Genomic DNA, 57671 nt, shown 5'->3' on the forward strand with positions numbered 1-57671 from the left:
GTAAGGGCTGGGAGTTGGATTCTCGCACCCGTGACGAACTGGAGGAGATTAACGAAGGCCAGGGTGGGGCGTCGCTCTACGCAAAGCGCACGGTCATCCTGAATAATCTCTACGGGGTAGATATTGATGAAGGAGCAGTGGAAATCTGTAAACTTCGTCTCTGGTTGTCGATGGTCGCGGATATCGAAGACGAACCGAACGAAGTGGAGCCGCTACCGAACATCGACTTCAACATCCGCCAAGGAAACTCTCTCATCGGCTTCACTGACTTGGTGGAAATTGCACGTGAAGAGGAAGGCGATGGTTCCTTAAGGAACTGGGGTGGGGGTGCTGGTACTGGAGTAAAAGAACTCTACGAGGACGTGATTGATGCAATTGAGCTGCATCAGAGCGCGAGAAGCGCGTCCGAGGCGACTAATGCCCGAAAACTTGCTGAAAGTCGTATCTCGTCGCATAGCGAGATACTTGACGAGAAGGTTTTGGAACAATTCCATTCGGCTGGTCGTGAAGATATGACTCCAGATGATGTGGAGGCTATCCACCCATTTCACTGGGTGTTGGAGTTCGCATCTGTCTACGACGATGGTGGATTTAATGTGGTTCTCGGAAATCCACCGTGGGATGTTCTCCGTACAAACCGGGATGATTACTTTTCGAAATACGATGAACAATTCCGTTTCAGAATGCCAGAAGAGAAGAACGAGGTAGAGGAACGCCTCCTTGAGGATGATGAGATCGCTGGAGGGTGGGAAGAGTACCAGATGGAAATGCAGACTCGGGCAGATTACTTCAATGACTCCGGGGTCTACACGATGCAATCCCCGACGATTGACGGGAAGAAAAACACCGCCGAGAATGAGCTTTCTGCTCTATTTTTGGAGCGCGTGTTCAACTTGGCGAGTAATTCCAGTTGGGTGTCGCTTATCCTTCCGAACGTGGTCTTTTCTGGAAGTTCTGGGAAGGACTTGAGATTACACCTCCTAGACAATACTACCGTCAATTCGATTGTGCACTTTGAGAACCATGGTATTTTTGAGCAGATTGATACACGATACCGATTTGGGTTGCTTACGTTCAAAAACTCCGGGACAACGGACTATCTCAAGGGAACATTCGATGAGCGGGATCTCAAAACCCTTACCGATATTAAGTCCAATATGGTAGAGATCCCACGCACTGTTCTCACACGGTATTCACCTAAGGCAGCGATGTTTCCACAGATATCTGCATCGGGTGACGATGCTGACGCCGAAATGCGAGTGAATGCTCTTGAGAAGATTCTCTCGCATCCACCAATTGAACAGCCGGTGGATAATACTTGGCGAGCGGTCACACACCGGGAACTCGATCGAACATATGATTCAGATCGGTTTGTGGAGGATCCTGATGTTGGGTCGTACCCGGTGTATGGTGGAAAGAACATCTACCAATTCGTATATGACAACGAGTTCTACGATGTTGCCCCTCCAGAGTTCTGGAGTGTGGAACCGGAGATTGACTCTGATTTGAGTGCAAAGCAACGGATTCGTGAAAAAGAGGTGCGAAATCTCAAGACTATACTGTATGAAGCGCTTGGCGGAACCGGTTCACAGAAAAGCTATGTGAACAATCTACTCAAGGAAAAACGGGGGGAACCATTATCGGAAGATGACGTACTGCTGGACTGCACCGAATACCGGATTGTGTTTCGGGACATCGCCGCAGCAACGAATGAACGGACCTTCATCGCAGCAGTCCTCCCGCCTGGAGTCGTATGTCACAATACGGTTCGATCAATCAGACCGTACACGCTGGACGTAACGGAATCCAATTTGGATGAGTATCCGCTCCGGAGTATCTACAAGCGGATGTTTTCTGATCGGGAGCTGTTCGTGGCGCTGGGGCTGTTGAACTCACTAGTATTTGATAGTCTTATGCGAACGAAAACAGATACGCACATTCTTGACTATAAATTCCGAGAGTCACAGCTTCCTCGGCTTACTGACGGAGACGACTGGTTCCACTATATCTCCGATAGGGCTGCTCGTCTGAACTGCTATGGGGAGGACTTCGCAGAAATGCGCGATCGGCTAGGCGGTGTTGAACCTGTTACCGACGACCACGAACGACAAAAACTCCAAGCTGAGATTGATGCCGCCGCTCTTCACGCATATGGTCTAAACAACCAAGAGGCCGAGTTTATTATCAATGATTTCCATCGTGTCTCTAATCCTCGTGTTATGACTCAGGAATACTTTGAATTAGTCCTCGAAAATTACGACCTGCTTGAACAAAACGGACCACTGCCATAGCACTACTGAACTGAGCTTCCCCGTATTGTTATCTCAATGATTGTTAGTGAATATCGTTTAGTGCTCGACGAGTCATCGCCCCATCTACGTTGAGATATTGGCGAGCTGTATCGATGTCTTCCCAACCGAACATTGCTCGGAGTGCTGCTAAGTCTAATCCTCTGCTGGCGTGATAGGAGGCGGCTGTCGCTCGAAGGCCATGTAGAGACGTTGTATTTCTGGAAAGCCGGGGTGCGAGATCAAGAGCAGTATTCAGTCTTCGTTGTAAGGTTGAGAATGAGTATGGCCAGCCACTGTGTTCCGTAATTAGAAGATCAATCGCAACTCGAACCCGATACGAGAAATGGAATGGCACTGTTCGAGCAGCCGCTTCCGTTTTTGGAAGCCAATACAGATCCGCAAAATCGTTAAATTCACTCTCTGGGTTATGCCGTAAGCGCTGTTCGATTGCTTGACGACAATAGCCGCAGAGATCACCGTCACGTCCTTTTGTACATGCGTGGTGTTCAGGGATTCGAATCATCTGTCGCTCTTGGTCGATCCACGATGCGCTCAGATGTGTTGTCTCTCCAGGTCTCAGTCCGAGCCGACCTCCGATTAGAATAGCAGCCCGTGATTCGAGTCGTTGAGTAGGGTCGTCAATACGTCCTGCGCCTTCCAGCAGTAATTCAAACTCGCGTTCACTAAGCGACTTCTCTCGTGTTGGTGCCATCTAGATAGGAAAACGACTGTGAAATTGTTTAGAAGGCGAGCAAACGAAATCCTGATACGGACTATCTTGTATATACTTCACCTGTTCACAAACTCATCTAACAAAGATTTAACCGACATCGCTGACCTTCTCCGTGTGTGCCATTTCCTCGCGCCAAATCGCCACTCCAACTCTACGACGAAGTCGAATCGTACGACCGGGTGATCACCCCGGACGGACCGCTTGCGAGTGCCCTCAATCGCCAACTCGATCGTTCGCATCTTGGTCCGTTCGCGATCCCACCACGCCGACTTGCAGTCGGTCGACGTCAAGAGTCCGAGGACCGTCTCGCCTTCCTCGGCATGCTTGATCACAAGGACTTCTCCTGGAAGCGCTGTGCATACGCGGTTGGGAATATCCTCCAGTGTTGGGAACACCGAGGGTTACACGACGCCATCTTCGAGTACGACGGCTACGTCGACGACGCCACCGAACGAGCTGTGGAGCGAATCGCGGAACTCGAGACCGCCTCGATGAAACTCACGAACGAGACCATCGATCCGGATCTCGACGTGGTCGTCGTTGAGCCGGCGATGCTCACCCAACTCGAACGAGCGTATCTGCCCGTCGAGTACGACACGGTCGACCTTTTCACTGATACGGAGCTCGAGCTCCCGCCGTTCCGTATACACGATTCGCCGACGGAGATCGTAGAGACCGTCGTCGATTCCGTGGATGACGAGAACGCTGATAACGTCGGGATTGTTCTCGACCAGGAAAGCGAGTACTCACCGCTTATTGAGTCCGCCCTCGAAGCGGCCGATATCCCGTTTTTCGGCGGGCCGGGTTTCACAGATCGCAGCGAACATCGCTTGTTCCTCCACCTCCTCCGGACCGCCCACCGGGGGACTGATACCCGAATAAGCGAGATCCGGTCGCTATTGACGGTCTTCGATTGTGACGTCGATGACGCTGACACAGACAAGCGACTGCACGAGCTTGACGATGGAGATCTCAAGTGGCTGATCGAGTTCTGTCATGATGTCCAAGAGTACACGTTCTCGGACGCCCTTTCAGTGTTTGAACGCCACGCCGACGACACGCTTGACGTCTTCCGCGAGGAACTGGAGACACTCACTATTGCCGACGAATCCGTTACGGAAGCACGCCTCGATGATTTGTCGTTCTATCTCCAGACCTACGAGGTGCCGGTCGACCGAGAGAACGAGGGCGTCCTGCTCGCCGACGCAAAATCGGCGTCGTACGTGGGTCGTGAGGTTGTTTTCTACCTGGGGCTCGACGACCGCTGGACCCACTCGGCACCACGTCGTCCGTGGGTCGACCAGGACGCCCAGTTCACACGGAACCTCAAGAGCTTCCAGCTGCTGTTACAGAGCGGCAGCCAGCAACACTATCTCGTCCAAGACGCGACCGGCGGGTCATCCGTTACGCCGTGCCTGTACTTCGAAGAGCTCCTCGAACCGGAGTACGACCGTTTCTCCGATCTGCGTTCGACAAGTCATCAGATCCAAACCGCAGCACGAGCTGGTGACGGATTCGAGAACGAATCCGTCGGCGTGACTTCTAACCCGGTCGAGACGATCAGCAAGTCGAGTCTCAACACCTACGTGAACTCCCCACGGGACTATTACTTCAGCCGGATCGTCGACGGTCCGGAGAAGGCGTATCTCACTGAGGGCAACCTGCTCCACGACTTCGCGGAGTTCTACGTCAACCATCCGGATGCGGTTGACGAAGAGACACTATCGGAGGTCGTCGAGCTCATGCTCGAGGAAGTCCGTCCGCTGGTTCGCTCCGTCGACGAACGGACCCGGCGCACTGAATATCGTGCGAGCCTCGAAACGATCGTCTCATATCTTGACGCGAACCAGCCGACTGAGGGCGCGTTTCTGACGCCGTCCAGTGGGGGTGACAATGCCGTCGCCGCTCACTTCGGTCGGAATGTCGACTCCTCCGTGACTGAACGCCGGTTTACTGACGAGGAACTGGGTATCAACGGAATGACCGACCTCGTTCAGTCGCAGCGAGAACTGCTCGACTACAAGAGCGGCAGCGAGAGCAGCGCCACCTCAATTGTCAAACACGCCGCGATCGACGAGCCGACAGATGAGCCTGACTTTCAGGCGTTGCTTTATCTCACCTATTGGCGATCACAGACGCCGGGTGAGAAACTCTCGTTCACGTTCTTCTACGTCACTGAACTCGTCGACGACGTGATCGCTGGCGACACCGATGTCGACGACGCACTGACGACTGTAACATACTACCCTGAATCGCTCACCGAGCACGTGCAACGTGAGGAGTTCTTCGAGTATCTCCGTAAGGAGGGGGCACAGAAGTGCCAGAAGATCCTCTCGAAGATTGACTATCAGACATACGACGCGCTCTTCGACGCTGCGCCGCTCGTCGAGACGACCGACAGCGACGAACTCATCGAGTCCGAGTTCGGACAGACGATGATCAATCGGCTCGAAGCGGAGATTGGCAAGTACAAGTACGTGACAACAGGGAGTAAGCAGGTGATGCGAGCAATCGTTGACCGGCAGAAGGGTGCATTCTTCAAACGTGATCTCGATGCGTTCGAATCTTTTGTCGACGAGCGACTGGTGGAACTCAATCGGCGCCGCACTGGCGACGAGGCGTTCCCAATCGAGGGGCTCACCGGCGAGCCAAACTACCGATGGGTTGACAACCGAGATCTCCTCCTGGAGGGTGAACAATGAGCGGCGTCGACCTGAACCCGGAGCAACGCGAACTCATCGAGGCGATTGACGGGCTCTATCTCGTCGATGCGGGTGCTGGCACCGGGAAGACGTTCACAGTTACCCGGCGATACGCCAATATCGTGGCCCAAGATGGCGTTGATCCCGAAGACGTGCTGTTGATGACCTTTACGAACAACGCGGCCGAGGAGATGCGAGAACGAATTGTGCGTCACAGTGAGTACGGGATGCGGGAACTCGCGAACGCGCCGATCCAGACGTTCCACTCACTGTCACACGACCTGCTCGACGAATACGGACACGATGCACCGACATTCCTTGGGATTGATGAGACAATCACTGGCTCGACACGGATTATCGAGGACGAAATCATCGAACAGGCGCTGTTTCGTGAGTTCATCGGCCAGTTCATCGACAATCACCCGGAGTATGACGAGTTCTTCACGGCACTATCGGAGACATCTGAGCTGCTCGACCTGATCAAGGAGCTGTCCGCAAAGGGTGTGTTCCCCACTGCGGATGGCTGGTACCGGAACGGCGAGTCACATCTCGACGGGAACTTCGAGGCGTTCGAGACGCTGTTCACTGACCGGAATGAACCACGGAACGGCGGGAGCAAGCAATCGAAGCTTCGAAAGAAGCTCTATCAGTATGGTGAAGACAAGACGTACCTCCCGGAGGCGCCCACAAAGTGGGACATCCGCGGCGATGGCAAGCAAGTCCCGGCAAATCTCACTGAACGCGTCTTTGAGGAGGATAGAACGGCACTCAAGCGGTTCGTCCACGACGTATATCACGCCTATCTCGAGTTCGCGCTCCGGCGGAACTACCTGAACTTCGGGTTCCTCCAGCTGTTCGCGTTCGTCCTTCTGTGTGAAGATAACGACCTCCGAGAACAGCTGGGGTACGAGTACGTGATGGTCGACGAGTTCCAAGATTCCAGTGAGATCCAGTTCAAACTCACGCTGCTGCTCGCTGGCACGAACAACATCTGCGTGGTTGGCGACTGGAAACAGAGCATCTACAGTTTCCAGTACGCGGATGTCGACAACATCCGCGAGTTCGACGATCGGCTCGAACGATTTGCCACGGAGCTGAATCGGGACGCAGATCGAGTCACGTTTCCGACGACGCCGATCAACGACAAGCAACTGACGCGGAATTACCGATCGACGCAGTCCATCTTGGACTTCTCTACCCACGCGCTGACTGCCCGTGCGACAAAGAACGAATCGCTGGATACAGAGGCTATCTCCGAGCAGGTTACACCACTGACTGCCGATACAGACCGAGACGATAGCTACATCGAGGCGCTCACGAGTGAGGACGAACACGAGGCCATTCTCGCGAAGATCGACGCGATCGTCGACAACGACGCCTACGCCGTCGAAGGTGATGACGGTACGTATCGCGCTCCGGAGTACGGCGACATCGCCGTGTTGACGCGAACCCGCGATTTCGGCCGGGATCTGCTCGATACAGCGAGTAAGTTCCGTCTGCCGATGGCCTACGAGGGTGGGATCGAGGTCTTCCGGACCGACGCCGCGAAGCTGGTGTTAGCGTGGTTGCGTATCCTCGAACGCGACGCCAAACGCGGGTGGGCGCTGGTCCTCGAAGAGGCTGGCTACACGATCGACGAGGCGAAGGCGATCATCGAGCGTGAGGCGTACCCCGAAGCCATGGTCGCCTTCCGAGAGGATCTCCGAGAGATGGAGACGTTCGGCGGCGTCGCCCGGCGCGTGTTCGAACAGTACGGCCGTTCCGGGCCGACCGCAGACGTCGTTCTCGACACTATCCAGTCGGTTCACGGGACGACGACGTTCACCCGTGGAGAGCTGATCCGATTCATCGAGGAGGCGATTGCTGATGGGAGCACACACGACGTCGACGCCGGGGCTGGGACGAATGCGGTGACTGTCCAGACGATCCACGCAACGAAGGGCCTCGAATACCCGATCGTCATTCTGGCGAATATGAACGCCAACAAGTTCCCGTCTTCCGGTGGCAGCGGGAGCGATATCGCGTATACCGATCCGATTGGTCTCCGACAGCGGAAGGTGTACTCAGAGGAGGCACACGATGTCCCCCATGTCTACGACAGCTGGAAGACAGAGGTTCTCAATCGCTGCCTCCCTCAGAACTACGATGAGGAACGTCGTCTCCTCTATGTGGCTGTTACGCGTGCTGAGAGTCACCTCGTTTTGACCGGTGGCGCTGACCCGAATTCGTTCCTCAATGCACTCCCCGTTGCTGTCGAAGAAGTCGATCCCGATTTGTCTGCGTTCAATCCGGAAGACGGCGAGTATTCACCGTATTCGGTCGACATTCCCGAGCCTGATGGCCCGGCGAACTACTCACCGCACACCTTCATCGATGACGCCGTCTTCGAAGGGAATACCGGCGGCCGGGGAATGGAGTTCGGGTCAGACGTCCACGAGTTTGCGGAACGGTATGTTCTCGGTGAGGCAGTCGAAACCGGCAATAACCCTGACAAGGAGCACGTGAAGGCGTTACTCGACTCACTCGATGGTGAGGCGAGAGCCGAGATCGATGCGTTCCTTCCTCTTACCGTCGACGGCGAGAAGGTAACGATCGGCGGCATTATCGATTTGCTCCACGTGACAGCTGACCGTGTTGAGATCATTGACTACAAAACCGATCTCACAACGCACGCAGAAGATGAATACCGGAAACAGCTCAGTATCTACTACCATGTCGTCGCCGACCAATATCCCGATCGGTCGGTCACTGCGTCTATCTTCTACACCGATGATGGCACTCAGCACAATATTACTCCTCTCGATAAGGCAGCTCTTCGAGAGCTTGTGCTAACACATAGTGTTTAAATTACTTGCCTCGTGGGTACTGAGCACTAGACACTCAATGGTCGAAATTCCCAACTCCCTTCGCTCTCTGTTCAGTGCTCCAATTAAAGAGCAGGATGGGACGTACATAGTGGAAGTTCCCTCGAGGGAAGTAGATCGTGAAGCGTTGTCAGCTGACGAAACGTATCGCGTAGCGATTCTGGAATCTCCTGTTTCGACGGAGTCGTCAGCACAACAGGAGTCACAGAGAGCCCCTTCTCGTGAGACTGCGAGCCCTTCTCCCTCCGGACCCCCCGTTGAGGAAGGCGAAGTACGTGATGTGACCATCGAGACAGTCGGCGATCAGGGCGATGGTATCGCAAAAGTCGAACGTGGTTACGTCGTGATCGTCCCCGAAGCTCAACCCGGTGACGAGCCAACCATCGAAATCGAACAAGTTCAAGAGAATGTTGCGTTTGCGAGCATCGCCGATAGCGATCCGCAGACGGTCTAACTGTTCTCGCTGAGCCAGCTTTTCTTCTCGGTAAACCATCGGTGTGAGAAGGCTCCGTTCGAGTTAGTCTGTTGAGGCGGTTCTGAAAGATACGTCTTCTCCACCGTTCGTGATGGCACAACCTTCCAAGACCGAAATTCATTCTATGACAAAGGAACCAATTGAGGTACTCGACTGCCTGGCCGACCAGGTTGCCGATGAGTTCGAGGCGTATAGACAGCCGGACGATTTCAAGGATGTCTCACTCGTGATTGAGAACAGTGACGCGGAGCATCCGACGTTGATCGTCCACGTCGACAGAGAGGATGCAGAATGACGATGGAGGCGCACCCGTAGGCGTGTGCTTGAACAGCGGGACACTGAACGTGAATGGAGGCTATCCTCCTGCCGAAGATTCGGCCAGAACGGGAGTCCACGCTGAAAGCCCACGGCTTTAGCCGTAGGTTAGCTTACGTCTGTGCCCGTTCACTCTCTTGATACGTGACGCCGAGGTCAAGGTCTTCATACATCCGGTTGAGCATCGCTAGCGCCGACTGGAACTGGGCGTAGTTCTCACGCATATACTCGATCGTCTCAGCTCTCGGGATCACCGGGTACCCTTCGACATGATTGACGTCGAGTGACGGGCGTGGCTCAAGGACGATCTGTAGCGGTCCATCCAACTCGTCTCGGGGCTGTCGCTCGAATGCGGTCGGGAGATCGAACGACTCGAAAAATGCCTCCCAGGCGTCGACGTCTTGCTCACGAATAGCGAGGAACAGCGGATAGTCGTTGGGCTCGCGACCGACTTGGTAGCCGCCCTGGGTCCATACGTAGACGGCGTCGATCCGCGTGAAGGCGAACGGCCAGTCACTAAACTGTGGGAGGACGTACGCCTCCTCGATCGAAGGCGGATTGACGCCGGCGCTGGCAGCGACGAGCTCGCGTGCGGCGTCTCTCACACGTTCGTCGACGACGGAGAGGCCGTCATCATAGCTGACGTAGCCTGCGTCTTCAAGACGGTTCACGGCCTGCCTCACCGTCTCGTACGGCGTGTGAAGGTGTTGTGCGACACGGCGGATGGAGTCACCACTCTCGATGGCGAGGATGACCTGCGCCGCCGTTTCATCGAGTACCTCGTACATCTGTCAGTTACCAATATTCCGGGAACAGTAAAAAGCCTTACTAGGTGTCTGTTGGACACTGTCTAATTGAGCACCTCCTCGGCTGGTTTTCACCCATTCAGCGCCTGATTCAGTCAATTATGGCGCCTTCCCACGTGCTTCCGAACCACTATCGCCGGCCTTTGACCGGCAATATACCATCTCTACTGGGGCGGCCTTTCCGCCGCCTGTGACTTCTCTTTGACCTCGAGTCCCTACTCTATTTGAATCATCTACTACCGAAATTTCCAGATAACTCTCTCTACTATCTATAATAGGTACAATAGGTGAGGTATCTAACTCAGCTACCTATAATAGGTAAAATAGGTAGAATAGCTGCCCCACTCATTAGCAATAGGTGTAAAAGGTGGAGTAGCTGTCTTAACCAGCTCTAATAGGTGCAATAGGTAAAATAGCTATCTCAACTACTTTATCTGAGGTACCTATTATAGCTATAAGAGGTAGCATTAAGTGACTATGTCTAAATATACTATCTGTCCGCTGGTACGGCCGTTCATGGTACAATAGGTACCTATCAATACTTGCAGCGGGCGGAGTCACACAATATGGACGCGACAACCGACCCACGTGCAGTGAGCATCGTTATTCTCAAAGGCGGCGTCGGAAAGAGCACAACCTCGATGAATCTCGCTCGGCAGCTCGCCGAGCACGGACGCGTTCTGTTCGCAGATCTCGACCCGAACGGCCACGCGACAAACGGACTTGGCTTCGAAGACGCCTATCAGGGCGATGTAAATCTCGGCGACGTAATCCTCGAAGGGACGGCGACGCCACAGGATTTGATCGAGCCGACGGAGTACGGCTTCGATCTCCTTCCATCATCGAATACGCTTGAGGATGTTGAGAAAGACCTCGCCGGAGCGATGCAGGGATCGGCCCGAGTCAAATCGAAGATTGTCGACCCGCTACTCGGTGACGAATACGATTACGTCGTTTTTGACTGTCCAGCGTATCCCGGTATGCTGAACAACAACGCACTGGTCGCGACGGGTAACGTCATTATCCCGATCGAACCGGGATCGAGTGCGATCGGGGGCTACAAGCGAACGATGGAACGGCTCATCGAACCCGCACGGGAGTACATCGATGTGGACGTACTCGCGATCGTCCCAAACAAACTCGAGGATCGGATCGACCAACAGACCGAGGACCGAGAGCTACTCGAGAACCTAAACACGGCCAGCTACGAGGTCAATCCCGGCCAGCCACTGCGAGAGGCGGTGCCGAATTTCGCCCGAATCACAGCCGATGAATTCGAACAAATCGATGCCGGGGAGATCACGCCACCGAAGCCCGGCATTCGAGCACGGGCAGCACTTTCGCGCTCGTTAAGCGAGAATATGCCCCTACAGGATTACAGGCCAGAGAGTGACCAAATCGAACACTACGAAGAACTCGCCGGAATCGTTGCGAACGGAGGCATCGACCGATGAGTAACCCGTTCGATGACCTCCAAAACGACGACCAAGATGATACTGACGAGTCAGAAACCGAGGAGACGCCAAGCAACGGACAGGGAGACGCACAAACCTCGCCTACGAGCGAGGATGCGGTTGCGCCAGAGCCCGATCCAGAACCGACTCGAGAGACGCCCGAACAGCCGACCGACGAGACAGATCCGGCCGACGCTGGCCCGGCATTCGAATACAGCGAGGTACGGCAGAAACCCCTGTACGCTCGTGGCTCGACGTGGGACGAATTCGAGAAAAACTTCCGGACCACGATCGCTCCGAAGCTTGCGGAAGCCGACGTAGTCGACGAGGAAACCCGGGAGCTACACGACGCGCTTGTCCAACTCGGAAACGAACAACCCGAGCGCGTCGCAGAGATCATGCTCGAGACACGCCGCCAGTCCTAGCCGACCCCACCCTGAACAACGACAGTAGTTGAGACTGGTCGTCCCAATACATATTGTATGAGGTATCTGAAGACCACTGGGCGAGTGGTCGTCAGATGATCGTGAGGGCCACCGATCGGGCCCCGGTCTGTGTCGCGATTGCTCGGCGCGGACTCCGCCAGTTACGACGGCGTCGGCAAATCCTGTTGTAGACTCTCGTACCGGACTGGATCGAGCATCGCGACGTACGTTGCTCTCTTGTAGGCGACGATCCAGTGACCTTCGCTATCGGTACTCGCGAGCGGTTCGTGCTCGAAGAGCGTTTGGGCCACGCCTTCGAACGCCTCATCGTCGGTCGAGGATGCATAGTAGCCGCCCTCGGCGACCGCCTCGTCGATGACATCTCGTTCGTCATTGGAGAGTCCAGTGGCGGAAAACCGATACCGTGATTTGAGGGTCTCGGCGTACTGCTCATCACTCCCGAGCAGTTCGGCCAAGGTATACTCGTAAGTCGTCACCGTCGTCTTGATCGGTTCAACCTCGACGCCCATCCGTTCGCCGTCGACCAGGAGGACATCGAATGCCGGTTCAGGGACGAGGACCGAGGTCGCCTGTTCGTCCTCAGTGTAGGTTCGCTCGCCGCTGACGGCGTCGACGCCGGACCGCCGATTCGACAGAGCCGACTTGATCCACTCGACATCGGTGGGCGGAAGGGTGTCGAACGACCGTTCGGCCCCCTCGGTCGCGACATCGAAATCGAGCAGGAGGTGATAATTATTGCGCGTTTCGGTGGTTAGTTCGGCTCGGTCGAGTGCGACCACCTCGTCTTCGAAGCGAATCGGGTACGTAACGTGGAGCGGCGGATGCTCGTCCGACGCAGTTGCCGATCCAGTTTCGAGGACCTCAGCGACGAGTTCGCGGCTCACTTCCTCTTCGACGAGTACGGTCTCGATCCGTTCTTCGCGTGCGACCGACGGATCAAGGACGGTGACGGAAGTCAGCGCCCGGAGTTCAAATTCGATGGCGAGTCGTGGCAAGTGACGCTCTCCTATCGAGACTCCGGCCTCGAGCATCCCGGCGAGAATTCCCGACTGGCAACGACTTCCGACTCGCGGAGATGCGTGAGTTCGATCTCAGTGTCGAGAGCGGCGAAGATATCGTCGGCGAGCGGTCGTTCCACGCTCATATCGCTCCGCGATGGCAGGGAATGAGAAGCGAGGGCGGTAACGAAATCAGCGTCCCCGACGATCTCTACGAAGGAGTGAATCTCCACGTCCAGGGCTCGAATATCGAATTCGATCGGTATCATCCACTTATCCAGCATGCGGCGCGCGCGGTCGGAATCAACAGCCAGTACTTCGATGAACTACATGACTTTTCGACGATCCTCGATGCTGAGCGATACGTGCGCGTCGACAAGAACGAGAGTGACCCAGTGCATGCGCGGGACGGTCCGATAGCCCAACTGGGGCACCTGCTCGAGAACGACCGTACAGGGCGACGCAAACTCGTTCAGTACGACAGCGATGAACACCGCTCGAGATCGCCCCGGATACTATCACACGGCGACTCTCGGCCCACGGCGTGTCCGTGAGGCGTTTCCATCGCACGAGCTACCGAAGGAGGTGAAGCACTACTACACGCAGCAGGCGGTGAGCCTAGACAATAATCGCTCGATCGCGCATCCGAAAGTCGGTGTGTCCTACCAACGATCGTTCTGGAAGGAGCAACTCGATGCCTCCCCGACCGATCTCGAACGTCTCAATCGTGAACTCGAGGAGACGCTTCTCAGCGTTCTCGCGGAAGCGGGTCTTCCGCTTCGATCAGGGGTCAGAACCTACGTCGAAGATGCCTATTTCTCTGCCGAGGACTCCGACCGAGATCGGGACATCCTCGAGTTGGATTTCACCCAGATCAAGCACCGGCAAGAGTCGGTCGTCATCAAACACCTCGCGGACGGGATCGCCCCGACAGCGTGGGAATCCCTCGAGGTTCTCGTCACGGACGGTGGCGAGGTGAGTCCACAGGATATCGCTGACGAGACGGGCCGCCATCCAGGGAGTGTCCGTAGGGCCCTAAACAGAATTCCGGAGCTGGTCGAGCGGGAGTATGGACGGGTCTCTCTTCGATCAAAGTACATCGCAGATCTCGTCCACGACGCAGTGAAAGAAGCCAAGGAAGCGACGAGACGAGCTGCGGAAGCCGGTGCCAAGGCGATCGAAGCGGCCGAACGCGGACTCGATCAATCGACGAGCGCGTTCATCGCATGGGCTGCAAAACACGATATCGATGTCAGAGATCGGGATGGGGAAGAACTTCGGCTGGAGTTCGGTGTCGTAGACGATATCAAGCGAAAGATCCGGGAAGGTTACGAGCTATGGACTGCTGCCGATATGCCCGAAGATCGGTACCGGATGGCCAAGATCCAATACGAGAAAGAGATCGACTCTGGCCTCCGGTCGATCGATAAGACCGAGACGAAATCCTTTGCCTCAGTAGCGTGGCATCACCTTGGCTGAACCCGCCTCGGTAGTGGCAACACTATCTAGCGCGGCGATTTCGCAGCAAAATCTGCTTCTTTCTGCATAGCTCGGTGTTCCACCCCCAGGGGTACGGCACGGGGAGGCAGGAATGTGTTTTGCTGAAGTCCCCCTTAGGGAACGTCTAAGAAGGAATAGAACACCGTCAACCGGAATTTGAATAACTCTCTATACTGCACGTCGAGCTAAACTTCCTGCTCTAAATTACCAAGATCCGGTGAAGTGACTCACTCAAGTGGTTCTGGTTTTTGATGTGGGTTTCCAGCGATATGTCCCCATTCGATATCGCATCCTGAGCAATCTGTTGAAACCGTTTTAGACCAAGTTTCAGTAGGTTCTTCAAAAGTATAGGTATGACTAACTTCTGCCTCACAACATGGACAAATAAATTTTGCTTTGGCCTCTATTTCGTATTCCTCTGTATCCTCAGACGGACGCTCCGAGGTTGCCTCCATTCGGATCGCAGCTTCGTCTTCGTCGTATTCATGAGGCCACCATGGTTCTTCTTCATCAACTTCGACACCAATTTGTCTCTTTACCTCTCTTCTCAGATCTTCGTGGGAATCAATGAGGGTAACTAGCGTTAATCCGTGGTCAGTGAGCTTGATATAGTCTTCCTTGTCTCCTAGAATAACTGTATCTGTACTACCCTGTAAGTCTCGAATCTGAACACGACGCAGGCGCTTATACCCTACCCGGATTTCACTTTCATCGGGGATTTCAATATCGTGGCTTTTAGCATAGGATTGGATCTTCCCGGGAAAATTATTATAGTTCCGGGCCATATTCTTTCCAGCCATCCTCCCAGACGACATGACTAATAGCCAGAGAGTGGCTTCACGGCCAAGACGATCCGTGATTTGGAGTACTTGTTCGTTATTCCACGACACAGAAGGAATTCACACTTAATGAATAAAAATACAGGGGGTGGGATAGTCTGGAGATCAACACAAGGCTTAACTTCCACAGTTGCTTCTCACTATAATGAGACCATGGGACGGACTAGTCCGGCAGAAGCAATGGAACGTATCGCCTGGCATCTAAATTACTGCTCGGATGAGACAGTCCCAATAAACAAGATCGCAGAGGAAACGGGCCTTTCGTGGGCGACAGTTCGGAAGTATGCGCAGGCAATTGAGAGCCAACAGAAAATCGCGCCGAGGATCGAAATCGGCGACAAAGGGATTACTGTTGGAAGGAAATCGTCTGTGGTCACCCGTCTATTTACAAGTACCACCAGAGCAATCGCTGTCTATCTACTCAACAATGCGGAACTGGAAGGTGGAGCTACCCAACCACTAAGTCTTGATGAACATTCGGAAGTCCTTGAGCACCACACAGAAGCTGTGGAGAAAATGGAAGCATTGGGATGGATAGAACTCCTCGAGGGGGAAATTCGGTTAACGCCACTTGGTATCCAGATAGCCGGGAGCGAACGGTCAAAGGTGAAGAACATGGAACGAAATCCTCGCCACGACATCCCCCCAGTCTGGAAGAACCAAGGTATGCACTCTGCGGAATTCAGCGGAAACACCATTAAGTTCAACGAGGAGCAAGAAGATGCCTCGAATACCTTCGAGGAGGACGACGAAACAAGCCATTCGATCGATCCAACAACTGCCGCAATGGCGTGATTTGAATGCCTAACTCAGAAGAATTTGACGAAGCGTTAGATACGCTCGCGGAGTATGTCCATGCAATCGGGGATGAGATCAGCGAAGAAAGTGTCGGATCTCTAACTGTGGAGGTTCGGGGGGAGGAATATGACCTTACCGGACACACTTGTATTGGGGAAGAAGATAGCGTTTACATGGTGGCCGGACATCCTGATCTGGAATTCTTCTACGTTGTCTATGCATTGTCAGTGACAGGGAATGTTGCTAACCAGCTAGATGAGGTGATTGTTGATGGGTTAGTCGAAAACAAAGACGATCTCGATGACGCAGAACGTAGAAAAAGGGCAGCAAAGATGCTTCTTGAACGTCTTCCAAGGAGCGATATGGACGCGCTCAAAACATATACGTTCATGTTCTTGTCTTCTGGGCATAATAACACCCTTCTCCACAGTGATGAAAATGGTGTATTTGAATATTATACTGTAGAAAACCAAATATTCCCATATGAAGATGCTTTTGGTATCCGAGAATTCCAAGATGCTGTTCAGTCAACAGTAACTGGTGGGAGAAGAGGAAGCCATCTTCTCCGGCGGACATTATTCATAGATAAAGATGAGAGTGATCCAAGTGAATCTGAGATCAGTCTGAATTTCGGTTGGTGATTTTATTTCTACACATTCTGTCGAGTTGAGCCGTCCTTCAGAGTAGCGATTCAGAATGCCGACTCTAAGATTCGAATGAGCAATTCATAATCCAACTCGAGCTGTAGGACCTCACCAAACTACTGCTATTCAATAGAAAAACCAATCCGACATTCAATTCAGTTGTTGACCCGAAATCTTCTATTCTGGTTTATTATGTCCGGTTTGCCTGCATTCCGGATAGAATCTGCCGGAATCTCTCTCATTCAGGATACTCAGGTGGGAGAATCAAATTGATTCTGTCCGACTTTCTCCGAGTTCTCGGACACTGCTTGTCTGACCTTCCCCGAATTCTCGGACACACCTTGATAGAGAGAATGTATCTTACACTTATCGATGCTTCTGAAGTTGAAATAAGTGGATGTCGGATAACTGCTTTTAACACCGACATTTCGCCTGATGAATGACAAGGATATGAACAGGGGGCGTGGACGAGGACATGAACGACATATCGTCTCCACAACTGTTAGGTCATCCACCTACCCAAGGACAGATAATGACGAACACAGTGCTTGAAGCTGCACTTCAGGGAATCGGTGATGGTGCACGGCTCGAACAACTATCTTCAGATCTTCTTCGACGTGAAGGATATGACGTGGACCCTACTGGAACACGAGGTCCCGATGGTGGCCGTGACTCCCTACTATACCGAGACAGCGAGAACGGGATTCTTCACTGCAGTATCAGTGCTAACTGGGAGTCGAAGATAAAGAGTGACGCTGAGAAAGTCTCAAATCACGAGGATTCATATGACTTCTTCATCTTCGCCACAAACCAAAATCCCGCAGCGATAAAACGAGATCGGGTTGAGCGGGAACTTGAAGAGGAATACGGATGGCAAGTCCGTATATGGGACTTCGAACGCCTCCGAAACAGGTTAATGGGGGATAACGAAAACCACGACCTTGCCATCGAACATCTTAGTGTTACCCCTGGTAAAGCGTTCGAGGATGTCTCTGAGAACGTTGACGAACTGTATTCTACGTTCATTGAACGACTTCACAACAGAGAATCACCAGTTGGCCCAATACAGGAAGATGGGCCTATCGTTGCAGTTCATCTCATCCCTATCGAGGCAGTAGATGACAGCCACGACAGAATTGCAATGGATCTTCCCGACCCACCAGCATTCGACTCCCGACACTCAATCACTGAACGCATTGGCCGGGTCGCAGTAACGGGTAATCAACATGGTATTGAAGGAGACTCATACCGCCAGTACGCCGCATTCCACTCAGATGGATGGATGGAAGCAGTAAGCACCCGGATGGACTTCTACCGGAGTGACATTCCTCAAATCAAGTACGGCTTCGATGTGGCTGTCGTCGAGTTTGTTGAGAAGACGTTAGACTGTTACGAGGAAGCAGAAATTGCACCGCCGTTCTATTGCTATATTACTTTAATTGACGCTGAGGAATATACAATGGGGAAACCACAGTCAGTGTGGGGTCCTAATAACCGCCGGACACTAGGAACTGAGGAGTTCTCTCTGAGTCGCGTCACTCTGAACGGCTACGATGTTGATATTCCATCCGAACTTCGAAAGGCTTTCTACCTGCTCTGGAACCGGTGTGGTTGGCAAACCGGGTCACTCCACTACAATCAAGATACAAACGATGAAACAGGAGAAGTTGAGTACGAGTGGGAACCTTACAGAACACGTTAGAATTCTATGAATGCGGACTGGAACTCGGAATCAAACATTTTTCCATGGCATGACCCTCGCATCGCCACGCTTCTTGTGAACCGGGTCAGGTTCAAAGCAATGTTCAGCTTGTGGCTGTAGTTACTCTCCTCGAGCGCGAAGGCCGACTGACGTATCGGTGAACCATCTCGGCGCTTGGTCCCGAGGCGCTCGTTTTGCTTTTTTGTAACAGTAGTAGGTGATACGACTTAATTATCCAGAGTAGGGTTGGAAACCCGCGTTCAGTATAGGCGAAGGCGTTACCGGAGCAGCTGCCCATCTCGTGGATAGGAGTCAGAAACGACCTGCTGGATATAGAGGGTGAGCCTTGTTTAGACGCTCCCGGATGAGCGGGCCTGAAGTTGTTTTGACTGAATAGAATTCGGTGGTAAGCACCTCACAGTACGGTTCCATACTTTGAGAACGAAGCGTTAGCGCCGATCTCGGTCGCGTCTAAACAAGACCTAGAGGGTGTATTCAGCACGGTTACTGAAGGTCCAGAAGTTGTTCGAGGAGCCTAATGCAGTAGATCACGGCAGCGTCGGACGCCCAGTTCACCTCATTGAAGATAGTGTGGACAAGTTGCCGTTCCTTCTCTATCTCCGAGACTGGACGTCGCTTGATGTACCAGACGCCATCAAGCGGCGTGTAACCGGGAAGATCGGGCGAAATCTTCGGAACCTGGTAGGCCGGTGCCTCCTCCATTTCGAACTCGCCCATGTTCTCTGTTTCCCGTGTCGTCGTGATCTCTTCTCTCCGCCGGACCTCGTCGATCCGATCGTACAGGTCGAGAATGTAATCTTCCCTGCTGCCGTTGAACATGACGATGCTCTCGGCGTTGTGAAACTGCAGCAGGTTCAGATTGTCGATAACTTTATCGTTTTTGATTAGGACCTGTCTCTTGGAGTTCTGGTCGAACCGATAGACATCTGGGTCGTAGAGGAGCAAGATACGGTGCTGGTCAACCGGGCAGTAGATTTGTAGACCACGGTTTCCCATGCCTGCAGGAACCAGGCCGAGTTGGTGTTTGTACTGTGGGATGTCGAGGACCATTGGGGCGTCTGAGACGATGAACTCCTGATCGGTGACGTTACACAGCATCACTCCGTCGAGATCTTTGATTCCGATGTAACCGAAGATGCCCTGGGCAATGAGGAAGTGATGTACACCGAGGAGATGGGCTTCAACCAGTTTCTCCATCTTTTCTCGTTCATCGAAGTCGTCTTTCCACTCTATCTTGTCTTCGTACCTGTCGGCGTTCATATCGTCTTCGACGGCTTCTTTCAGGAAGTCGTAGCCCTGTTCGATGTCCTTCTTTGTCGCCCGGCTTCTGGTGCGTTGGGTGGTAATGAAAGAGAGCAGGAGTTCGATACGCTGCTGGGAGAGACCGGTCAAGTAGTCTCCGTTACGGAGTTCTCTGAATGGGTGGGCGTGGTAGCCGTCAAGTTTCGCTATAGTAGACGTTAGAAATAATTGCTCACTTTGGGAATGGAGAGTTGATCAAGAGCAGTATCGATCGCTGTTGTGAGCTCAGCAAGCGAGTCGAAGAATCGGTTGCTAAGTGCTGATTGTAGTTGTCTCCAGCACTCCTCAACGGGATTGAGTTCTGGCGAGTACGCCGGCAACGTTACGAAGGCGAGGTCGTCACGGACCTGGCGGCCCGTGACGGCCGACGCCTGAAAATACGGCGCTCCATCCAGCACGACGAGTAAGTCATCTTCGAACTCTTTGCATAATGCAAGAATGAAATGTTTGGCGTGTTTGGCGGTTACGTACTCTTCGAATCGAGCGAAAAAGCGATCACCGTCTTCGGTGATCGCGCCCAACAGACATGTCCAGTCGCGTTGGCCGGATAATTCGACAGACGGCCGCGTGCCGCGGGGAACCACGCGGCACGCGGCTCGACTTGCACGGATTTCTTGGTTTGATCGATACAGACTACTGTGGCGTCCAGCTTCCGCCGCTTTTTTTGACCTCTTCGCGGAACGTTTCTTGCTCGTCAGCATCGGATTCGGCGGCTGTCCGGCGTGGTTTTTGATAGCTCAATCCCGCTTCTTTGAGCAACCGTCGGCAGCTTGGGATTGAGTACTCGACATCGTAGGTCTCGTCGAGATACTGCTGGACGAGCGCCGGCGTCCACGCCGGTGCGTCAACCCCAACTTCTGTGGGTAAGTCGTGGACAGCTTCTTCGAATTCTTGTTGCTCTTTTTCTGAGAGCTTTCGTTTTCTCCCAGATCGGTGATCATCAGTAACAGCCTGCTCAAGCGATTCGTCAGTGTCGAGTCGCGTGAGCCAGCTATAGATCGTGCGTCGCTGAACGTCGTACCACTCGGCTAGTTCGGTCTGTGTAACGCCATTTTTGTATGCTATTGCCGCTAAAAGCCGTTGTGTCGGCTTCTTTCCCTCCACGTTGTCGAGGGCATCTTGCAATTCCTCGACAGAGATATCGTCGAGATGATTCACTATGCTTAGGAACAATCTCTGAGTAGAAAGTTCTAACGGTTACTATAGATTGAGTGGTGGAAATATTTTTGGCTGACTGACCTGATAGTCGTTGAATATGACGACGTTCATTCCCTCTTATCTTCGTCCTTTAAGTCAGGTGCGAACAGGAAACCAGTCACGAATTGATAAAAAGGCGGAGCAGGTTGAAGTCATCCGGTGTCCAGGATTACAGCCTTTAGCATTTGAACAGCATGAAACAGTCAAATTGTGGGTTAACGAGCAGGCCTATCACGGAAAGACAAAGGTCACTAGCGACAGGGAGATACAGGTCGATAAGACGGTAGATAATCCCGGTCATCATTGGTGGGTCATTTCGCGGGGCCTGCTTGAGAACATTGACCCGCCTCTCCGAGAACACGCCGATATCTTCGATTTGCTGATTGCTCTTAACTTGTGTACGGATGATCCGGTATTCTTCTCGCAGAACCCTGGTCAGGTGATCGGAGGAGCGTACAAGTATGAGAGAGGTGCGTTGAACTATCGAGGCGATCTTTCGTCAGGGAACATTGCTACAGCGTTACTCGGGATGAATGAGATCCCAAAAGAGGTTGAAATCACTGGTGACGTGGTATCGGTCTTTGAGCAAGTCAGAGAGTACCGGTCAAAGCAGATTGCAACTGACGCGGAGATGGATATCCGGATTGCCCTTCACATGTACGATGATGCACTGTCGTCTGATCTCTGGACTGCTGCTGCCAATCTGTACTACGTCTGCGAAAACGTTCTGTTCTCTGGGAAGTACGGGGACAAAGATCAGCTGATCGCTGAGAATACTGCAACGAGCGAGGAGCAGGCTGAGGAGTGGCGTAAGATGGTTAACAGGGTGAAACACCCAGATAAGGGGCAGGATGTCGCTGGAATACTTGACCGTGACGAGTTAGAGCTACCATCTCTTCGAATGATGAGGCGAACAGCGAACACTGTTCTCAAGCAGGGGATGGCTGAAGTTGGCTCAGAGTAGCGGTGATAGTCTTCTGGAATGGTCAAATCAAGACATTGTTGAGAGAATCGGGCACCCCACCTGATCTCTTGACTACGAGTGTTCTCTCGATCGTTTCACTTTCACGGCACTACACAGGATTTTTGATAGGTGCGACCATTGATCTATGCATGGCAACAAATAACGCGCCCCTCGTGAACCGTGCTTCAGAACTTCTCTTGACGGTGCTCGTCGGTATTCTGACTGGAATCTGGGCTGCTGTTACTAGCCCACAAGTCCAGCGCGCTGTCAAGGTCAGTATGTCCGCAGTCTGGCGAGGCATTACAGCCATCCTCCGTAATGTCGTCCGATTCCTTGTCCGTCAGTACCCGACCGCTCGAAATATCGTGCGTCGCGGAATTGTCGGAGGGTGGCGGTATTTCCGCAGTCAGTTCAACAGGAATCGATCCTCGATGATACGAAGCACCCGGAACCAGCTTTCACCCCTCGAATGGGTGGCAGTCACCGTCTCTCTGTGTGTTTTGTGGGTCAACTTTGCCGCTGGAATTGCGATGCTGCTGATGACGATCGTCGTCTTCTTTCAGGATGCAGACCAGCTGTCGTTGTCTTCGTTTGGGGTTGACTCAGCAGGCGTCGGAAGCATCGTCGGGGTTGGGACCACTTTGCTCATCAATCTCTTTGTCTTGTTCAGTGCGATCCCAGCAACGATCAACTATATTCGGACACAGATATAGAACCTGTTCTATCCTCTGGGTTTTCGCGGTTGTGCGATCCTGTAGACGGAGAATAGACGAGGGATGGCATATCCATAATAATATCCGGTGGCGCTCTCAGTGATTATCTATAAGAGTATAGAATGTCGGATGTATAGAGTTTTCATGCTCTGCTAAGTACGCTTCACCATGGTAGAGAGCAGTGGACACCGAAGCCAGTTACGGATTCTTCTGTATCTCCTGATTGCTGGCCTGGTATTCCTCGCGCTTGGAGTAGGGGCACACCGCTACTTTGGCACCACGGGACTCACGGTGGTTGATGTGACTGTTTCAGCGTTTCTCTCTGCTGCATTGGTCATCCTCTATTTCCGGCAGACATCTATTCTTGAGTCTCAGCATGAACTCCTCGCCCAAGAATTGAATCGGGAGGCACGGCAGCAGCATACAGAGACACTCCGGGATCGTGTGCGACTATGGCATGGAAACCCAGACAAGGAGATGGCTGACGATCCGCTTGATCAATCAGGGATGAACCTGCCGGCAGTAGCCGATGCCTCGTTTGAATCTGCACCAACGGGATCGTATACGGCGATGACTGTTGAAGAAGAGTCGTTTCAGGTCCTTCCGCATCGTCTCGAGGGTGATCGGTATCTTGATGATCTGCTTGAGAACCATGCGCCTGATCTTCGGGAGAAAAAAGAGGAAATCGAAGATCTATATAGGGAGTTTAATTCGTTAAGAAACGAATTCTGTGAGGGCTTTGATGGCGGCATTGTCCACGAGACAAAAGACTTCACGTTTGAACCAGCCGGGTATTTTGACCGGTGGATATTCGAGTTTTTAGTGAAGTATGAACGCTGGCTTTTCGAGGATTATGAGGAACTCCGGGAACGGGCACGGTCCCGACTTGAGGAGGGTGATTCTGGTGTACATCCGGATGAACCACAGATTTGGATTCGGGCTAACGTCGGCGGTGGACGTAGTCGTGCGGTTTACTCTGCGATTCCGGATGTTACGGACCGAGACGAGTTGCACAAGCAGCGATCTAAGGCGGAGGATGAAGCTGAGCAGTTGTTTGAACAGATTTTAGACTGTCTGGAGGAAGACTATCCGTATGAGCAGCCGCAGCGGGCTGCAGCGGTCCTTGATGAAGCAGCAGCAGCGATTGATGAATTAGAGCATCTGCTGGTTGAGTATGATGGTCGCCCAATCTATCCTGGTGATTGCAAGTACCTTGAGGAGGCTCGCATTTCAAAATAGCTGAGGGTGAGTAATTCTCCGAACGGTCGGATCGAGATTAAATCGTTTCTTGGAACGGCTACCTGAGTGACTGAATTTGCGTAGTAACAGGGAGCTCTGCGACCTTTAGCGCTTACAACTATTGTTCTTCTCACTCACGTTTGCTTGATCACTTCATTAATTCCTTCGTGGTCTGGTGTCCTCAAATCTCAGTTTTATCCCTACAGAATATGATGAATCGGATCATCAGAGCCGAACTCAGACTTGATTGGGGCTCAAGTGTCCTCGAAGACAGGCTTTGCAGACATCGTCGAAGTTCGACCTACGTCTCGTGCTAGCGCTCTTCGACTCTCGTCAACGCCGACCTGCACGCCGTCGGCGCAGAGGCGTTCGAGGAGCAGCTGACCGGGGCCTGTGGTACCTCGGTGTCTCTTCTTGTCGCCGATGACGAGACTGGTCTACTTGAGGCGATGCGGCGAGTAGTGTTCGAGCGGTTCGACCGAACTACAACAGACTCGTCGCGTACAACGCTGAATCGTGGAAAGGTGGATTCGACCTGCCGTTCGTCCGCACCCGCTGCATCCAGCAGGGGGTGGATTGGCCGTTCGACGGCCTCCTGTTCGCGATCATTGGGATCCGGTGAAGAAACGGTTGAACACGACCACCACAGCGTACGGTGCCTCCGACGACGCGACCTCGCTGACCGGCGCGTACGATTTCCTGTTCGGCCAGAACGACAGTCTCGGAGACGTGCTGGATCGGTGGAGGGGCATGCGTGGTACCGCGACGCGCCGTACGATCCGTTCGAGGACTCGGGGGAGTGCCGCCGCGCACTACCGCGAGGGCGCTCTCCTGCCAGTCTGCCTGCACAACCTCGCCGGCATCCATCGGACGTGGAAATCAGCGAAATCGTCCGATGCTTCGTTTCCTCGAAGGACGTCTCGGAGAAGAAGCTCTGAAACCGGCCGACTCTTCATCCGACTCGACTACTACCAGTTCATAACATCGTCCCGAATGGCGAATGTTGATATGTGATGCTATCTCAGAGTCCAGACAGATGGATTCCGCGACTGTTGATGCCGCCGTCTCCGATTTGCGGGCTGTGGTTGAAGATTTTCTCGATGAGTTGGCCGACCGTGACCTCTCGGCAGACCGCCTCGGCGAAGTTATCGAAAACGACGCCGAACTCGATAGTACTGACCTCGGCCAGTTTCAAGAACGGTTCGTGGAGGATCACCTAATCTGGCCAGTACTTGACGTTCTCGGGTACACATACACCCCGCGACCGAATTCACCGGTTGGGGAAGATGATGAATACCCGGATTTTCGTGTAGATAATCTCCCCGCCAACGTCATCGGCGAGAACAAGTCAGTCAACGACATCGAGACCGCCAAACAAGATCTGCGAACGTACCTCAACTCCGCCCGCCACGAGTACGGGATTGCTACTGACGGCTTCGAGTGGGGCGTCTACGAGATCTCTGAAACCGACAAGCGTGGCCTCGTGCTCGAAGAGGTCGTCGGGCCTCATAGCTTGAAACCGGTCGTCCAGTATGTCGCTCGCGAGGAGCGGATGGTGCCTTACGCCGATCTGAACGGACTTCCCGAACCGGATGGCCTTCTTGCATCGTTCTTCCAAAATCTCGGCCATCACCATGTCCGTCGGGCCACCGGTGGTCTGTCGGATTTCCACGACCTGTACACCGAGACGCTGATCGGCGAAGGAGACTACGATCACGATGGCATCGACACGCCGCTCGTCGAAGCCGTCGACGCGCCGACCGGCGCAGGCGAGGCCGAGAAGACCGCGTTTGCGGCCCTGCTCCTCGACCGACTGACCTTCGTCCGACTGATGCGCGACCGCGGCGTGTTGGAGATCGAACTGCACGAGGAGTGGAGCCATCACAACAAGGGTCTGAATCGGTTCCAAGGCTCGTTCTACGATACGCACCTCAAACCCCTGTTCTACAATGTGCTGTCGGTGCCGGAGGACGACCGCGAAGGAGATGAGTCCGGAAGTCCTCCCCATTTCGCTGGTGGTCTATTCGAGCCGGTGCTTGGCGACGAGGACGCGTACGACGTTGGAGACGACGTGATGCAGGACGTTTTGACGGTGTTCATCGAGGGCGAGTCGCGGACGGTAATCAATGAGGGGGCTCGCGGGTCGCTTCTGGAGTCGTATCGGGCGACGGAGGAGACTGATCTGGCTGGTCGGATGGCCGCGTGGTACGCCGACTTGACGCGGGCGTACGAGTCGGAGTTGGCGTACGTGGAGGAGAACATCAGTCCGACGCTTCGCCGGCACTCGCTCGGGGCTGGCGACGACTAACTCGGATCGATTTCTTCGGTGTCCCTGTTCCCGCTGTCAAATTTGTCACTTAGCGTCTGATTTGTAGAAATCCAGACTGCGAAGGTCTGCAATTTCCCGGCCGAAATTTAATATATCGCCATGGGATTTATAAAACTCTAACAACTATCTATTCTTACGATATCTGTACTCTCATAGCCTGCAGCAACAATCGAAGCAATGCCAACGGTCCACAGCACATTAGACCAATAATGTACGGTGCTATTTTGTAGGTCCACGCCCTTGGGTAAGCCGAGTCGATGTCTCAGCACAACTCCGGGGGTTCAGGCGGGCAAATCCCCCTCGAAGACGCGAAAGACGAGTTCCTGCGAGAACAGAAGGGGAACTACAGTAGCAACCTCAAGTACAACCTGGAGAAGTGGCTCGACGAGTGGATTGACGGCCGCGACGAGGAGACGCTGGCCGACGTGGCGCCGTTGACCATGCGTCACTACGCGAACTACCTCGAGCGGCGGTCACGCGGTGACACAGGGATTGCAGAGTCGTCGGCCCGTACCTACTACAACTACGTCTCGGCGTTCCTCTCGTGGGCTGTGAAAGTCGAGTACCTGCCGGAGAACCCAGCAGAGAAAGAACGGGCAAAAGACCCGCTCCCGAACGGCGACACGAGTAGCAGCGAGCAACAGTTCTGGCAACCCGAACAGCGAGCGGCGCTCACCGACTACGTCGACGAGCGTGCTCGTGAGGCGATCGACGCTGACGGGACCGACGCCTTCGAGGAGGTACGGGACCGCGCGCTGATCTACGTGCTGGCCTACACCGGCGTTCGTGGGTCGGAGGTCCTGGCCGACGCGAGACACGACGACCGAAACGGCCTCCGGTGGGACGACGTCTATCTCGAGAACGGTATGATCGAAGTCTTCGGCAAGAGCCAGGATCCAAACGAGGAGGTCGGGCTCACCGGTCAGACAATCGAACCGCTGCGGCGGCTCCGAACCCTCGTTGATCCGCCTGCCGAGTCGTGGCCAGTCTTTCCGTCCCGGCATCCACCGTCGCTGTACGACCGGATCGACGAGTCGGAGTACGATCGTCCGGAGGGCAACCCGTGGGAGTTCTGCCTTGAGAACAGTATCGAACCACCGTCAATGAGTACCTCCGGTGCTCGGACGCTGCTGAAACGTCTCTCGAAAGAGGCCGAAGTGCCGGGACTGGATCTCGAGGACGGCGAGTATCTAACGCTGCATGGTGCCCGGCGAGGCGTCGGAGAGACGCTGTATAAGGAACACGGCGCGCAACGCGCCCAACGGACGCTTCGCCACGCCAATCCGAAGACGACCTCCGAGATGTATTCGCACATAGAAGCGAGCGAGCTGGGCGAGGACAATACGGCCGTGTTCGAAAACGAATGAGTTCTCCGACAAAAGAGGCCGAAAACATTGCGGTGGCTGCGATGAAGATTGTGGGGACTTTAGCCGCAATTGCAATTCCAATCCGGCTTCTCGGCGGTGGAATAGGGGATTTTGCGGTTGTGTTAGCTACGGTTCTTGTCCTAGTGGGTGGACTCAAGATGATTCGGCACCTTGCTTGATCTGGCCTACGAACTTATTGGAGAAGACGACCAGTCGAGTGACCTCACAGGATCATGGACGGCCGCCGATGCCTGATCAGCACTCTCGACGCCACTTGACGACAGATTCGAGCGGGACCTCCAGGATAAGGGAAAAGGCCGCGGTAGCGACGGCGAGAACTACCGACGCAACGCAGGGCGAGAACTCGAGCGGTTCGCGGAGTGGGCCACCGGCAACCGCAGTGACGACGTCTGGACCGGGGATCGTTCTTGACGATGTCGACCGTGAATCCACCTTTGAGAACCTCGACGAACGTGTGTTTCGGGAGCACGCTCGTCATCTCGCCGGTGATCGCAGGCTCAAACAGAATACTGTACAAACCTATTACCGCTATATCTTCGCGTGGAGTGGCTGGTGCGTCAACGAGGGCTACCTCGGGGACGATGTCGTGAACGAACTTATCCGGGAGACGGCCCGCGCGAGGATCGGATGGTCGCTGCGGGCGTCAAACCCGATGTGGTCTCGTCCGATTCGCTTGCGTCGATCGCCGATGCCGGCGAGCGCGACGCCCGCAAGGCGATCGTCACCCTTCGGAACGCGCTGGATTTGGTACTCAGTAGGGGCGTCGAGGAAGTCACAGCCCCGATTATCGAGCAGGCAGCCCAAGACGCCAAGGTGGATATCGCCCGTGCACGGATCGCGTCGCTGACCGGCGACCAGTGGGACGATCCACGACGAATATGCGAGCCGAGTCGACGATCCGGTCGTCGGCCGAACGGTGCGTGGGTGGCTCGGTGAGAAGTTCCCCCAGTATAATCTCGTTCGGATACTCGAGAGTGAGAATTCACAGGAATACGAGTTGACCGACGCCGTGCGGACGATCTTGGAGAGTTAACACTGCCCGTATCATACCTCCCGTGATAGGGGCTGTACAGAGCACATATACTGCTTATAAACAGCCCCTCTCGAGCAGCAGCATTTCCCTCGAGGTCGGCCACGATCTCACAGATGGCGTCGGGCTCGGATCACTCCGGGAAGTCACCCTCACGCGCACCCCGATTTCATACATGCAACAGCGGACGGTCACGCTCGGCCAGAACGGCAATTGGCGCACACCGATATCATACGTGACTGTCGCTGTGCTGCCCATCCCGATATCATACATTCTCGAGTCGCCCAATGCGATATCATACATCGGGTCGCCCTCGATCCTCGCGATTGTGAGCGTGGTCTTCGTGGGTGCGGTTCAGGAGGACCTCACCACCTACAGCGCTGACCAGGAGGAACCTCCCCCCAGTGAACCAGACCAGACAGTCGACGAGAGCGAAACGCCCAGCTCGGATCCAAGCAAGCCCGGTGTAATCTACGCTCGCGTCAGCACAAACCAGCAGGCCGAGGACGGTCGCAGCCTTGAGGCCCAGACCGACGACCTGCTGCAGATCGTCGAGCGAAACGATATCGACCTCGTCTGTGACCCGATCAAGGACGAAGGGCAGACAAGGACGGATTTCGATCGGGACGGCATCAGGCGAGTATTCGACCTCGCGAACTCGGGTCAGATCTCATATCTCCTCGTCGACGATATTTTGACAACCTCTAATCGATGATTTCACCTTAAGTGATTATGCACCGTTTCGAGTGACAACTATCCGATCTCGAGTTCAGCGACAGCCTCGCGTGGTTCGACGTCGTGATCAACAAGACGACCGGCCGCCAACTGCCAGGCTTCACTCGAGAGTTCAGAATCGGCGGCTTCGTAGTGGACCTGAACTCGGTCAGTGCGACGGCGATCAGGAGATCCTTCTGACGTTCAGTGAGAGACATTAAAGGCGATGGACCTGGCTTCCTACATAAACGTCAGGTGCTTACCTGTCATGATCTGCTGGCAGCACAAACAGATATAGTTCGACGGCTGATAGTCCTGATCAGATCGACTCGCTGGCCAGGTGCCTCAGCGACAAGAACGAACCCTCTGACCAGACAGTACGAAGATAGCTATTTTTAGAATATATATCACTACCATACCGTAATTCACGACATAGTAGAGTATACCCTCATTTATCTAAAATATAAGGGTTCTTTGAAGAATTCCCGCCAGCCATGTGTGATGGCAGATAAGACACGACGTCGTGTCCTGCAGAGTACTGGTATAGCAGTCACTGCTGGTCTCGCAGGCTGTACATCTAGTTCGAGTTCGTCAGGCAGTGAGCAAGTCACGTTCCTAGAGACACCAGGTGAGACTCCCGGGGACACCGAAGAGATGTGGGAGCCGTTCGAGGAGTATCTCAGTTCGGAAATCGACGAGCTGGATTTGAACGTCGATTTCGCAGATAGCACCTCGGGAATTGGCCAATCTCTACTCAACGACCAAGCCGAATTGACGCGCAGCGATATTGTCATGCTCGCGAATCCCGAGGAACTCGATGTCGTCGGCATCGTCGAGGAGGGTGGTGCTGCAGTGTATTTCGCTGGAATCGCGACACGTCCAGATTCCGACATCGAGGAGCTTGCTGATCTCGAAGGGGAGAGCATCGTGTTCGCCGACCGGCTTTCGACGAGCGGGTCGCTATATCCCAACTACATGCTCCACCAAGCCGGACTCGACACCGGAGAGGCCCCGTACGGTGATCCAGTCGACTACGACGGCACGTGGACGAGCGGCCAAGCTGGCGCAATAGACTCATTCCTCAATCGGGACGAGTTCGCCGCCGTCGGCTGTGACATCGCGGTTCTCTTGGAGTACATTTCAGAAGACCAGTGGCCAGATCGAGTCCGTGAACAATCTGGCCGATGGGATGACAATGTAGGATCGAGTTCGACGGAATTGGAACTGGTCGAAGCGTCGCAATCGCTTCCCTTCTCGCCCATCATCGCACGCAGCAACTGGGAACACCCGCTGCGTTCCGACATAGAAGAGGCGATCATCTCGATCGAGGAGGGGACGCTTCGGGAACCGGATGGAGACGTGGACAACCCGATCAGCGCGGTTACACCGGGAAGTCAGGAGGATTACCAGCCAATTCTCGACGTGATCGATACGTTAGGCGTCGATCTGGGAGACCTTTAGCTCAGTATGAGCCTCCGTATACAGAATTTGACGAAGGAATATGGGGACACGACAGCCCTGTCAGGTGTATCCTTCGAGATTACCGACGGGAACTTCGCTGTCGTGCTCGGCAAATCTGGGGCTGGCAAGTCGACGCTGTTGCGGATCCTCAACGGGTTGACTGAACCCACCTCAGGAAGTGTGTATCTCGATGGTCAGGAAATCACCAATTCGCGGTCGGACGTTGGAATGGTGTTTCAGCAGCACAATCTCACCAATGAGCTGAGTGCCTACGATAATGCCCTAACTGGGACATTCAATCGAACCGGATTCGTTCGAAGCCTGCTCAATTTACAGCCCATCGAGGATCGAGAACTCGCACTAGAGGCGCTGGAAACAGTCGGGTTACTCGACGAGGCAGGCCAGAAAGTAGACCGTATGAGCGGGGGCCAGCAACAGCGCGTCGGAATCGCACGCGCGCTGGTTCAGCAACCTTCGCTCCTCCTTGCCGACGAGCCCGTCGCCAGTCTGGACCCTGCGAGTGCTGAGACAGTGATGACATGCTTTCGTGAGACTACCAAGAAGCACGACCTTACGACGCTGGCAAGCCTCCATCAAGTCAATATTGCCCGGGAGTTCGGTGAGCAGTTTATTGGTCTAAAAGATGGCGAGGTGATGTTTGTTGGCTCGCGGTCGGAACTCACACCCTCGATTCTCGAGGAAATTTATGGTGAGATCCAGACAGAAGAACTCCGCGAAGGAACCGATACTATCGGCTCGAACGAATCCGCACAGACCAAAACCACCGACATTGGAGCCGAATTATGAGTACGGATCCTGAACCCCTTGTCGAGAGGCTACTTCGACGATTCCTCGGTGGTAGTCGAGAAGATTCAGCGATCAAACAACGGCATAACGAGTTAAAGCGTGCCCGGCTGGTGCGTCGGCTGTCTCAATCAGCTCTACTGACTGGTATTGCGGTACTGCTGTACTGGTCATTGAGCGCAGCTGGGTTCTGGAGTACAGAATGGGTAGAGTACTGGCCACAGTTCGTCGATGCACTCGCACTGTATTTCCCGCCGAAGTTGTATTTCGACCTAATCCCCTTCGTCGATATCGGCCGCTACTACCAGTTCATGAAGGAAGCTGGACTGGTGGGGGAAGCTGGAATTACGCTGGCGATTGCCCTCGCGGGGACAATTATGGGCGCGCCGCTGGCACTATTGTTCGGTGTCCTGGGCAACGAGCGGGTCACCCCATTCCCACTCAATTTCCTCTTCCGAGGCGTGATGAGTATCATTCGGTCGATCCCGGCGCTCGTCTGGGCGCTGATATACGTCCCCCTAGGCGGTATCACTCCGGTAACCGCAACACTCGCTCTCGGTACAGACACTATCGGAGAACTAGGTCGACTACTCACCGACGAGCTTGAAGAGGTCAATGACGGACCCATCGAAGGAATCAAAAGCACTGGGGCAGGCAAGCCTCAGATAATCACATTTGGGATGATTCCCCAGATGGTCCGACCGTTCATCGCGTGGGCAATGTTTGTTCTGGAAAATAACGTCCGGTCCGCGGTCAGTCTTGGCATCATCGGAGCGGGTGGTCTGGGAGTGACGCTAACGATTGAGCAGCAAACCTTCCAGTTCACAAATATGATGGCGACGATTCTATTTATAGTGGCACTCGTCATCTCCGTCGAGATGGTCAGCCAACGGACGCGATCCTACCTCCGTGAAGGTGACGATGTGGAACAGTTGAGCATCTATCAGAGGGTTGTTAGCTTCCCGAAACGGATGTCTGACTCGCTCTTCAAATAGACGGAGGGGTCCCGTGTTACCCTCTATCTTTTCAGGTGTAACAGACTGCGATTCTGGCCAGCATCGTTGCTCTGCGACATCTCTCTGGGTTACTGAACGGACAGAGAGTTATCACATTAAGTTCGTCGTACCGGCTACTGCCGAGCCGGGCGTATTCACGAACACAGGTATCGATCTGATATGTGATACAAGATGAAAACACAGATCAAGCAGGCTCAAACACGAGTAGACGCAGAACAGAAAGCAGTTGACGAAAAATTGAAAGCACTTAAAAATTTTATTGTTCGCATTTCAGATCTATCGGCTGAGCGGGCGCAGCCCTTGTCATCTGAGACCACGGCCGAGACGGCTACGCAGTACCGTACGGATGTATCATCTAATGACGGGTGCTGTGCAGTTCGGACCGCATTCGACGAAACGGTACGATCTCACAGTGTAGCTGATATCGATCGATCAGAGTCACTACTTATAACAATCAAACAGGAGTTATCGGAGCCGATCGCGCTCGCATTAGCGCCGACGACAGAAACATCCTTTTCGTCGGATCTCAAGCAAATGATTATTGCGGAGGCGAAGGCCCGGCAGTCAGAGACGAAAGTCCTGTGTCGGGCACTTGAGCGAGAGGAAGCCCAATTAGGGAGCGCCAGTGACATCGTTGACGACATCACAGCTGGAATGGCAGAATTTAAACAGGGTGCGTTGACCGACCTCGGATTTGAAGCGCTGCAGAACCGTCACGAAATACTTGCAAATAAATATGGCCGCTGTGAAAGACTGGGTCGCCAACGTCAAGAGTTTCTCAGGGATACAACGAGCCAGAGCATCGAAACTAGAACCCAGCATCGACAGCTCGTTCAATACCTCTATCAAGACTCTCCGTTCACATATCCGATTTTGACGACGGTAGCCCATCTCAGTGCTAAGTGTAAAGAGCACCAACGGGCGGTTCGAAACCATATAGTGCAGAGACTCTAACCGATGTCGGCTACTTCTCACTCGCAGTAGATACCTCGGTGTGCAAAGGTAGATCTCGGCAGACGAAAATCTTCAATCTATTACATCAGCCGACAGAACTGTGACTTGAGTTAATTTATTTCTGAGGATTGATTTGAACTAGACAACCTTGTCCATCATGGGTCGCCGTACTCCCATAGCCCTCGTTTTCCTGAATCATAAGTATCAGCGTTGTTCGCCAGCGAACCCCCTATCTTCGAGCCACACATCCAACTCGTCAAGCATGTCGTCGTCGACGATCAACTCGTCGTATTCGTAGTCACGTAATAGTCCTACCGCGGACTTTCGAAGCGTCAATAGAAATGACGTATTGCAAGATATTTTGCTGAAACCCCGTCTGTCGGCGCGGCCACTAATACTATAGTAGGCATTAGAAGTAATTACTCACTTTGGGAATAGAGAGTTGATCGAGAGCTGTGTCAATCTCCGCTGTAAGATCGTCGAGTGACTCAAAGAAGCGGTTGCTGAGAGCGGCTTGGAGTTGTCTCCAGCACTCCTCGACAGGATTTAGCTCTGGCGAGTATGCCGGTAACGTGACGAAGGCGAGGTCGTCACGGGCCGCTAGGTCCGTGACGGCCGACGCCTGAAAATACGGCGCTCCATCCAGTACAATAAGCAAATCATCGTCGAACTCTTTGCATAATGCAAGAATGAAATGTTTGGCGTGTTCGGCGGTTACGTACTCTTCGAATCGAGCGAAAAAGCGATCACCGTTTTCGGTGATCGCGCCCAAGAGACACGTCCAGTCGCGTTGGCCGGATAATTCGACAGATGGCCGCGTGCCGCGGGGAAACCACGCGGCGCGCGGCTCGACTTGCACGGATTTCTTGGTTTGATCGATACAGACTACTGTGGCGTCCATTTGCCGCCGCTTTTTTGAACTCTTCGCGGAACGTTTCTTGCTCGTCAGCATCGGATTCGGCGGCTGTGCGGCGTGGTTTTTGATAGCTCAATCCCGCTTCTTTGAGCAACCGCCGGCAACTCGGGATTGAGTATTCGACATCGTACGTCTCGTCAAGATACTGCTGGACGAGCGCCGGGGTCCACGCCGGCGCGTCGAGCCCAACTTTCTTAGGGGATTCGTGGACAGTTGCTTCGAACTGTTCTTGCTCTCTTTCCGAGAGTTTTCGATTTCTCCCAGACCGATGAGCATCAGAAACAGCCCGCTCAAGCGATTCATCAGTATCGAGTCGCTTGAGCCAACTATAGATCGTCCGTCGCTCCACGCCGTACCACTCAGCTAGTTCAGTCTGCTGAACGCCGTTTTTATACGCTATTGCGGCTAAGAGCCGTTGTGTCGGCTTCTTTCCGTCCACCTTGTCGAGAGCATCTTGCAACTCTTCGACTGAAATTTCTTCGAGGTGATCCACTGTCTGTTGCAACACTCTACGAGCAAATAATTCTAACGGCTACTATAGCCGACCGAGGAAGAACACCCGGATACAATTGACGAGCAACGTGAGGGGACGCTCACGTCCTCTTACTAGCGCTTGACGAGGACATCCGGCCGCCGTCGATCACGCCAGACGGCGCACGGTCACTTTTCCAGCGACTCTCGGAAGCCGCAGATATCGATGTTGGTCATCCGAAACATGACTATCTCGCACCCCACGGCGGCTGCCGTGGGATGGGTGAAGTTCTCGTCCGGGCATTCAGATACTCGGTTGGCACTCGGTACCTTGATAACTCCGAAGAGATGGTGTAGGAGAGGTATTCGCATATTGAGGCCGGCAAATTGGGCAATGTTGCTACGGAAGCACTTAACGAGATTGACTCTGCTCAAATTAGATTTCAATTCCGGATATCGTCTTGCTGTGATCATCGCTAATTCGAGATAAGCGATACTATGTTAGCTTTGAGCCTAACATTTATTATGTTAGGACTCATACTAACAGACAGGGATGAGCGAGGACGTTACTGTCGTTCGCGATGAGATCGAAGCTTATGCGGATGGCACCGTTGCTCGCGTCCGCATACTCGCGGTCCCTGAGTCGGAGAAGTTCCCGGACGGCATCAAATATGCCTTCCACTACGGCGACGCCGGTGCAGACGACCCGATTATCCGGTTCGACAACCACCACGGTGTCCACGAACTGCACCTCGACTCACGGGTATTCGAAGCTGACTACCCGGGATTACAGACACTGTATCGTGCTTGGCGCGCGGCGCTTCCGTTCGACAAGCGAATCGATTGGTGACCGACCTAACCCTATCCCAAGCCATGACCCAAACACTCCACGTCCGAATCAATTCGTCGTCCGACCGCAGCGACCTCGAGGACACGCTTGCAGCTCTCGATGCCGATGAGGGTGTCGACCCGAAGCCGTCGACACTCTCCGTTGCGGACCTCGAGACGTTCGGCCGGATCTTCCGGCCGACGAACCTTGAACTGCTCGAGGCAATCGCGGACCATGAGCCTGAGAGCATTCGTGAACTCGCCCGGATCGTTGACCGTCACCCGCCGGAAGTGACTGATAACGTCACTGAACTCGCCGATTACGGCCTTGTCGACCTTGAGGAGAACGGCCGTGCAAAGCGGCCGGTCGTCTGGTACGATGAGATCGATGTCGACATTCCAATCGGCCAGCACTCGCCCGATGTTGCGCCGGCGTAATGGTTGTTGTGGACCCAACGCCTTCGAGGCACGGTCATCGTCACGCACCCACGAGAGGGCCACACGGCACTTTCACATACTGTTCTTTAAATACGAAGCCGCGGCCAACGCCGGCGGCGCTCACTGAACGATAGGAGGATCTCTTGGTCGCAGTCGCACTGGCCGAGTTCAGCGTCCACTACGACAACGCCGATCCCGAACTCTCGCGAGCAGCGTGGCAGCTCGCAGCGAGTCGCCTCGTCAATCACTTCTTTCAGATCTGCTTTCGCATCTTCTGGAATCGTTTCACCATCTTCCATCGTTTCGCTGTGCGGTTGAAGTCCAAGACCCCATATCAAAAATATTCTATTCGCATTGTATCATCTGATTTCTTCTAATTTGATTGGACAGTAGATCACCCTTCCCTCTACGGTGACCGCTGTATTGGAAAGATCGATCACTCAAATACAATAGTTTATGTCTATAGATGAATGTCTCGTATACTTTAATTACTAATAACACAATCTAATAGTAACCATTATGTAGCACCGATAATGAGTTTTTAGTGCTTACATTAGGACACAAAATAATGCTGTTCAAGACTGCCCACACACGAATTCCGATCATATCCGTCAACGCAGTGTTCCTCAGGTTGGGTAGCAATACTACTGCCTCCAGGTCGGTTCGAGACGCACTGACTACATGATAACCGGTTGCAAGAGCACCCCTCGAGACTGGGACATACTGGTTGCTGATGTGAGTCGTGATACAACGTACGACCTCGAGGACCTGATTGCATCGCTATCCAACGATGAGGCCTACCAGCCACAGCCTGACGCACCCCACCCAAATATTTCCCCGTATGAATAATGGTCCCACTCCCGATTCCGTTGAACAGTCTGCCAAACGCCCTGATGAGCAATCCATGTTTTCGGGTCAACTCCGAGCCCTGTCTGCCCGAGCAACGTCGAAGGCTCCCCCGGTCGCCATGTGGTTCACATTCCTCGTCATTATGACTGGCTCAGCGGCTGCCCAGTCGGATGTCGGTGATGTCTACTGTGGAACTGGCGTCGAAACAGGAATCACCATCGTCTTTGGAGCAATTGCCGGGCTTGGACTCCCTGCAACGGGTTTCTACGTCTGTCGAGCGGGGCTCTCGTACATGCGTGCGGGCGGCAATCCTGAGAAAAAGAACACCGCCAAAGAGCGACTGGTGATGTCGGGTGTTGGATTTGGCATCATCGTCCTTGCGCTCATCTCGCCCGAGCTCATCGACAATGTTGGAAGTCAGATGGGATTCGAGTTCTCGAGTTGCGTGCAGCCATTCTGACCCCTTCACAGATGGCCCTACCTCGTTCGATGCTCGTCGTGCTCGCCCTCCTCGGTACGAGTAGTCTCTTGGGTGGCCTTGCGAGCACCACAGTTCTCGCAGTAGATTCACACTCGAGTACAGCGGTCCCCATAGATGGACCTGATCACGGCGTCAACGAGTCGCGGTTTCAGTTGCTGTGGTCAGAAGATACAGAGCAGGAAAATCTCTCGAGCGACGATTTCGCTGCGAACGCGTCATCGTCTGCGGAATTTACACAGCGCCTCTCCAAGTCGACGGACTATCTGTTCGACGATCCGATCGAGGATGTCGAACGGTGGAATAGTGGCGATTTCGGTGAGTATACCGCTGGTGATGCAGCGACTTCAGTTCACCCGGAATCGGCAGCCCTCGAGGATGGACAGTACATCAAGGATGCACACGCCAGCATCTTCGCTGTTCAGCCATCGACGGTCCTCCAGTCGGGTACCGAGTCGACCACATATATCGCACCGAAAGGCGAGGTACTTGCGACAGCTGATTATCGAGTCGCGGTTCCAGACGATCGTGAGAGCGGCCCAGTGCGTGAGGAGTGGTCCCTCGAAGAGGCGGAACTCGACGAGGTTGAGCTTCGGGCCGATGGTCAGCAACTCGATTCCAACACCAGCCACCAGGCAACCCTCGAGTATAGCGGCCTGTCAGGCGACCCAACGCTGACAGTTACGGTGGATATCTCTGCTCAACTCCGCCACGAACGGCGGACGTGTGACGAGTATAATGAGAGTACGGACTCCTGTGATGGCTCGTGGGAGACAGAGCTCACCCATCCGTCCGAACAACTCACAGTAACCGACTCGCGCAACATCACTGTCAACCGACTCGACACCGCCACTGGAACCCAGACGACATTCGAAACCGATGATAAGCAGACGGGCGCTGTCGTTCACCCGAGTGCCGTCTGGTCGGCAATTGAGATCGCCAATGACACACGAGTTCGTGGGAACTGGCGCTTCTATGCCGCCGGCGACGCCGGCTGGCAGACGATGGTCTCACGGACAGAGACCGGGACGACTCGAGCAAATTCCACAGTGCGTCCGGCACAGCTCTACGCGGTCCCCATGCAGGCGGAACCGGACGTCTCGAGCGACGCGACGGGGACGGTCGAACCACCGCTCGAGATCGAAGACGCCTGGGGAAGTGAACGCGCTGGACCGTCCCTTGCTGAGTCGATCGACGTTACTCCTGTTGATCAGTACCTGAATTCGTCCTCCGTGGCGCTACAGTCGGAATCGATTACAGCCAATTCGTTTGACACGGTCACCGTTCACGGCATTGTTCGCGGCCAGTCACAAACAGTCTCGCTCGCGGACGACGGCATCGTTCGCGAAACCAATCTCAATCTGACCGTGCTCGAGGCCGATTCCTCGGGAGCGGTCGTCGAAGCAATAGTGACGGAAAACGCAACTGGAGAGCCAGTGACGACTGGGCGCGTGGAAGTTGGCAACCAGTCGGCTCCCGTCAACGCCAGTGGCATGGCTCAACTCCACCTCGAGGAGCGGCCATCGCTCGTAGTCGACGGAACGTACGTTGCCGAGGATTGGTGGCGTGCAGAGACGATGTACGCGACTGCAGAGGATCGGACGAAGATCCCGCCGGAGTATCCGAAGTTCGCTCAACTCGTCCAGTTAGCGCTCGTAACGCTGCTCTGGTTCCTCCCAGTTGCCCTCGCCGTCTACGGGTTTGATTACCTAACTGACGGCACGTTCCTTGGACTCACAGATACCGATGACAGATAACAATCCAACTCACGAGAGTCGTATCGCTCGCCGATCAGTGCTTGCCACCATCGGACTGAGTACCGCCGCACTTGCTGGCTGTACGTCGGACTCCTCCACGAATCCGTCGAACAACAGTACAGCGGATGGAACCGGACTCAGCACTGAAGATAGCGATGTCTTCGCGAACGTCGAGATGAACGGGAAGAATCTCGAGGTCGAAGTAACTGGGGAGAGTGCAACCGAATTCATCAACCTCGTCGATCCGAATGGCGAGTTATTCGACCAAGCCCGTCTCGAGGAAGGTGTCACCAAAGTTGTCTTCGAGATTCTCGGCAGGTATGAAGACGATCTCCTGACTGGCGAGTACGAACTCGTTGCCCTCGAGAGTCTCAAAAGCGATGATCCGATCGACTCGACAACGATTTCGCTCGATGCGGAGTGCAAAATCACCGACGTACTCTGGGCAGCAGAGAATCCGGATATGGACTGGGACAAGAATTCACCAGTCTGGGATGAATATGCAGCAGTTGTTATAGAGAACGAAGGAACGATCCCCTCCTTACTCACAGAACTTCAGTGGGAAGGCGCACCAGCCGCCAAGTTAGGTCGAGACGACACAGTCTCGTATCATCATGAGATACACTTGCCGCCCGGAGAGACGACTGCCTATTCGTTTGGGCAAATCTACCAGACGAGTGGTGCAGGAGGTTCGTTGGACTGTAGCGAATTAGGAACTGAACCGATGACAGTGACAGCTGTCGTCCAGGTGGGACCAGATCCGTCGTACACACAGCAAATCGAGTACGGTGATGACCAGTCTTGTGACCTTACAATTGTCAAGGGCAGTCCAACTGACTCGGATTCTACTGGTGGTGAGAGCTAAATGCCATGGCTGCAGGACCAAGTCGAAGATGGGATTGAAAACGTTATTGAGAGGTTCACCGACGCAATTCTCGGGCTGGTAAACGATATCTATGGAGCGCTCTTGGAGCCCATTGTCGGTGTTCCGGCACCGGAATCTGACACTCAATATATTGTTGTTGGAAGCCCAAGTGAAGAGCCATGGGCAAGTTTGTACCAGGATGTCTATCTGGCGTATATTATGCCCTTGGCGATTATGATGGTGATTATCTCGTTCTCGTTCATCGGTCTCCGCGCAGGGTCGATAAGTGAGTATCGTCGGAAGCGACTCATGAGACGGCTCGGAATCGTGTTTATGGGGACATTCGTCTGGTTCCCGTTAGTCTCGATCCCGTTACAATTTGTCGATGCAATTGGGACAACGATCGCTCCAATAGAAGATATGTCTGCAGGCCTTGGTGGACTTATTCAAGCGACTCTTGGAGGGACGTTTGTGATCCTCGCGATGGTCGTTATCTCGAATTTCTTCCTAGTTGTTGCTGGATTCGTCGTTGCCCTTCGATGGATCGGAATATTTGTGCTAACGGTCACTATGCCGCTTCTAGGGGTTATCTGGGCGCTTGAAGTCTGGCCCTTTACTCCAGCAGCGAATATGGCTCGTCGAGTAGCAGGGATTTACCCAGGGCTCATACTCGCAGGGGTTCCAGCGGCGCTTCTCTTCCGAATTGGGTGGGAGGTCGGTGGTATTGAGACACTTGGCCAAAATGAGCTTTTCGCGCTATTCATTGGGTTGACGCTGATACCTGCAGCGGTTATTGCCATGATCATGACCGTTTACTGGAGCAGCCCTGCTGTCCGGACGATCGCCCAGAAGAGTGTCACTGCCACGAATCCGGCATCGGCTGCTGCTGGGGCCCGCAAAGCAAAAGCTGCCTCTGGAAGTGCCGTGCGTGGTGCCCGAAACGTCCACCGGGGCTACGCAAACGGAAAGTACGGTCCGGTGACCAAAACCGGGCAGACGAAACTCGAGAGCGGTAACTCGAAAGCATACAAGCTGGGTCAATCAGCGAACTCGACGAAAGCCCACGCTCGCCAGTACAACACCCTCCGGAAATCTGATTCAGGGCGGATGCGCGATAAAGCCAAAGACGACGCCAAACAGGTCACCCGAAAAACGTCGATCAAAGCCAAGCAAGGACTCAGAAACACCAAAGAAAAGGTCTCGAGGTGGTGATTCAGATGAGTTCGAATACAGCAGACAGCGAGTACAACGCACGGAAAATCCACCAATCGCTGGGTGGCACGACAGCGTTCTTCCAGGGCTACACGATCGGCGAGCTCATGTTGTTTCTCACGGTGGCGTTCGTCACCGTTATCGCAGCAACATTCGTTCCCTCTGCACTGACGATTCCGATTCTCGGATTCGGGATCATGCTCACGATCCTTCTCTTCCTTCTCCACAAGGTCAAACCTGATTACCTCTGGCTCACCGAATGGCTCGTCGCTCGATTCGGCTGGGCGATCAAAAACAAGGAGTACACGCACGGTGGCGAGGACAACAGCGACGTTCGCTATCTGACCCGACTCAATCGGGTGTATCCACACGCCATCGAACGCACCGATGGCGCACTCGTCGGAGCGATGAACGTCGAACCGGCGAATATGGCCCTCGAGGATGACGAGGCTTGGGCGAAGGCCGTGCAGTCACTTTCAGAGTTCGTTAATTCGACTGTTGACTTCCCCGTGAAGATCTACATCACTAGCCGCGAAATCGACGAGGACGACGTCGTTCGCGAACATCAAAATCGACTTGGCGATGATGACGTTCGCTCGCGCCCAGTCCTGAAACGCCTCCTCGAGGAATACGTCTCCTCCAACACAAATGAAAACGGAGATATCGACTCTGAGACGACGACAATCAGAGAGTACTATCTCATCACTGCGGTGACCGACAGCGACATCGAACAGTTCGACGAAACCGGTGACAGCGTTCTGGCTTACCTCGCAGATGTACCAGTTCTCGGGCGACTCTTCGGCCGCTTTCAGTCTGAGGGGGTGAGTGAATCCAAGCGCGACCAGCTCAAAGAAGAGAAGTTAGAATCGCGACTCATGCAACTCCGCCGAGGAGGCTCGTCATTATACCGGTGTTCGATCAGCCCCGTCGACGCGTATGACCTCGCTCGAGTCACGAAGGAGTACTGGACGTGCCAATCGCAGGACTACGCTGATATGACGAGCGCGATTGGGACGTTCCCAGTCGTCTCTCACGGCATCAGCGATGGTGTGCCAGCGACGCCAGATCCGAAGGATGTCCTTGATTCGATGGACGACAGTAGTGACGAAGCTGCGGACTGGGAGTACTCCCTCGAGGATCTCGATAAAGAAGACACTGCTGACGAACCGTCGGTTTCCGACGCAGATCGTCTGCCGGATACGTCGACGATGCACCAGTCAGTGGTTGCGCCGTCGTCAATCGACTGGGAGACGACCTATGCCGTGATCAACGACGAGACGTTCGTTCGCACCTTCTGGATCGAACAGTTCCCCGAAGAGCCCTCGGATGGCCTCCTTGAGCGACTCTTGCTCGAGACAGATCTGCAGACGGATCTCAGCATTCACCTCGATCCGTTCGATAGTCAATCGGCTCAGGATATGATGGCAGATTGGATTTCGGACTTGAAGATCAACCAGCACGACTCAAACAGCCTCAAAGCCGAAGATCTGCAGGAAGACATCGACCAAGCGAAGTACATGCGCTCGCTTGTTCGAGCGAACAAAGCCTCGTTCTATCGAGGCGGCGTATTCATCCGCCTGGCTGCCGAGAGCCAGCAGGAACTCGAGAATCAGACAACTCGACTGCGCTCGATCATCAAGGACGCACCAGCAAACTGTACGCTGAAAGTCGCGAGTCGATGGCAGGAACGAGGACTCGCAACGGTCTCACCGCTCGGCCGGAACGAACTCGGTCGCGATCGGATGTCGACGCTGACCAATCAGGCCATTGGCGCGATGTTTCCGTTCTCATCGAACTACCAGATGATGGACGACGGGATTGAGTACGGCTATCACGGCCACAACGGCTCTCCAATCCGAATCAACCCGTGGGACCTTGAGACCGGGCATAGCGAACTCGTCGTCGGAATGCCGGGTGCCGGGAAAACGTTCGGTGGGATCATGCGCCACCTGCGGATGATGAAGCGGCACAACGACACGATGCTCGTCCTCGTCGATCCAGTCGGCGGCTTTCGCGGTATTGCAGACGCCCTGAACGCGAAGACGATCACCGTCGGTGGCGATACGAAATTGAACCCGCTCGAGATCCGTCAGACGCCCCAACACGTCCTCGAGTCCAGCGATGGGGTCTCTCCCCTTTCAGCGAAGAAAGACGAGGTCTACGCCGTTCTCGAGAACTTCCTCGACGCTCGTGATATCGAACTCGGGGCTGAGACAGGTGTCCTCTCGTATGTGATCGACGAAGCCTATCGACAGGCAGGGGTCGTTGAGGACGACGTCTCGACGCATACGTCAGAGAACTCGCCGACGATGCAAGATATCCACCGGATCCTCTGTGATATCGCCGAGAATCCGGACGAGCACAACATCGCTGCATCCGAATCCGCTCGCGAACGTGCTGCACAGTACGCGGATGAACTCGCGATTGCGTTCCAACCGTTCCGCGAAGGTGGCTCCTACGAAAACCTCTCCCACCGCTCGGAGATCGATATTCTCGAGGGCGACAACAAGGTCGTCTATATCGATCTCGGTCAGATCGAGGGGAGCGCCTCAGGGATTGACCGCCAGACGTTCCTGATGCAACTACTGCTATCGACGATCTACCAGCAAGCGAAGAACACCCAACGGAACGTCGAACTCGCGATCGACGAGGCACACTACCTTTTCGAAGACCAGGCGAACCTTGACTTCCTCGAGACGGCGTTCCGTCACCAGCGCCACGCCGGCCTTCGAATGGTATTGCTCTCCCAGACCGCTCAGGAGTTTTACGAGACTGAGCAGGCCGAGAAGATCATCGGGATGTGTCCGATCAAAGTGTTCCACAAACTCCCCGAATTGGACGACCGGACGGCGGACAAAATCGGGTTGACGAAAGAACAGCGCCAGTACGTCAGAGGTGCCGACGCCGGGAAAGCGGACCTCGGCTACAGTCAGGCACTTGTTCGCGTTGAGGAACACGGCACCTATCCCTTGCACGTGGTCGCAGACGAGTTCGAAAAACGGGTTATCGATTACGAGCCAGCGGATCAGGCCTTCATCCAACAGGCGATGAACGACGAGTCAGCGGAACTGCTCGCGTTCGAGGAATTCGTCGAAACCGAAGGACAGCAAAACGCGCTTGCGACCCGTCTCGACATCACTGCTGAGACGGCGAGCAAGCTTCTCGAGGAGGATCTCAGCAAGACAGAGATCCTCGATGCAGTCGTCGAACAGGCTCTTGAGACAGAGACGGACACCGAAGAGGCACCGATCCAGACCGACGGCGGAGCGTCAGCTCCCGACCAGCGCACAACCGAACCCAAATGTGACAACTAAGACTATGACTACGCTCAATCGTTTCACGAAACTGCTCGGTTCGTCGCCCCAGTACGAGGCGACGCAACTCGAGTTTGGAGACCAGGAATCGTTTGTTCAGCAGCAAGCAGACACGCCAGGACTACTCCTTCGGATCCGCCCCTACAAGGAGAACAATGGTGTCGTGGATGGGGCCGGCGTTCTGCAATCAGTCCACGACGTGACGACGAACTTCCGCGGGAAGAATACGAGTGATCATCACTCGTTCGAAGTCTGGTTCGATGAGGGAAAAATTTCGTTCTATATGCACGCTGCTACCGAGGCAGCCGCAGACAAGTTCCGACGGCGGGTCGGGAACAACTACGCGAACAGCGAGATTTTCCCTGTCGAAGAGGGCCATGCGTTCCCGGTCATCGATTCTAACCAGTACGTCGCCGGCGCGTGGCTCGAGATGGAGAAGATACCCTACTACCCGATCCGTCATCACAACAGCGAAGGCTTCGAGACGGATCCCTACGGCGAGATAACGAGCGAAATGCTGTCGCTTGACGAGAGTACAGTCGTCACACAAGTCGTCTTTCGACCTGCAAAGCAATCGTGGACCGACGGTGATAGATTCAAGCACAACAGCGTCGATGAACTCGCTCATGCACTTCGCCAAGGGACGTCCGTGGGGTGGCTGAATCCTCGGACTCGACCGGCGAGCCAGAAGGACAAGCAGGCCGCGAAGACGATCGAACAGCAGCGTGGTCAACAGGCGTTCCACGTGAATATTCGCGTACTTGCTGCGTCGTCTGAAAAGGCCGAAGCCGAGGCTCGAGCCCGTGGCGTCGCAGGGATGTTCAGGAAGTACTACAACGCGGTTACGGAGCAGGGACTCGACGATACTCCAGTCTGGCATCGCAAAGAGCGGAAACGAGCCAAACGACTTCGACAATTCATCCATCGGATGCGTGACCGTGAGTGGATCGATCGCCGTATGATTATGACCGTCGACGAACTCGCCGGCGTCGCACACATCCCTAATGCGGAGATTGAGACGCCGAAGATCGACTGGCGATATACGCAGCGTGGTGATCGACTCCCATCAGATGGATCTCGATACGACGCTAATGAGTCGCCGACTGGTGGGCAGCCATCTGGTGTTCCCGACGAGGCAGCAGTCACCGTTGATGGCTCTACTCGCGATCAGGAGGGATTCGATGGTATTTGATCGCTTCTTCGGACGCGGTGGAGAGACCTCGAGTAGCGACCAAAGCAGTGAGTCCGAACCAGCTGACGATGCATCCACGAATGCTGGCACTGAATCGTCCACTGCCCAGCAAGCAATGACCGGAGAGCAATACCATATCGTCGACCAAGACACGACCCGTGTCGGTGGCAAGCCGATCCTCACAGAAACAGCCGATGAAGGAACGGTTGCAGGTCCATTCGTCCGAGAAATGTTTGAAGCCGGGATGTACGACGCACCGTCCCCACTCTGGGCCGGCTACACGGAGGATCCCCAGACTGGCTTCCGTGAGGCCCCGATCCGGTTCGACTCACTCTTCCGGCACAACTGGATTGCAGGGACGACCGGCTACGGAAAGACGACTCAACTCCTGAATATGATGGTGCAATGGGCCTACAGTGGCTATGGCTTCACGTACTTCGATCCGAAGGGCCGTGATTCTCGAGAACTGCTCCGGATGCTGCCCAAACATCGCCTCGAGGACGTGGTCTGGATCGAGCCCGGGTCGACCACCCATGAGAATACGGTCGGAATGAATTTCCTCGAGGTGCCCGACTGTGAGACGACTGAGGAACTTGAAAACGAGATCGAAAACCGGGTCGAGAACCTGAAAGCGGTCTTCGATACCTCTGACTACTGGGGCATCAACATGGAAGCAATCACCGAGTCGATGGCCCGGGCGATGATGAAATCCGAGCAGCCGTTTTCGGTCATCGATATGTACTTCATTCTGTTGAACGCCGATCGTCGCGAGGACTTCGCACTCGACGTCGAGGATCCCTATATCAGGGAGTTCTGTCTCGAGATCGCGAATATGGAAGAAGAGACGGTTCGCCCGCTCTTGAAACGGATCAAGTCCTGGGTTGAAAACTCGGTGATTCGCCGGATTATCGCTCACCGGGAGAGTACGATTAACTTCCGCGATATCATTGAGAACGATCGGATCGTTATCGTTCGAACGCCGGTCGAGAATACGGACATCAAGAAGATGGTTACCCTCGGCGTCATGCGGAATTTGTGGAGTGCGATTCAGCGGCGCTCATACGAACTCGATACCGAGCCAGAACCTTACTTCGTTCTCTGTGATGAGTTCGACGATATCGCGAGCGACAATCTCGATATCGAGTCGATGCTCGCCCGTGCTCGGTCGATGCGGTTGTCGGTGACTCTGGCTTCGCAGTATCCCTCTCAGTTCGACGAGGACACGCTGAAGGCGATGCAGAACAACTGCGATAACCTGCTCACGTTCTCAGTCAACGACAGTGACGATGCCGAACTGTTGATGAAACGCTTCCGTGACTACACGGCAGAGGACCTCATCACGACCGACCAGTTCAAAGTCTGGACACGGATCCCGCTCTCGGGTGGGCGCTACTCTGAACCGGTTTTGATCCGGACGTTTCCGCCATATCCGCCCCTCCGTGGAACGGATACTGTCGATCAAATCATCGAACAGAGTCTCGAACGATATGGGACCGATCCGCTGACGGACGCTGAGATCTTGCAGGATCTCATCTATAGTGATTCGAACGAGGCAGCGAACCCCAAGCAGATTCTAGAGGAGACGATGGCGGAAGCCGTTCGTGCAGTCCAGATTCGAGAACGCGTGCGAGCGGAAAACGGCTGGGTCGATGTCACTACCGTCGACGAGGAACTCGCAGCCCGCCTCGAGGATACTGAGCCTGAGATCGACGTTGCACCCGAAGAGTTGCCTGACGTTCGTGAGGAATCCCGGTTACTCGAGGTTACGCTGCAGAACGACGACATCGTAGTTCGACTCACTGACGACGGAGAAACAGTGGTCGAACCGGAGACAGGCACTGTCAGATCTGCCGGTGGCTCTACACACGATGCAGTCCTCTTCGAGACGGAAACAGCGCTGACAAAGCGTGGATTCAGTGTCGAAATCCTCGAGCAGGACGGAAGCGAGCAACCGGACGCCATCGCGACGCATCCAGATCACAACGTCGTATTCAATATCGAGGCTGAGACGACGACGCCAGATCGACCCGTGAAGGTCTTGCAGAATCTCAAGCGAGCCCACGAAGCAGATCGGATTCCGATCTTCGTCGTTCGACCTGGTGACTCCGAGACAGAGTGGGCGACTCGAGTCGAGAATATCCTCTCGCCACCGCTGCAAGAGCGAGCCGATGGTACTGAACAATTCTACAACTGCGACGAGATCGTGACCTTCAGTGGTGGTGCGACTGCTCACGGTGGCGTCACTGCCGTTCGGCCCAAGACGGCTGAAACGAACCGAACTGTTTGGACACGAGAGAACGGTAAAATCGTCCTTTCAGACGGTGAAACAGCGTTTGCCCGTGTTCCAGATGAGAGTACACTCTCGAAGGACAGTGTGCCAGCCTACTATAGCCATGATCGTGAAGCCGGGCAGTATACTGTCTACGAAGCTGGCGAAACCCATGTCTACGACTCGAGAGACGACTTTGAGGATGAATGGACGCCGATCAAACGGCCATTCCGACCTGCTGTTGACCTACCAGACTTGGATTATTCACGGGAGAGCTACCTAATTCTGATACTCTCCGACGATGAGCGTCCTGTACTCTTCCAGCAGGGCGAGACATACGGTTTGTCCGATTCGCCAAGCAATGAGGAACTATGGCCAGACATCCCTTCAGGGAATCACTCTCGAGTAACGGAGTCGTCCCCATCAGTAGAGTCTGGTTCAGCAGTATCGGTGTCAGTTGAGGTTGACCCAGACGGCAACGGTATTGAGGCGTTCGCAGCGATGTATATCAGAGAGGCAGATGGGGCACAGATTCCAAAGGCAGCACTGTTTCAAGCCTACTCGAGATGGACCGACCAGTACGATATTGATGGAACAAACGCGAGCTGGTTCGGTCGGAAGCTTTCGAACGTCGTCGACTATGAGGATACCCGAGTCAGAGACGGCGACGATCTCGTGACTGTCTACACCGGTATCGATCTGACCAGTGATGGATCAGAGTTCATTGAGTGAGAAACAATATCAGAATAATGAATATAATTCAGGCACTTGGACCACTGAAAATCTCGCCCCCACAACCCAAATTCCAAAATACGATTAGGAACTGGTGTATCTGCCAGTATCCGCCATATAGCCGGATTTGTTCAGGGCAAATTTCCTGTTCAGGTCACGGAATTGGTAGCTGTTCAGAGCAAAACCGCAGTACGGTGGCGGTGTTCAGGGCAAATCAAGGCTCAAAACCAACTAGTATAGAACGGGTTGCACCCGTTGGACAGGGTCACGGACAGTCTACCAGCCTACGGCATGTTTATCAGCACACTGATGGGTGGTATGCGACCAGATGGACGCGCAGTACGAGGTGGATTGTCGATGTCTGAACAGACGGTTTCGGTACTCCCCAAGCAGTTACGTGAGCGCGATCAGTGGGTGTGCTGGCGAGAAGAATCTCGAGACGGGAAGCCGACCAAGATCCCGGTGACACCTGGGAGTGGTGAGTTTGCGTCTTCGACGGATCCAGAGACATGGGCATCGGTCGAAACCGCGCTCGAGTACGCCGATTCGGGGGATGCAGATGGCGTCGGGTTCGTGTTTACCGACGATGATCCTATTGTTGGTGTGGATCTCGATGACTGCCGAGAACCGGAGACTGGGGATGCCGCCGACGTAGCACAGGACATTATCGAGCGGCTTGATTCCTATACGGAGATTTCTCCGTCGGGAACTGGGTTCCATGTGCTCATCGAGGGAGAACTCCCGGATGGCCGGAATCGACGTGGAAGCATTGAACTGTACGACACAGCCCGGTTTTTCACCGTGACCGGTGACTCCCTCGAAGAGATGCCCAGTCGCGTTGCTCGTCAACAGGATGCACTCGAGGCGATCCACCAGGAGTACGTCCAAAATATCGAGACTGACGCGAAACCTGACGCCGAGAATCGTGACATGACTGACGAGCAGGCTTCGACGGATACAGCAGTCGATACCAACGTTGACCTCGAAGACAAGGACCTGCTCAAAAAGGCTCGAAATGCGTCCAACGGTGAGAAATTCGAGCGACTATGGCGTGGCTCGACTAGCGGGTACGAAAGCCAGTCGGAAGCTGATATGGCGCTGTGCTGTCTGCTGGCGTTCTGGACCGGCGGCGACCATACTCGAGTGGATGCCCTTTTCCGGCAGTCAGGGCTTCTCCGCGAGAAGTGGGACGAAGTCCACTACGCCGATGGGTCAACGTACGGCGAGAAAACCATCGAGCGAGCGATTGCAAATACCTCCGAGTTTTACGATCCGGACACTCGAGGGGACTCGAGTGAAGCAAGTTCCAGAGAGAGCGAGTCGTCGACCACCAGCAGTCGTGACGAACCAGCGCAGAATCATGCGTATCTGGTCGAGAAGAATCGATTGTTGACCGATCGCGTCGACGAACTCGAGGCAACACTCGAGGAGAAAGACGATCGTATCAACGAACTTGAGGCGACTAACGAAACGCTCCGAGAGCATCTCAGTGACTGTCAGGAGGTACTCGAGCGTCGTGATCAGGCTTCAAACCCCGAGATGGATGAGGCGGGTGCTGATGACAGTGACTCGATTTGGGGTCGTGCACGGCGGTTCGTCGGAAATGACAGTTGAACCCCGTTCCAGAGCACTCTGACAAGTTTATCGACTTCCGGAGGGGTGAGGAGTTCAACGAGAACTAAAATCAACCAGACAGATGACCACGGTATTGTGTGGGTGAACGAACCGCTCGAGGAGTGTCGGCATGATCTAATTCCAGCGACGATTGGTTCGACTGGATCTCCGATCGACTGCTCGAAATGTGGCGCTTCAGGCGTATTGATTAATCACTAACGTGATTAGGGGCATCACCCAGAGCGTGGCGCCGTAGATGAGGTCAAATTCCCGTCGACGATCTGCATGAGGCACTCCTCGAGACGGCTCTGTTGAAATCCTATTTCCAGGCATGTTTCAGCATGAAAGATACGCTCACTAAACATGTATTTGACCGCTAATGATTCTGTCAGCTTCGATAGCTGTTCTTCGCGGTGTGCTGAACAGGGCGCATTTCGGTCACGACACTCACCCTAGGACGCTAACGAAGATACATTGTATCCTCCGGGAGATATCGTCGCCACTGCACCGAGTAGCCGTTGATCAATTTGGCTTTTCACTGTCATCAATCAGCGAAGAAACGATGAGTCGTTTGGTCCCACGCCGAAGGAGACCACTGGCTGCAGGTTGAGAGATATCCAGATTAGCGGCGACTTCGCTGAGAGTTGCGTTCCGTGGGTCTTCGAAATACCCTGTGTCGAGTGCGACGAGGAGTGCCTCTCGTTGACTATCGGTCAATCCTGCGTCCGTATTCCCTAAACTAGCGTATTCGTTCACGCGCAGTAAATCGATATCAATGTCGTTCTGTTCTGCATAGTCCCATAGAGGGGCTAGATTCGTCCGGTCGGGCATCCATACTGTTAGAACCCAACTGTTTCCGTCGTTTTTCATATCGAGTATTATACTATTAGCGGCAGAAATAATTGGTGAGATGATCTTCGCTTCGTCTGTATACTCGAAGCTATAGATCGCTTTCTCGTCTCTAGTTTCAATAATCCGTTCAAACTCGCCAATGGTGTGATCATTCCGTAATCCGTCTTCGAACTGGCGGAAATCAGATGACTGTATGCGATAGAAGAACTTCCCCGATGTAGGGTCAGTTCCTGCCTCTAATACCGACTCGACTTTCGAACTCTGGTCGTGAGTGACTGTCTTTGTGAGCACTATATCTGGGTGCTCGACTCTGACGACTGCCTTAATATCGGTCACTGTTCTATAGGGTAGGTGTCTTTAATATATGTAGATGTATGTCTGGTGAAGCCCTTAGCAACTATCAAAACCGGCTTGTTGCATACAGAGGATAGAAAAGCTTGACGCTGCATTCCGAATCGGAGTCAGCGAAATGCTATAGATAGAGTCGGCCTTGTTTAGACGCGTGATTTCACGGTTATGAGTGGCTAACGCTGAGTTCAATGTTTCTGACGGCGCATTTCAAGACGAGTTCGCGGAATTGACCAAACCACGTTCGAGCGCGAACGATTTCGCCGTATTTGCGTCGGAGCGCGAAAAACGTCGATTCGGCGTTTGAGCGTTGATGGTAGATCGTATCATCTTGCAAGATATTATTGGCGATGCCGTGCCAGCCGAACTCGCGGTGCTTGATCACCGGTTTAACGCCTTCTGCACGCAATCTTTGGCGAAGTAGCCACCAGTCGTAGCCTTTGTCGGCGGTGAGAATGTTCAGTTTGTCGAGGTTACGTTTGACCATCTGCCAGCCGATCTTGGAATCGTGCGGTTGTTTCATCGAGCAATGTATATCTAGAATTGCACCAGTCTTGCAGTCGACCAGCGTGGTGATTTTTACCGCCTCGAACGTGTAGTTCGTCCGTTTTGCGTAGTGTTGGCTGGCAGCGATCCGATCCATGCCAGTTGCGTCGATCGCCTGAACATCGCTGGTTTCGTGCAACTCCGCCGACAGCCGCAGCAGGACTCGCCAGATTCGCATTTCAAGATCCTGCTTGCGCGTACATACAGTGGTGAAATCGGGTAGCTCATCCACCGCCAGATCAAGTTTGGCGACGATCTCGTGCATCTCGTGAAGAACGTCCAGCAACCGCCGATACGGGTGATCGAGATACTCGCGGAGACCGTGAATCGCCACGATTACCCAGTCTGCGTAGCCGCCATCACCCTCTTGGAACGCTGGATCCGGCTCGCCGACGACGGCTTTTTGAGCGAGCGAGACAACCCGATCAGTGAAGCGGGCGAGTTTGCTGGACACAAACTCCTCTTCCCGCTTCACATCCTAGTATGTTCGACATTTAGCCGCTCTTACTAGCGTCTAAACACGCCCATAGAGTCTGCATTCAGCAGTCGGGCGCTATTCTATGGGTAAGTGGAACGGAGGCTCTGGGGACAAGAGAGAGCAGTCCGACGGAATCGGTGTTACACTGCTCAGACGAGATAAATGCGCATCGAAAATCTCTCGTAAAGTTCCCTGGACGATAAGCATCTTTTTTGCTTGCTCTCGTCGTCCTCACTGCATCCACTGAGCAACCTGCGAAAGCGGTTAGGAATATATGGGATCTCCTAGACCGGATATAAATGGATTATTCGATTAAGAAAGAGACCAATGCGGGAACGGTCGGTATGCAGTATGTATGGCACAGAGAAACCATGCCGATGACCGAGGCAGCGACACTAAAGCAAAATTCTATCTCCCTGCTGGAGTTGCCCCACCGTTCGATACCAGTCGCTTTGAGCGTCTCTGGGTGCCGCTATTCAACCATTACGTTAAATCACGATAATGGGTTTCCCTGAAATAGATTCGGCCGTGTTCTTTGGTTCGATTACAATGGTAGCTTGGGGAATTTGGGTAGTCTTGGGCAACGCCGCGTCGGAGTCTATCGACCCGAGGACGGCCGCTGCAATCACCTATCTTGTTGCGGGACCCCTTGCACTCGGATACATCCTCGTTTCAGACGCATCACTTGCCATTACTGCGAGAGGTGGACTGCTCGCTGGCACAGCCGGATTGTTCACCGGAATAGGCCTGATTTCGATGTACATCGGTCTTTCCGGAGGGTCAACAACTGTCATCTCTACTCTCGGTGCAATGTACTTTGTCGTCGCGGCTCTCATCGGTATGGTCATCCTCGGAGACGAAGTTACGATAACGAGATTTGCGGGGATAGCGTTCGCAGTTATTGGGATCGTCTTGGTTACCCAATAGAGCAGCCTACGCGATTATTGGGTATGGGATAGTACTCTCGAATAGCCCCAAAACGTTGTTCTTAGTAGGTATTAGAGGAAGCAGAATCCTCCTCGTTGCTGGATTATCTCTATCTACCAGTCCACGTTGTTTCCGTCTGCACTCGTCGCCGTGCTGGATTTTCGCTCTATCTTCAGCACACTGTTCTTGATAGATATTGGATGGTCTCCAGTCCGCAGCGCTCTATCGTTTGTCTGTACTAAACTGAGACGCGCAGTTTACCCGTCTCGCTTCTCTATCGCGTCCTCGAACATCGCCTTCGCCCGCAGTCCGCCCGCCTTCACGTAGTCAATGTCGACGCCGGCCAGCACGAAGTCGAAGCCGCGGTCGACCCACCGTTCGATCTCGTCCTCCTCGAACGCGAGCGTCGCGACGGGCTTGTCGACGACGTGGCCCGCCTCGAGCACGCGATCGACGGCCTCGACGAACTCGTCGCCATCGGTTTCGCCAAAGATGTCAAGCGCGGCGGAGAGGTCCGCGGGACCGACGAATAGACCATCTAGGCCGTCAACGGCGGCGATCTCCTCGACGTTCTCGAGGCCGGCTTCGGTCTCAATCTGGGCGATCGTGACGAGATCCTCGTTCGCGCGCTCGAGATACTCGGGAAACGCCTCGCCGTACTCGGTGCCGCGGCCGTAGCCGACGCCGCGGACTCCCTTGGGCGGGTAGCGGGTGGCCTCGACGAGCGCCCGCGCGTCCTCAGGCGTGTCGATCATCGGGGCCATCACGCCGTTGACGCCGGCGTCGAGGACGCGTTTGATCTCCGTCGGATCGTTCTCCGAGAGGCGGACGATCGACCCGGAGTCGGGGTCGACGTTCGCAGCGTCGATCGCGCGAGCCATCTCGGTGATCGTCTCTATCGAGTTCGTCGAGTGCTCGCCGTCGATCATCACGGCGTCGAACTCGAGGCGAGCGCTGAGTTCGGCGATCGCGGGATCGCTCAGCGCGACCCAGGTCCCGACGAGCGGCTCTCGGTCCCGCAGGGCGGAGTGGAATGTCATGTCACCCTGTTCGCCAATTCGTGAAAAAAGGTTATGGTAACGGAATTGTAGCTGCGTGCGGTCGCAGTTGAGTCCCAACTCCGCCGCCTTCGAACTCACTTCGCGGTGGAGACTAGGTAGTCGCTCGTCAGAGGGAGATTTCGGTATCCCGAATTTGTGTTCTCTTCTGCAGTTCTGCAGTAGGGAACTTGTCTTAACCAACGTCCCCGGGAGTGACCTCAAATTGTTGGTTAACACTCTAGAAGCTTGGGACCTGCTTCACCACCTGCTACCGACGATGTGTCTGTCGGCGCCGTGAGGCGCGAGGCGCGCTCTCACGTGCCTGACGCAATTCATATGCCTGATCCAAATTCTCGCAACGACACAAGTGCCGACTACGAACAGTTCGAGAAAGGACTTCTCGCTCAAGACCGTGACATCGCCAGCGTTGTGACGGCGGATATCGACGATGCCACGGCCCACAATTTGGTCAGTGATCTTGTCGACGCGGACGTCGTCACACCCGTTCCTGAGAGACGAGTCCTCGCCCACGAGCCGAGCGGTACCACCTTTGATTCGATCACTCAACTGGCCGTCTTCCATCGCGGCTGGACGGCCGGTAGCGACGCCGACGCGGAGGCCGAGTGATGCAGCAAACCCTCGTTTGCTGTGTCTTCTGCGACGCTCCGCCCGGCGCCGAGACTGGCGAGGCGCACACTTGGGGCCAGGATGAGCGGGTCACCCATCCGATCTGTGTCGACTGCGCCACCCAGACGCGGCCGGATCCCGACGAGCGCGATTACGTCGCCTGTGACGGCTGCGGTCTCGTCGTCGACACGCTTACGGCACTGACGCGGTTCCAAGTAGAACTCGGCCACCTTGAGAGGGCGCTCCAGATCTGCGCTCGCTGTAACCCCGGTGGCCTAGCCGCCTACTGGACGCGCGACCTCGAGGACCACCTCGTCACGGCGGCGGCGGAGTGACCCCAACACTCATTACTGATTCACTGTAAACTGTAATCAAGAACAAACCGTGTCACGCACCTCAAATCGGGCTGACGGCGACATCGTCCGCGACTTCCTCTCGGTCGCGGACCTCCTCGAAGAGCCACAGCTGGCTCAGCTGTACGCGTATCTCGCTCGGGAGGGGGAGGCGACCGTCCAGGACGTGATGGACGACCTCGAGCTCGCCCAGGGAACCGCCTACAGTTACGTCAACGGGCTCGTCGACGCTGGTGTTGTCGAGGTTACTAACGACGAGCAACCACGGCAGTACGTAGCCCACGAGATCGACCTGACCGTGACGACGGCCGCCGGGGACCGCGAGTACACGATCACGCCGGCGCTGATCGACGCCGTTGGGCGGCGTGGGACTAATGGCGACATCGACACGTACATCGACCGTCACGGCGTCGCCGGCCTCGCGACGGCGCTCACCTACGCCGTCGCGCGCGAACGCGGCGAGGTAACCCACCGGCTGATGGCCGAGGACCTCGATATCTCGCCACTAGCCGCGGAGATAATTCTGCAGGCGCTCCAGCCTGTCGTCCACGAGTACTACGACATCGGTGAGGACGTAAGTCACGATACCAAAGAAGAGGTCAATATATGAGCATCGAAACGAGTGACCGGACACAAGTGATGCAGTACTCAGTTTATCGGTGTTCCTTGGAGGAAACTGATGGAACTCAGTAACGACACGCTCACGGTTTCACGGGAGCTTTCAAAGCTCGACAAAGACGTACTCGAGTTCACACGGATCCTCGATACCTGCGACGTGAACTACGTCATCGTCAGTGGATACGTCGCAATCCTCACTGGGCGATCTCGATCGACAGAGGACATCGACGTCATTCTGGAGTCGCTGTCTGAGACGGAGACTGAGCAGTTGGTTACCGAACTCAAAAAACAGGAGTACTGGGGGATGGCGATGCCACTTGATGAGATGTATTCGCTGTTGAGCGAGGGTAGCCGGATCCGGATTGCCGAGGAAGGAGAGATGTACCCGAACTTTGAAACGTGGTTCGTCTCAAACGACGTGGAACGCAAGGCACTCTCGAATCCCCTCACGGTTATATTCGACGAGGGTCAGATCGAGATTAGCCCGCTCGAACTCCAGATTGCGTATAAACTCCGGCTCGCACAAGCTGCAGACAGCCTCAGCGGGAAGGATTTTGAAGATGCACTCCACCTGTACTTGACCTTCGAGGAACGATTTAACACGGAGCAGCTCGAAACGTACGTCAAAGAACTTGGAGTTGAGGACTACTATGCTGAACTCACAGGAGTTTGAAGACGATCAACGGCAGAACACGGAGCAACGGCGTGCAATGATCAAGCGCTGGGCCGAGTATATTCGAACACATGACGATAGTGAGTGGTCACGCCAGCAGAATCGCCTTATCGACTCCCAACTCCAGTCGGCGAACGAGATGGCTGCAGCTGGCGACACGGATCCCGTTCAGTTTGCGGCTGCTCGAGATCGACTGCGCGACCGGTGACTGTCCACAGATACTCTTCCTAGGGACCCTGCGACAGAAATGACGTCTACCACTACTTCATCAGGATCAGGCGACGACGAGGTCCGCCAGCTGTATGAGCAGTATCAGGCAGTCGAAAGCGACGCCGAACGTCACGAAATTGCCCTCGAGATGGGGAAGCTTGACCGACGCCGCCATGCGGAGATCTACGCAGCGCTCGAAGACGAGTGAGGGTCCTTCTTCCAGGCAACCGTATGCGAAGTCGTTCGGGACTGGCAACTAGCTGGTTTTCGATCTAGGGTTGTCGCTAGCTGGGTTCAGTCAGCCGCAAGATCCCAAGCATCGAGTTCGCCAGCGAGATACTGTTTTCCCTGACGAGTGATGTCGT

General features: G+C 54.4%; 48 protein-coding genes and 8 pseudogenes (1 of these 56 running past the window's edge). 44 read left to right on the forward strand and 12 right to left on the reverse strand.

Annotation, left to right across the window (positions count from 1 at the left end; translation table 11 throughout):
- Positions 1–2291 (forward strand): Eco57I restriction-modification methylase domain-containing protein (locus ACJYUO_RS20800; RefSeq protein WP_494347238.1); only part of this gene is annotated, 2291 nt, incomplete at its 5' end.
- Between the two features lie 43 nt (positions 2292–2334).
- Here the strand turns inward: ACJYUO_RS20800 and ACJYUO_RS20805 are convergent.
- A complete protein-coding gene (locus tag ACJYUO_RS20805) occupies positions 2335–3003 on the reverse strand; it encodes a tyrosine-type recombinase/integrase (protein WP_494347239.1) in 669 nt (222 codons plus the stop codon).
- 137 nt (positions 3004–3140) lie between these two features.
- Here ACJYUO_RS20805 and ACJYUO_RS20810 point away from each other — a divergent pair, with 137 nt between their 5' ends.
- From ACJYUO_RS20810 to ACJYUO_RS20830, 5 genes and pseudogenes are all read left to right on the forward strand, one after another.
- The gene (locus ACJYUO_RS20810; protein WP_494347240.1) at positions 3141–5726 is read left to right on the forward strand and encodes a PD-(D/E)XK nuclease family protein; all 2586 of its coding nucleotides are present in this window, start codon (positions 3141–3143) and stop codon (positions 5724–5726) included.
- Entirely contained in the window at positions 5723–8572 is a 2850-nt protein-coding gene (locus tag ACJYUO_RS20815; protein WP_494347241.1) for a UvrD-helicase domain-containing protein, read from the forward strand. The genes ACJYUO_RS20810 and ACJYUO_RS20815 overlap by 4 nt, the downstream gene beginning before the upstream one ends.
- 37 nt (positions 8573–8609) lie before the next feature.
- Positions 8610–9044 carry a TRAM domain-containing protein gene (locus tag ACJYUO_RS20820; protein WP_494347242.1) on the forward strand — a complete coding sequence of 145 codons (435 nt, stop codon included), beginning with the start codon at positions 8610–8612 and terminating at the stop codon, positions 9042–9044.
- A 145-nt stretch (positions 9045–9189) separates the two neighbouring features.
- On the forward strand, positions 9190–9360 hold the full coding sequence (locus tag ACJYUO_RS20825) for a hypothetical protein (RefSeq protein ID WP_494347286.1): 171 nt from the start codon (positions 9190–9192) through the stop codon (positions 9358–9360).
- A 1-nt stretch (position 9361) separates the two neighbouring features.
- Positions 9362–9481: pseudogene (locus ACJYUO_RS20830) on the forward strand (RNA-guided endonuclease TnpB family protein); the annotation flags it as partial.
- A 12-nt stretch (positions 9482–9493) separates the two neighbouring features.
- On the opposite strand, the gene ACJYUO_RS20835 reads toward ACJYUO_RS20830, so the two are convergent.
- The gene (locus ACJYUO_RS20835; protein ID WP_494347243.1) at positions 9494–10168 is read right to left on the reverse strand and encodes a helix-turn-helix domain-containing protein; all 675 of its coding nucleotides are present in this window, start codon (positions 10166–10168) and stop codon (positions 9494–9496) included.
- 584 nt (positions 10169–10752) lie between these two features.
- Here ACJYUO_RS20835 and ACJYUO_RS20840 point away from each other — a divergent pair.
- Entirely contained in the window at positions 10753–11640 is an 888-nt protein-coding gene (locus ACJYUO_RS20840; RefSeq protein ID WP_494347244.1) for a ParA family protein, read from the forward strand.
- Positions 11637–12065 (forward strand): DUF7970 domain-containing protein, encoded by a 429-nt coding sequence (locus ACJYUO_RS20845; RefSeq protein ID WP_494347245.1) that lies wholly within the window; start codon positions 11637–11639, stop codon positions 12063–12065. Before ACJYUO_RS20840 ends, ACJYUO_RS20845 begins: the two co-directional genes overlap by 4 nt.
- 161 nt (positions 12066–12226) lie before the next feature.
- Here ACJYUO_RS20845 and ACJYUO_RS20850 read toward each other — a convergent pair whose 3' ends face one another.
- Positions 12227–13081 (reverse strand): hypothetical protein, encoded by an 855-nt coding sequence (locus tag ACJYUO_RS20850; protein ID WP_494347246.1) that lies wholly within the window; start codon positions 13079–13081, stop codon positions 12227–12229.
- Between ACJYUO_RS20850 and ACJYUO_RS20855 the strand changes: the two are divergent.
- Both ACJYUO_RS20855 and ACJYUO_RS20860 read left to right on the forward strand, forming a co-directional pair.
- Positions 13016–13638 (forward strand): annotated as a pseudogene (locus ACJYUO_RS20855) (DUF7845 domain-containing protein); the annotation flags it as partial. The gene ACJYUO_RS20850 and the pseudogene ACJYUO_RS20855 overlap by 66 nt on opposite strands.
- Entirely contained in the window at positions 13571–14563 is a 993-nt protein-coding gene (locus ACJYUO_RS20860; RefSeq protein ID WP_494347247.1) for a DUF7845 domain-containing protein, read from the forward strand. The pseudogene ACJYUO_RS20855 and the gene ACJYUO_RS20860, both read left to right, overlap by 68 nt.
- Before the next feature lie 248 nt (positions 14564–14811).
- Here ACJYUO_RS20860 and ACJYUO_RS20865 read toward each other — a convergent pair whose 3' ends face one another.
- Positions 14812–15384 (reverse strand): hypothetical protein, encoded by a 573-nt coding sequence (locus ACJYUO_RS20865; protein ID WP_494347248.1) that lies wholly within the window; start codon positions 15382–15384, stop codon positions 14812–14814.
- A 219-nt stretch (positions 15385–15603) separates the two neighbouring features.
- Here ACJYUO_RS20865 and ACJYUO_RS20870 point away from each other — a divergent pair, with 219 nt between their 5' ends.
- The 3 genes from ACJYUO_RS20870 (at position 15604) to ACJYUO_RS20880 (ending at position 18567) form a co-directional block, all read left to right on the forward strand.
- The gene (locus ACJYUO_RS20870; RefSeq protein ID WP_494347249.1) at positions 15604–16218 is read left to right on the forward strand and encodes a hypothetical protein; all 615 of its coding nucleotides are present in this window, start codon (positions 15604–15606) and stop codon (positions 16216–16218) included.
- 5 nt (positions 16219–16223) lie between these two features.
- Complete coding sequence (locus tag ACJYUO_RS20875; RefSeq protein ID WP_494347250.1) at positions 16224–16862, forward strand: hypothetical protein; 639 nt, start codon at positions 16224–16226, stop codon at positions 16860–16862.
- Between the two features lie 535 nt (positions 16863–17397).
- A complete protein-coding gene (locus tag ACJYUO_RS20880) occupies positions 17398–18567 on the forward strand; it encodes a hypothetical protein (RefSeq protein WP_494347251.1) in 1170 nt (389 codons plus the stop codon).
- A gap of 504 nt (positions 18568–19071) precedes the next feature.
- Here ACJYUO_RS20880 and ACJYUO_RS20885 read toward each other — a convergent pair.
- Entirely contained in the window at positions 19072–20040 is a 969-nt protein-coding gene (locus tag ACJYUO_RS20885; RefSeq protein ID WP_494347283.1) for a DUF4238 domain-containing protein, read from the reverse strand.
- Between the two features lie 8 nt (positions 20041–20048).
- Positions 20049–21048 (reverse strand): annotated as a pseudogene (locus tag ACJYUO_RS20890) (IS630 family transposase).
- A 97-nt stretch (positions 21049–21145) separates the two neighbouring features.
- On the opposite strand from ACJYUO_RS20890, the gene ACJYUO_RS20895 reads away from it, so the two are divergent.
- From ACJYUO_RS20895 to ACJYUO_RS20955, 13 genes and pseudogenes are all read left to right on the forward strand, one after another.
- Complete coding sequence (locus tag ACJYUO_RS20895) at positions 21146–22051, forward strand: hypothetical protein (protein ID WP_494347252.1); 906 nt, start codon at positions 21146–21148, stop codon at positions 22049–22051.
- A gap of 149 nt (positions 22052–22200) precedes the next feature.
- Positions 22201–22764 carry a hypothetical protein gene (locus ACJYUO_RS20900; RefSeq protein WP_494347253.1) on the forward strand — a complete coding sequence of 188 codons (564 nt, stop codon included), beginning with the start codon at positions 22201–22203 and terminating at the stop codon, positions 22762–22764.
- A gap of 168 nt (positions 22765–22932) precedes the next feature.
- Positions 22933–24003 carry a hypothetical protein gene (locus ACJYUO_RS20905; protein WP_494347254.1) on the forward strand — a complete coding sequence of 357 codons (1071 nt, stop codon included), beginning with the start codon at positions 22933–22935 and terminating at the stop codon, positions 24001–24003.
- A gap of 1081 nt (positions 24004–25084) precedes the next feature.
- The gene (locus ACJYUO_RS20910; protein ID WP_494347255.1) at positions 25085–26311 is read left to right on the forward strand and encodes a hypothetical protein; all 1227 of its coding nucleotides are present in this window, start codon (positions 25085–25087) and stop codon (positions 26309–26311) included.
- A gap of 278 nt (positions 26312–26589) precedes the next feature.
- Entirely contained in the window at positions 26590–27699 is a 1110-nt protein-coding gene (locus tag ACJYUO_RS20915) for a tyrosine-type recombinase/integrase (protein WP_494347256.1), read from the forward strand.
- Complete coding sequence (locus tag ACJYUO_RS20920) at positions 27696–27878, forward strand: hypothetical protein (RefSeq protein ID WP_494347257.1); 183 nt, start codon at positions 27696–27698, stop codon at positions 27876–27878. Before ACJYUO_RS20915 ends, ACJYUO_RS20920 begins: the two co-directional genes overlap by 4 nt.
- 79 nt (positions 27879–27957) lie before the next feature.
- Positions 27958–28294, forward strand: a pseudogene (locus ACJYUO_RS20925) (site-specific integrase); the annotation flags it as partial.
- A 53-nt stretch (positions 28295–28347) separates the two neighbouring features.
- Complete coding sequence (locus ACJYUO_RS20930) at positions 28348–28656, forward strand: hypothetical protein (protein ID WP_494347258.1); 309 nt, start codon at positions 28348–28350, stop codon at positions 28654–28656.
- A 269-nt stretch (positions 28657–28925) separates the two neighbouring features.
- Positions 28926–29465 (forward strand): recombinase family protein, encoded by a 540-nt coding sequence (locus ACJYUO_RS20935; RefSeq protein ID WP_494347259.1) that lies wholly within the window; start codon positions 28926–28928, stop codon positions 29463–29465.
- 500 nt (positions 29466–29965) lie between these two features.
- Entirely contained in the window at positions 29966–30925 is a 960-nt protein-coding gene (locus ACJYUO_RS20940) for a PhnD/SsuA/transferrin family substrate-binding protein (protein ID WP_494347260.1), read from the forward strand.
- Between the two features lie 6 nt (positions 30926–30931).
- Positions 30932–31732: a phosphonate ABC transporter ATP-binding protein gene (phnC, locus tag ACJYUO_RS20945; RefSeq protein ID WP_494347261.1), complete on the forward strand. Its 801-nt coding sequence runs from the start codon at positions 30932–30934 to the stop codon at positions 31730–31732.
- Entirely contained in the window at positions 31729–32724 is a 996-nt protein-coding gene (phnE, locus tag ACJYUO_RS20950; RefSeq protein ID WP_494347262.1) for a phosphonate ABC transporter, permease protein PhnE, read from the forward strand. The genes phnC and phnE overlap by 4 nt, the downstream gene beginning before the upstream one ends.
- Positions 32725–32916: 192 nt before the next feature.
- Entirely contained in the window at positions 32917–33699 is a 783-nt protein-coding gene (locus ACJYUO_RS20955) for a DUF7260 family protein (protein ID WP_494347263.1), read from the forward strand.
- Between the two features lie 409 nt (positions 33700–34108).
- Here ACJYUO_RS20955 and ACJYUO_RS20960 read toward each other — a convergent pair.
- Positions 34109–35123 (reverse strand): annotated as a pseudogene (locus tag ACJYUO_RS20960) (IS630 family transposase).
- 45 nt (positions 35124–35168) lie between these two features.
- Between ACJYUO_RS20960 and ACJYUO_RS20965 the strand changes: the two are divergent.
- The 9 genes and pseudogenes from ACJYUO_RS20965 to ACJYUO_RS21005 all read left to right on the forward strand — a co-directional run.
- Positions 35169–35566: pseudogene (locus ACJYUO_RS20965) on the forward strand (hypothetical protein); the annotation flags it as partial.
- Positions 35567–35639: 73 nt separating this feature from the next.
- The gene (locus tag ACJYUO_RS20970; RefSeq protein WP_494347264.1) at positions 35640–35936 is read left to right on the forward strand and encodes a toxin-antitoxin system TumE family protein; all 297 of its coding nucleotides are present in this window, start codon (positions 35640–35642) and stop codon (positions 35934–35936) included.
- A gap of 23 nt (positions 35937–35959) precedes the next feature.
- A complete protein-coding gene (locus ACJYUO_RS20975) occupies positions 35960–36352 on the forward strand; it encodes an HVO_A0114 family putative DNA-binding protein (protein ID WP_494347265.1) in 393 nt (130 codons plus the stop codon).
- Between the two features lie 967 nt (positions 36353–37319).
- Positions 37320–37661, forward strand: a complete 342-nt coding sequence (locus tag ACJYUO_RS20980) for a pilin (protein ID WP_494347266.1) — start codon at positions 37320–37322, stop codon at positions 37659–37661.
- A gap of 11 nt (positions 37662–37672) precedes the next feature.
- The gene (locus ACJYUO_RS20985; RefSeq protein ID WP_494347267.1) at positions 37673–39436 is read left to right on the forward strand and encodes a DUF8186 domain-containing protein; all 1764 of its coding nucleotides are present in this window, start codon (positions 37673–37675) and stop codon (positions 39434–39436) included.
- A 37-nt stretch (positions 39437–39473) separates the two neighbouring features.
- Positions 39474–40301 carry a hypothetical protein gene (locus tag ACJYUO_RS20990; RefSeq protein WP_494347268.1) on the forward strand — a complete coding sequence of 276 codons (828 nt, stop codon included), beginning with the start codon at positions 39474–39476 and terminating at the stop codon, positions 40299–40301.
- Positions 40302–41513, forward strand: a complete 1212-nt coding sequence (locus ACJYUO_RS20995) for a TrbL/VirB6 family protein (protein WP_494347269.1) — start codon at positions 40302–40304, stop codon at positions 41511–41513. It begins immediately after the preceding gene.
- A 5-nt stretch (positions 41514–41518) separates the two neighbouring features.
- Entirely contained in the window at positions 41519–44827 is a 3309-nt protein-coding gene (locus ACJYUO_RS21000; RefSeq protein WP_494347270.1) for a VirB4 family type IV secretion system protein, read from the forward strand.
- A 4-nt stretch (positions 44828–44831) separates the two neighbouring features.
- Complete coding sequence (locus ACJYUO_RS21005; protein ID WP_494347271.1) at positions 44832–46019, forward strand: DUF8128 domain-containing protein; 1188 nt, start codon at positions 44832–44834, stop codon at positions 46017–46019.
- Positions 46020–46347: 328 nt separating this feature from the next.
- On the opposite strand, the gene ACJYUO_RS21010 is transcribed toward ACJYUO_RS21005, so the two are convergent.
- Positions 46348–46935, reverse strand: a complete 588-nt coding sequence (locus tag ACJYUO_RS21010) for a hypothetical protein (protein WP_494347287.1) — start codon at positions 46933–46935, stop codon at positions 46348–46350.
- On the opposite strand from ACJYUO_RS21010, the gene ACJYUO_RS21015 reads away from it, so the two are divergent.
- Positions 46852–49020, forward strand: a complete 2169-nt coding sequence (locus ACJYUO_RS21015; protein ID WP_494347284.1) for a TraM recognition domain-containing protein — start codon at positions 46852–46854, stop codon at positions 49018–49020. The two genes, ACJYUO_RS21010 and ACJYUO_RS21015, sit on opposite strands and share 84 nt — an antisense overlap.
- A 357-nt stretch (positions 49021–49377) precedes the next feature.
- A pseudogene (locus tag ACJYUO_RS21020) lies at positions 49378–50488 on the forward strand (phage NrS-1 polymerase family protein); the annotation flags it as partial.
- Between the two features lie 668 nt (positions 50489–51156).
- Here the strand turns inward: ACJYUO_RS21020 and ACJYUO_RS21025 are convergent.
- Together ACJYUO_RS21025 and ACJYUO_RS21030 are read right to left on the reverse strand one after the other, a co-directional pair.
- Positions 51157–51822 carry a helix-turn-helix domain-containing protein gene (locus tag ACJYUO_RS21025; RefSeq protein WP_494347272.1) on the reverse strand — a complete coding sequence of 222 codons (666 nt, stop codon included), beginning with the start codon at positions 51820–51822 and terminating at the stop codon, positions 51157–51159.
- A 178-nt stretch (positions 51823–52000) separates the two neighbouring features.
- Positions 52001–52855, reverse strand: a complete 855-nt coding sequence (locus ACJYUO_RS21030; protein ID WP_494347273.1) for an IS5 family transposase — start codon at positions 52853–52855, stop codon at positions 52001–52003.
- A 504-nt stretch (positions 52856–53359) separates the two neighbouring features.
- Between ACJYUO_RS21030 and ACJYUO_RS21035 the strand changes: the two genes are divergently transcribed.
- Complete coding sequence (locus ACJYUO_RS21035; RefSeq protein WP_494347274.1) at positions 53360–53785, forward strand: EamA family transporter; 426 nt, start codon at positions 53360–53362, stop codon at positions 53783–53785.
- 257 nt (positions 53786–54042) lie between these two features.
- Here ACJYUO_RS21035 and ACJYUO_RS21040 read toward each other — a convergent pair whose 3' ends face one another.
- Complete coding sequence (locus ACJYUO_RS21040; protein ID WP_494347275.1) at positions 54043–54825, reverse strand: HpcH/HpaI aldolase family protein; 783 nt, start codon at positions 54823–54825, stop codon at positions 54043–54045.
- Positions 54826–55161: 336 nt separating this feature from the next.
- On the opposite strand from ACJYUO_RS21040, the gene ACJYUO_RS21045 reads away from it, so the two are divergent.
- The 6 genes from ACJYUO_RS21045 to ACJYUO_RS21070 all read left to right on the forward strand — a co-directional run bounded on the left by ACJYUO_RS21045 (position 55162) and on the right by ACJYUO_RS21070 (position 57514).
- Positions 55162–55452 (forward strand): DUF8069 family protein, encoded by a 291-nt coding sequence (locus ACJYUO_RS21045; RefSeq protein ID WP_494347276.1) that lies wholly within the window; start codon positions 55162–55164, stop codon positions 55450–55452.
- Positions 55452–55787: a DUF7558 family protein gene (locus ACJYUO_RS21050; protein WP_494347277.1), complete on the forward strand. Its 336-nt coding sequence runs from the start codon at positions 55452–55454 to the stop codon at positions 55785–55787. The genes ACJYUO_RS21045 and ACJYUO_RS21050 overlap by 1 nt, the downstream gene beginning before the upstream one ends.
- A 49-nt stretch (positions 55788–55836) precedes the next feature.
- Positions 55837–56415, forward strand: coding sequence for a DUF7437 domain-containing protein (locus tag ACJYUO_RS21055; RefSeq protein ID WP_494347278.1), 579 nt, complete (start codon positions 55837–55839; stop codon positions 56413–56415).
- A 69-nt stretch (positions 56416–56484) separates the two neighbouring features.
- Positions 56485–57096, forward strand: a complete 612-nt coding sequence (locus ACJYUO_RS21060; protein WP_494347279.1) for a hypothetical protein — start codon at positions 56485–56487, stop codon at positions 57094–57096.
- Positions 57097–57133: 37 nt separating this feature from the next.
- Positions 57134–57304, forward strand: a complete 171-nt coding sequence (locus ACJYUO_RS21065; protein WP_494347285.1) for a DUF8150 family protein — start codon at positions 57134–57136, stop codon at positions 57302–57304.
- 39 nt (positions 57305–57343) lie between these two features.
- Positions 57344–57514, forward strand: a complete 171-nt coding sequence (locus tag ACJYUO_RS21070) for a hypothetical protein (protein ID WP_494347280.1) — start codon at positions 57344–57346, stop codon at positions 57512–57514.
- A gap of 86 nt (positions 57515–57600) precedes the next feature.
- On the opposite strand, the pseudogene ACJYUO_RS21075 reads toward ACJYUO_RS21070, so the two are convergent.
- A pseudogene (locus ACJYUO_RS21075) lies at positions 57601–57671 on the reverse strand (MarR family transcriptional regulator); its annotated part runs 28 nt beyond the window's last position; the annotation flags it as partial.

The organism is Natrinema sp. CRL1, assembly GCF_059162405.1.

What these genes read in the sequence shown, in the direction of transcription:
- ACJYUO_RS20805 (WP_494347239.1), bottom strand. Translation starts at nt 3,003, where the DNA reads ATGGCACCAACACGAGAGAAGTCGCTTAGTGAACGCGAGTTTGAATTA.
- ACJYUO_RS20815 (WP_494347241.1), top strand. Translation starts at nt 5,723, where the DNA reads ATGAGCGGCGTCGACCTGAACCCGGAGCAACGCGAACTCATCGAGGCG.
- ACJYUO_RS20820 (WP_494347242.1), top strand. Translation starts at nt 8,610, where the DNA reads ATGGTCGAAATTCCCAACTCCCTTCGCTCTCTGTTCAGTGCTCCAATT.
- ACJYUO_RS20825 (WP_494347286.1), top strand. Translation starts at nt 9,190, where the DNA reads ATGACAAAGGAACCAATTGAGGTACTCGACTGCCTGGCCGACCAGGTT.
- ACJYUO_RS20835 (WP_494347243.1), bottom strand. Translation starts at nt 10,168, where the DNA reads ATGTACGAGGTACTCGATGAAACGGCGGCGCAGGTCATCCTCGCCATC.
- ACJYUO_RS20840 (WP_494347244.1), top strand. Translation starts at nt 10,753, where the DNA reads ATGGACGCGACAACCGACCCACGTGCAGTGAGCATCGTTATTCTCAAA.
- ACJYUO_RS20845 (WP_494347245.1), top strand. Translation starts at nt 11,637, where the DNA reads ATGAGTAACCCGTTCGATGACCTCCAAAACGACGACCAAGATGATACT.
- ACJYUO_RS20860 (WP_494347247.1), top strand. Translation starts at nt 13,571, where the DNA reads ATGAACACCGCTCGAGATCGCCCCGGATACTATCACACGGCGACTCTC.
- ACJYUO_RS20865 (WP_494347248.1), bottom strand. Translation starts at nt 15,384, where the DNA reads ATGGCTGGAAAGAATATGGCCCGGAACTATAATAATTTTCCCGGGAAG.
- ACJYUO_RS20870 (WP_494347249.1), top strand. Translation starts at nt 15,604, where the DNA reads ATGGAACGTATCGCCTGGCATCTAAATTACTGCTCGGATGAGACAGTC.
- ACJYUO_RS20875 (WP_494347250.1), top strand. Translation starts at nt 16,224, where the DNA reads ATGCCTAACTCAGAAGAATTTGACGAAGCGTTAGATACGCTCGCGGAG.
- ACJYUO_RS20880 (WP_494347251.1), top strand. Translation starts at nt 17,398, where the DNA reads ATGACGAACACAGTGCTTGAAGCTGCACTTCAGGGAATCGGTGATGGT.
- ACJYUO_RS20895 (WP_494347252.1), top strand. Translation starts at nt 21,146, where the DNA reads ATGACGACGTTCATTCCCTCTTATCTTCGTCCTTTAAGTCAGGTGCGA.
- ACJYUO_RS20900 (WP_494347253.1), top strand. Translation starts at nt 22,201, where the DNA reads ATGGCAACAAATAACGCGCCCCTCGTGAACCGTGCTTCAGAACTTCTC.
- ACJYUO_RS20905 (WP_494347254.1), top strand. Translation starts at nt 22,933, where the DNA reads ATGGTAGAGAGCAGTGGACACCGAAGCCAGTTACGGATTCTTCTGTAT.
- ACJYUO_RS20915 (WP_494347256.1), top strand. Translation starts at nt 26,590, where the DNA reads ATGTCTCAGCACAACTCCGGGGGTTCAGGCGGGCAAATCCCCCTCGAA.
- ACJYUO_RS20920 (WP_494347257.1), top strand. Translation starts at nt 27,696, where the DNA reads ATGAGTTCTCCGACAAAAGAGGCCGAAAACATTGCGGTGGCTGCGATG.
- ACJYUO_RS20930 (WP_494347258.1), top strand. Translation starts at nt 28,348, where the DNA reads ATGGTCGCTGCGGGCGTCAAACCCGATGTGGTCTCGTCCGATTCGCTT.
- ACJYUO_RS20935 (WP_494347259.1), top strand. Translation starts at nt 28,926, where the DNA reads ATGCAACAGCGGACGGTCACGCTCGGCCAGAACGGCAATTGGCGCACA.
- ACJYUO_RS20940 (WP_494347260.1), top strand. Translation starts at nt 29,966, where the DNA reads ATGGCAGATAAGACACGACGTCGTGTCCTGCAGAGTACTGGTATAGCA.
- phnC (WP_494347261.1), top strand. Translation starts at nt 30,932, where the DNA reads ATGAGCCTCCGTATACAGAATTTGACGAAGGAATATGGGGACACGACA.
- phnE (WP_494347262.1), top strand. Translation starts at nt 31,729, where the DNA reads ATGAGTACGGATCCTGAACCCCTTGTCGAGAGGCTACTTCGACGATTC.
- ACJYUO_RS20955 (WP_494347263.1), top strand. Translation starts at nt 32,917, where the DNA reads ATGAAAACACAGATCAAGCAGGCTCAAACACGAGTAGACGCAGAACAG.
- ACJYUO_RS20970 (WP_494347264.1), top strand. Translation starts at nt 35,640, where the DNA reads ATGAGCGAGGACGTTACTGTCGTTCGCGATGAGATCGAAGCTTATGCG.
- ACJYUO_RS20975 (WP_494347265.1), top strand. Translation starts at nt 35,960, where the DNA reads ATGACCCAAACACTCCACGTCCGAATCAATTCGTCGTCCGACCGCAGC.
- ACJYUO_RS20980 (WP_494347266.1), top strand. Translation starts at nt 37,320, where the DNA reads ATGTGGTTCACATTCCTCGTCATTATGACTGGCTCAGCGGCTGCCCAG.
- ACJYUO_RS20985 (WP_494347267.1), top strand. Translation starts at nt 37,673, where the DNA reads ATGGCCCTACCTCGTTCGATGCTCGTCGTGCTCGCCCTCCTCGGTACG.
- ACJYUO_RS20995 (WP_494347269.1), top strand. Translation starts at nt 40,302, where the DNA reads ATGCCATGGCTGCAGGACCAAGTCGAAGATGGGATTGAAAACGTTATT.
- ACJYUO_RS21000 (WP_494347270.1), top strand. Translation starts at nt 41,519, where the DNA reads ATGAGTTCGAATACAGCAGACAGCGAGTACAACGCACGGAAAATCCAC.
- ACJYUO_RS21005 (WP_494347271.1), top strand. Translation starts at nt 44,832, where the DNA reads ATGACTACGCTCAATCGTTTCACGAAACTGCTCGGTTCGTCGCCCCAG.
- ACJYUO_RS21015 (WP_494347284.1), top strand. Translation starts at nt 46,852, where the DNA reads ATGGAAGAAGAGACGGTTCGCCCGCTCTTGAAACGGATCAAGTCCTGG.
- ACJYUO_RS21035 (WP_494347274.1), top strand. Translation starts at nt 53,360, where the DNA reads ATGGGTTTCCCTGAAATAGATTCGGCCGTGTTCTTTGGTTCGATTACA.
- ACJYUO_RS21040 (WP_494347275.1), bottom strand. Translation starts at nt 54,825, where the DNA reads ATGACATTCCACTCCGCCCTGCGGGACCGAGAGCCGCTCGTCGGGACC.
- ACJYUO_RS21045 (WP_494347276.1), top strand. Translation starts at nt 55,162, where the DNA reads ATGCCTGATCCAAATTCTCGCAACGACACAAGTGCCGACTACGAACAG.
- ACJYUO_RS21050 (WP_494347277.1), top strand. Translation starts at nt 55,452, where the DNA reads ATGCAGCAAACCCTCGTTTGCTGTGTCTTCTGCGACGCTCCGCCCGGC.
- ACJYUO_RS21060 (WP_494347279.1), top strand. Translation starts at nt 56,485, where the DNA reads ATGGAACTCAGTAACGACACGCTCACGGTTTCACGGGAGCTTTCAAAG.
- ACJYUO_RS21065 (WP_494347285.1), top strand. Translation starts at nt 57,134, where the DNA reads ATGATCAAGCGCTGGGCCGAGTATATTCGAACACATGACGATAGTGAG.
- ACJYUO_RS21070 (WP_494347280.1), top strand. Translation starts at nt 57,344, where the DNA reads ATGACGTCTACCACTACTTCATCAGGATCAGGCGACGACGAGGTCCGC.